Source organism: Streptomyces sp. NPDC088246 (genome assembly GCF_044741025.1).
GTDB lineage: Bacteria > Actinomycetota > Actinomycetes > Streptomycetales > Streptomycetaceae > Streptomyces.
Window position 1 is genome coordinate 179,498 of record NZ_JBIURV010000007.1, and the last position, 55,542, is coordinate 235,039.

General features: G+C 70.1%; 54 protein-coding genes (2 of these 54 only partly in view). 29 read left to right on the forward strand and 25 right to left on the reverse strand.

Features of this window, described 5'->3' with window-relative positions:
- The 4 genes from ACIPEK_RS12995 to ACIPEK_RS13010 form a co-directional block, all read right to left on the reverse strand.
- Positions 1 to 189 carry the beginning of a diguanylate cyclase domain-containing protein gene (locus ACIPEK_RS12995; protein WP_401994466.1) on the reverse strand. Its footprint begins 981 nt before the window's first position, so 189 of the gene's 1,170 nt are visible here — the first part of the coding sequence; its start codon is at positions 187 to 189; the stop codon falls past the left edge of the window.
- An 85-nt stretch (positions 190 to 274) separates the two neighbouring features.
- Complete coding sequence (locus tag ACIPEK_RS13000) at positions 275 to 1,087, reverse strand: enoyl-CoA hydratase/isomerase family protein (RefSeq protein WP_383075548.1); 813 nt, start codon at positions 1,085 to 1,087, stop codon at positions 275 to 277.
- Positions 1,088 to 1,162: 75 nt separating this feature from the next.
- Positions 1,163 to 2,335 (reverse strand): adenylate/guanylate cyclase domain-containing protein, encoded by a 1,173-nt coding sequence (locus tag ACIPEK_RS13005; protein WP_401994469.1) that lies wholly within the window; start codon positions 2,333 to 2,335, stop codon positions 1,163 to 1,165.
- Between the two features lie 485 nt (positions 2,336 to 2,820).
- Positions 2,821 to 3,726 (reverse strand): biotin--[acetyl-CoA-carboxylase] ligase, encoded by a 906-nt coding sequence (locus ACIPEK_RS13010; protein WP_401994472.1) that lies wholly within the window; start codon positions 3,724 to 3,726, stop codon positions 2,821 to 2,823.
- 133 nt (positions 3,727 to 3,859) lie between these two features.
- Here ACIPEK_RS13010 and ACIPEK_RS13015 point away from each other — a divergent pair, with 133 nt between their 5' ends.
- The 4 genes from ACIPEK_RS13015 to ACIPEK_RS13030 all read left to right on the forward strand — a co-directional run bounded on the left by ACIPEK_RS13015 (position 3,860) and on the right by ACIPEK_RS13030 (position 6,713).
- Entirely contained in the window at positions 3,860 to 5,452 is a 1,593-nt protein-coding gene (locus ACIPEK_RS13015; RefSeq protein WP_401994475.1) for an acyl-CoA carboxylase subunit beta, read from the forward strand.
- 14 nt (positions 5,453 to 5,466) lie between these two features.
- The gene (locus ACIPEK_RS13020; RefSeq protein WP_266358479.1) at positions 5,467 to 5,676 is read left to right on the forward strand and encodes an acyl-CoA carboxylase epsilon subunit; all 210 of its coding nucleotides are present in this window, start codon (positions 5,467 to 5,469) and stop codon (positions 5,674 to 5,676) included.
- 154 nt (positions 5,677 to 5,830) lie between these two features.
- Entirely contained in the window at positions 5,831 to 5,959 is a 129-nt protein-coding gene (mmpB, locus tag ACIPEK_RS13025; protein WP_093900106.1) for a morphogenic membrane protein MmpB, read from the forward strand.
- 142 nt (positions 5,960 to 6,101) lie between these two features.
- Positions 6,102 to 6,713: a Maf family protein gene (locus ACIPEK_RS13030; RefSeq protein WP_401994479.1), complete on the forward strand. Its 612-nt coding sequence runs from the start codon at positions 6,102 to 6,104 to the stop codon at positions 6,711 to 6,713.
- A gap of 416 nt (positions 6,714 to 7,129) precedes the next feature.
- On the opposite strand, the gene ACIPEK_RS13035 is transcribed toward ACIPEK_RS13030, so the two are convergent.
- Positions 7,130 to 7,579 carry a hypothetical protein gene (locus ACIPEK_RS13035; RefSeq protein ID WP_401994482.1) on the reverse strand — a complete coding sequence of 150 codons (450 nt, stop codon included), beginning with the start codon at positions 7,577 to 7,579 and terminating at the stop codon, positions 7,130 to 7,132.
- Positions 7,580 to 7,991: 412 nt separating this feature from the next.
- Between ACIPEK_RS13035 and ACIPEK_RS13040 the strand changes: the two genes are divergently transcribed.
- Positions 7,992 to 9,746 carry an acetyl/propionyl/methylcrotonyl-CoA carboxylase subunit alpha gene (locus ACIPEK_RS13040; RefSeq protein WP_401994485.1) on the forward strand — a complete coding sequence of 585 codons (1,755 nt, stop codon included), beginning with the start codon at positions 7,992 to 7,994 and terminating at the stop codon, positions 9,744 to 9,746.
- Between the two features lie 85 nt (positions 9,747 to 9,831).
- On the opposite strand, the gene ACIPEK_RS13045 is transcribed toward ACIPEK_RS13040, so the two are convergent.
- Positions 9,832 to 10,014 (reverse strand): hypothetical protein, encoded by a 183-nt coding sequence (locus tag ACIPEK_RS13045; protein ID WP_401994488.1) that lies wholly within the window; start codon positions 10,012 to 10,014, stop codon positions 9,832 to 9,834.
- Positions 10,015 to 10,086: 72 nt separating this feature from the next.
- Here ACIPEK_RS13045 and ACIPEK_RS13050 point away from each other — a divergent pair, with 72 nt between their 5' ends.
- On the forward strand, positions 10,087 to 10,686 hold the full coding sequence (locus tag ACIPEK_RS13050; RefSeq protein ID WP_401994491.1) for a TetR/AcrR family transcriptional regulator: 600 nt from the start codon (positions 10,087 to 10,089) through the stop codon (positions 10,684 to 10,686).
- Positions 10,687 to 10,870: 184 nt separating this feature from the next.
- Here the strand turns inward: ACIPEK_RS13050 and ACIPEK_RS13055 are convergent, their stop codons facing one another.
- Positions 10,871 to 11,845, reverse strand: a complete 975-nt coding sequence (locus ACIPEK_RS13055) for a DeoR/GlpR family DNA-binding transcription regulator (protein WP_401994494.1) — start codon at positions 11,843 to 11,845, stop codon at positions 10,871 to 10,873.
- 186 nt (positions 11,846 to 12,031) lie between these two features.
- On the reverse strand, positions 12,032 to 13,471 hold the full coding sequence (locus ACIPEK_RS13060) for an NAD(P)H-quinone dehydrogenase (RefSeq protein WP_401994497.1): 1,440 nt from the start codon (positions 13,469 to 13,471) through the stop codon (positions 12,032 to 12,034).
- Between the two features lie 259 nt (positions 13,472 to 13,730).
- Here ACIPEK_RS13060 and ACIPEK_RS13065 point away from each other — a divergent pair, with 259 nt between their 5' ends.
- The 3 genes from ACIPEK_RS13065 (at position 13,731) to ACIPEK_RS13075 (ending at position 16,946) form a co-directional block, all read left to right on the forward strand.
- On the forward strand, positions 13,731 to 14,168 hold the full coding sequence (locus tag ACIPEK_RS13065) for a gamma-glutamylcyclotransferase (RefSeq protein ID WP_072486709.1): 438 nt from the start codon (positions 13,731 to 13,733) through the stop codon (positions 14,166 to 14,168).
- Between the two features lie 102 nt (positions 14,169 to 14,270).
- Positions 14,271 to 15,095, forward strand: a complete 825-nt coding sequence (locus ACIPEK_RS13070) for a purine-nucleoside phosphorylase (protein ID WP_383075566.1) — start codon at positions 14,271 to 14,273, stop codon at positions 15,093 to 15,095.
- A gap of 210 nt (positions 15,096 to 15,305) precedes the next feature.
- Entirely contained in the window at positions 15,306 to 16,946 is a 1,641-nt protein-coding gene (locus ACIPEK_RS13075; protein WP_401994500.1) for a phospho-sugar mutase, read from the forward strand.
- Between the two features lie 356 nt (positions 16,947 to 17,302).
- Here ACIPEK_RS13075 and ACIPEK_RS13080 read toward each other — a convergent pair whose 3' ends face one another.
- On the reverse strand, positions 17,303 to 18,748 hold the full coding sequence (locus ACIPEK_RS13080; RefSeq protein WP_401994503.1) for an NCS2 family permease: 1,446 nt from the start codon (positions 18,746 to 18,748) through the stop codon (positions 17,303 to 17,305).
- Between the two features lie 274 nt (positions 18,749 to 19,022).
- Here ACIPEK_RS13080 and ACIPEK_RS13085 point away from each other — a divergent pair, with 274 nt between their 5' ends.
- Positions 19,023 to 19,700, forward strand: a complete 678-nt coding sequence (locus ACIPEK_RS13085) for a helix-turn-helix domain-containing protein (protein ID WP_401994506.1) — start codon at positions 19,023 to 19,025, stop codon at positions 19,698 to 19,700.
- A gap of 81 nt (positions 19,701 to 19,781) precedes the next feature.
- Here ACIPEK_RS13085 and ACIPEK_RS13090 read toward each other — a convergent pair whose 3' ends face one another.
- Positions 19,782 to 20,372 (reverse strand): TetR family transcriptional regulator, encoded by a 591-nt coding sequence (locus ACIPEK_RS13090; protein WP_401994707.1) that lies wholly within the window; start codon positions 20,370 to 20,372, stop codon positions 19,782 to 19,784.
- A 104-nt stretch (positions 20,373 to 20,476) separates the two neighbouring features.
- On the opposite strand from ACIPEK_RS13090, the gene ACIPEK_RS13095 reads away from it, so the two are divergent.
- Positions 20,477 to 21,415, forward strand: coding sequence for an oxidoreductase (locus ACIPEK_RS13095; protein ID WP_401994509.1), 939 nt, complete (start codon positions 20,477 to 20,479; stop codon positions 21,413 to 21,415).
- A 432-nt stretch (positions 21,416 to 21,847) separates the two neighbouring features.
- On the opposite strand, the gene ACIPEK_RS13100 is transcribed toward ACIPEK_RS13095, so the two are convergent.
- Positions 21,848 to 22,438, reverse strand: coding sequence for a hypothetical protein (locus tag ACIPEK_RS13100; RefSeq protein ID WP_401994512.1), 591 nt, complete (start codon positions 22,436 to 22,438; stop codon positions 21,848 to 21,850).
- A 232-nt stretch (positions 22,439 to 22,670) separates the two neighbouring features.
- Here ACIPEK_RS13100 and ACIPEK_RS13105 point away from each other — a divergent pair, with 232 nt between their 5' ends.
- Together ACIPEK_RS13105 and ACIPEK_RS13110 are read left to right on the forward strand one after the other, a co-directional pair.
- Positions 22,671 to 23,282 carry a TetR/AcrR family transcriptional regulator gene (locus ACIPEK_RS13105; RefSeq protein ID WP_401994515.1) on the forward strand — a complete coding sequence of 204 codons (612 nt, stop codon included), beginning with the start codon at positions 22,671 to 22,673 and terminating at the stop codon, positions 23,280 to 23,282.
- A complete protein-coding gene (locus ACIPEK_RS13110; protein ID WP_401994517.1) occupies positions 23,282 to 24,340 on the forward strand; it encodes a DMT family transporter in 1,059 nt (352 codons plus the stop codon). The genes ACIPEK_RS13105 and ACIPEK_RS13110 overlap by 1 nt, the downstream gene beginning before the upstream one ends.
- A gap of 192 nt (positions 24,341 to 24,532) precedes the next feature.
- On the opposite strand, the gene ACIPEK_RS13115 is transcribed toward ACIPEK_RS13110, so the two are convergent.
- A complete protein-coding gene (locus tag ACIPEK_RS13115) occupies positions 24,533 to 25,207 on the reverse strand; it encodes a PH domain-containing protein (RefSeq protein ID WP_401994520.1) in 675 nt (224 codons plus the stop codon).
- A 124-nt stretch (positions 25,208 to 25,331) separates the two neighbouring features.
- Here ACIPEK_RS13115 and deoC point away from each other — a divergent pair, with 124 nt between their 5' ends.
- Genes deoC through ACIPEK_RS13130 form a run of 3 tightly spaced genes read left to right on the forward strand, consistent with a single transcriptional unit; the run spans position 25,332 to position 28,664 of the window.
- A complete protein-coding gene (deoC, locus tag ACIPEK_RS13120) occupies positions 25,332 to 26,333 on the forward strand; it encodes a deoxyribose-phosphate aldolase (RefSeq protein ID WP_401994710.1) in 1,002 nt (333 codons plus the stop codon).
- Between the two features lie 5 nt (positions 26,334 to 26,338).
- The gene (locus ACIPEK_RS13125; protein ID WP_401994523.1) at positions 26,339 to 27,778 is read left to right on the forward strand and encodes an aldehyde dehydrogenase family protein; all 1,440 of its coding nucleotides are present in this window, start codon (positions 26,339 to 26,341) and stop codon (positions 27,776 to 27,778) included.
- Complete coding sequence (locus tag ACIPEK_RS13130) at positions 27,768 to 28,664, forward strand: aldehyde dehydrogenase family protein (RefSeq protein WP_401994525.1); 897 nt, start codon at positions 27,768 to 27,770, stop codon at positions 28,662 to 28,664. Before ACIPEK_RS13125 ends, ACIPEK_RS13130 begins: the two co-directional genes overlap by 11 nt.
- Positions 28,665 to 28,778: 114 nt before the next feature.
- Here ACIPEK_RS13130 and ACIPEK_RS13135 read toward each other — a convergent pair whose 3' ends face one another.
- Entirely contained in the window at positions 28,779 to 29,153 is a 375-nt protein-coding gene (locus ACIPEK_RS13135; RefSeq protein ID WP_401994528.1) for a hypothetical protein, read from the reverse strand.
- A gap of 63 nt (positions 29,154 to 29,216) precedes the next feature.
- Here ACIPEK_RS13135 and ACIPEK_RS13140 point away from each other — a divergent pair, with 63 nt between their 5' ends.
- Positions 29,217 to 29,924, forward strand: a complete 708-nt coding sequence (locus ACIPEK_RS13140; protein WP_401994531.1) for a uridine kinase — start codon at positions 29,217 to 29,219, stop codon at positions 29,922 to 29,924.
- 218 nt (positions 29,925 to 30,142) lie between these two features.
- Here the strand turns inward: ACIPEK_RS13140 and ACIPEK_RS13145 are convergent, their stop codons facing one another.
- The gene (locus ACIPEK_RS13145) at positions 30,143 to 30,943 is read right to left on the reverse strand and encodes a SigE family RNA polymerase sigma factor (protein WP_401994534.1); all 801 of its coding nucleotides are present in this window, start codon (positions 30,941 to 30,943) and stop codon (positions 30,143 to 30,145) included.
- 192 nt (positions 30,944 to 31,135) lie between these two features.
- On the opposite strand from ACIPEK_RS13145, the gene afsQ1 reads away from it, so the two are divergent.
- The 5 genes from afsQ1 to ACIPEK_RS13170 all read left to right on the forward strand — a co-directional run bounded on the left by afsQ1 (position 31,136) and on the right by ACIPEK_RS13170 (position 34,989).
- Positions 31,136 to 31,813 carry a two-component system response regulator AfsQ1 gene (afsQ1, locus tag ACIPEK_RS13150; RefSeq protein WP_401994713.1) on the forward strand — a complete coding sequence of 226 codons (678 nt, stop codon included), beginning with the start codon at positions 31,136 to 31,138 and terminating at the stop codon, positions 31,811 to 31,813.
- Positions 31,810 to 33,348: an ATP-binding protein gene (locus ACIPEK_RS13155; protein WP_401994537.1), complete on the forward strand. Its 1,539-nt coding sequence runs from the start codon at positions 31,810 to 31,812 to the stop codon at positions 33,346 to 33,348. The genes afsQ1 and ACIPEK_RS13155 overlap by 4 nt, the downstream gene beginning before the upstream one ends.
- Positions 33,345 to 33,962 carry a hypothetical protein gene (locus ACIPEK_RS13160; protein WP_401994540.1) on the forward strand — a complete coding sequence of 206 codons (618 nt, stop codon included), beginning with the start codon at positions 33,345 to 33,347 and terminating at the stop codon, positions 33,960 to 33,962. The genes ACIPEK_RS13155 and ACIPEK_RS13160 overlap by 4 nt, the downstream gene beginning before the upstream one ends.
- Before the next feature lie 183 nt (positions 33,963 to 34,145).
- Entirely contained in the window at positions 34,146 to 34,694 is a 549-nt protein-coding gene (locus ACIPEK_RS13165; RefSeq protein WP_383082319.1) for a VanZ family protein, read from the forward strand.
- 94 nt (positions 34,695 to 34,788) lie between these two features.
- Entirely contained in the window at positions 34,789 to 34,989 is a 201-nt protein-coding gene (locus tag ACIPEK_RS13170; RefSeq protein ID WP_401994543.1) for a PspC domain-containing protein, read from the forward strand.
- Between the two features lie 74 nt (positions 34,990 to 35,063).
- On the opposite strand, the gene ACIPEK_RS13175 is transcribed toward ACIPEK_RS13170, so the two are convergent.
- The gene (locus tag ACIPEK_RS13175; RefSeq protein ID WP_401994546.1) at positions 35,064 to 35,381 is read right to left on the reverse strand and encodes a hypothetical protein; all 318 of its coding nucleotides are present in this window, start codon (positions 35,379 to 35,381) and stop codon (positions 35,064 to 35,066) included.
- Between the two features lie 136 nt (positions 35,382 to 35,517).
- On the reverse strand, positions 35,518 to 36,672 hold the full coding sequence (locus tag ACIPEK_RS13180; protein WP_383074797.1) for an adenosine deaminase: 1,155 nt from the start codon (positions 36,670 to 36,672) through the stop codon (positions 35,518 to 35,520).
- 103 nt (positions 36,673 to 36,775) lie between these two features.
- On the opposite strand from ACIPEK_RS13180, the gene ACIPEK_RS13185 reads away from it, so the two are divergent.
- Complete coding sequence (locus ACIPEK_RS13185) at positions 36,776 to 37,537, forward strand: alpha/beta hydrolase family protein (RefSeq protein WP_383074795.1); 762 nt, start codon at positions 36,776 to 36,778, stop codon at positions 37,535 to 37,537.
- 274 nt (positions 37,538 to 37,811) lie between these two features.
- Positions 37,812 to 38,285: a hypothetical protein gene (locus ACIPEK_RS13190; protein WP_401994550.1), complete on the forward strand. Its 474-nt coding sequence runs from the start codon at positions 37,812 to 37,814 to the stop codon at positions 38,283 to 38,285.
- A 22-nt stretch (positions 38,286 to 38,307) separates the two neighbouring features.
- Here the strand turns inward: ACIPEK_RS13190 and ACIPEK_RS13195 are convergent, their stop codons facing one another.
- Complete coding sequence (locus ACIPEK_RS13195; RefSeq protein ID WP_327273344.1) at positions 38,308 to 39,261, reverse strand: LysR family transcriptional regulator; 954 nt, start codon at positions 39,259 to 39,261, stop codon at positions 38,308 to 38,310.
- A 62-nt stretch (positions 39,262 to 39,323) separates the two neighbouring features.
- Between ACIPEK_RS13195 and ACIPEK_RS13200 the strand changes: the two genes are divergently transcribed.
- The 4 genes from ACIPEK_RS13200 (at position 39,324) to ACIPEK_RS13215 (ending at position 43,051) form a co-directional block, all read left to right on the forward strand.
- Complete coding sequence (locus ACIPEK_RS13200; RefSeq protein WP_401994554.1) at positions 39,324 to 40,646, forward strand: MFS transporter; 1,323 nt, start codon at positions 39,324 to 39,326, stop codon at positions 40,644 to 40,646.
- 284 nt (positions 40,647 to 40,930) lie between these two features.
- Positions 40,931 to 41,647 (forward strand): L,D-transpeptidase family protein, encoded by a 717-nt coding sequence (locus tag ACIPEK_RS13205; RefSeq protein ID WP_401994557.1) that lies wholly within the window; start codon positions 40,931 to 40,933, stop codon positions 41,645 to 41,647.
- 106 nt (positions 41,648 to 41,753) lie between these two features.
- Entirely contained in the window at positions 41,754 to 42,743 is a 990-nt protein-coding gene (locus tag ACIPEK_RS13210) for a sigma-70 family RNA polymerase sigma factor (RefSeq protein ID WP_401994560.1), read from the forward strand.
- Entirely contained in the window at positions 42,740 to 43,051 is a 312-nt protein-coding gene (locus ACIPEK_RS13215; protein WP_401994563.1) for a hypothetical protein, read from the forward strand. The genes ACIPEK_RS13210 and ACIPEK_RS13215 overlap by 4 nt, the downstream gene beginning before the upstream one ends.
- Before the next feature lie 52 nt (positions 43,052 to 43,103).
- On the opposite strand, the gene ACIPEK_RS13220 is transcribed toward ACIPEK_RS13215, so the two are convergent.
- Positions 43,104 to 43,484 carry an STAS domain-containing protein gene (locus ACIPEK_RS13220; RefSeq protein ID WP_401994565.1) on the reverse strand — a complete coding sequence of 127 codons (381 nt, stop codon included), beginning with the start codon at positions 43,482 to 43,484 and terminating at the stop codon, positions 43,104 to 43,106.
- Between the two features lie 268 nt (positions 43,485 to 43,752).
- Here ACIPEK_RS13220 and ACIPEK_RS13225 point away from each other — a divergent pair, with 268 nt between their 5' ends.
- Positions 43,753 to 47,094: a S8 family peptidase gene (locus tag ACIPEK_RS13225; RefSeq protein WP_401994568.1), complete on the forward strand. Its 3,342-nt coding sequence runs from the start codon at positions 43,753 to 43,755 to the stop codon at positions 47,092 to 47,094.
- A 101-nt stretch (positions 47,095 to 47,195) separates the two neighbouring features.
- On the opposite strand, the gene ACIPEK_RS13230 is transcribed toward ACIPEK_RS13225, so the two are convergent.
- From ACIPEK_RS13230 to ACIPEK_RS13260, 7 genes are all read right to left on the reverse strand, one after another.
- The gene (locus tag ACIPEK_RS13230; protein ID WP_401994571.1) at positions 47,196 to 48,473 is read right to left on the reverse strand and encodes a thymidine phosphorylase; all 1,278 of its coding nucleotides are present in this window, start codon (positions 48,471 to 48,473) and stop codon (positions 47,196 to 47,198) included.
- A 150-nt stretch (positions 48,474 to 48,623) separates the two neighbouring features.
- Entirely contained in the window at positions 48,624 to 49,022 is a 399-nt protein-coding gene (locus ACIPEK_RS13235; RefSeq protein ID WP_383074780.1) for a cytidine deaminase, read from the reverse strand.
- Positions 49,019 to 50,308: an ABC transporter permease gene (locus ACIPEK_RS13240; protein ID WP_401994574.1), complete on the reverse strand. Its 1,290-nt coding sequence runs from the start codon at positions 50,306 to 50,308 to the stop codon at positions 49,019 to 49,021. Before ACIPEK_RS13240 ends, ACIPEK_RS13235 begins: the two co-directional genes overlap by 4 nt.
- Positions 50,305 to 51,420 (reverse strand): ABC transporter permease, encoded by a 1,116-nt coding sequence (locus ACIPEK_RS13245; RefSeq protein WP_383074776.1) that lies wholly within the window; start codon positions 51,418 to 51,420, stop codon positions 50,305 to 50,307. The genes ACIPEK_RS13240 and ACIPEK_RS13245 overlap by 4 nt, the downstream gene beginning before the upstream one ends.
- Complete coding sequence (locus ACIPEK_RS13250; RefSeq protein ID WP_383074774.1) at positions 51,417 to 53,009, reverse strand: ABC transporter ATP-binding protein; 1,593 nt, start codon at positions 53,007 to 53,009, stop codon at positions 51,417 to 51,419. The genes ACIPEK_RS13245 and ACIPEK_RS13250 overlap by 4 nt, the downstream gene beginning before the upstream one ends.
- A 265-nt stretch (positions 53,010 to 53,274) precedes the next feature.
- Positions 53,275 to 54,315: a BMP family protein gene (locus ACIPEK_RS13255; RefSeq protein ID WP_401994578.1), complete on the reverse strand. Its 1,041-nt coding sequence runs from the start codon at positions 54,313 to 54,315 to the stop codon at positions 53,275 to 53,277.
- A gap of 138 nt (positions 54,316 to 54,453) precedes the next feature.
- On the reverse strand, positions 54,454 to 55,542 hold the 3' portion of the coding sequence (locus ACIPEK_RS13260; protein ID WP_401994716.1) for an amidohydrolase. 138 nt of this gene lie beyond the right edge of the window; the window shows 1,089 of its 1,227 coding nt (coding positions 139-1,227); its start codon lies beyond the right edge, outside the window; it ends in the stop codon at positions 54,454 to 54,456.

Here is a 55,542-nt window from a genome sequence, read left to right on the forward strand (position 1 = left end):
GCCCGCGTTGACCAGCACGCGCAGCCGCCCGCGCCCGCGCTCCCAGACGGAGAGCGCGGCGAAACTGCCGCCCAACGCCTCGCACGCCCCCAGCGCAGCCGCTCGCCACGACCCCCGCGGGGTGTGTGCCGCCGCCATCGCCTGCGCAAGCGAAACCACGGCCCGCAGCCGCGCATCATCACCACCCATCGCTACAGCATATGTAGCTCTGTGGTGATTTGATCAGTTTGGGACGTCGACCATGTTCGCTGCGCAGCCTTGCGCATACACAACGTCACTCGCCGGGCCAGTTCGGCTTCCTCTTCTCGTTGAACGCGGCCACACCCTCGGCCCGGTCGCCGGAGAAGGCCACCGAGCGCCAGGCGGCGTCCTCGACTTCGAGTCCGGCCCGGAGATCGAGGCCGTGCCCCAGCCGCAGCGCCCGCTTGGCAGCCCGCAGCCCCACCGGGGAGTTGGCGGCGATCCGGCCCGCGAGCGCCAGCGCGGCCTCACGGTCCCGTCCCGCCTCCACCAGCTCGTCGACCAGCCCCGAATCACGGGCCTCGGCCGCCTCCACCCGCCGGGCCGTGAAGACCAGCTCGGCGGCGCGCGCCGCACCGATCCGCCGCGGCAGCAACTGCGTACCACCACCACCCGGAATCACGCCGACCGACACCTCGGGCAGGCCCACCACCGCCGTGCGGTCGGCGACGATCAGATCGCAGGACAGGGCCAGCTCGAATCCACCGCCGAGCGCGAAACCGTGCACGGCCGCGATCGTCGGCATCGGCAGTTCGAGTACGCCGGTGTACGCGGCGCGGGCGGTGGGGCGCTGGCGCAGCAGCTCGGCGTCGGTGAAGGAGTTGCGCTCCTTCAGGTCCGCGCCCACACAGAACGCCCGCTCATGGCTGGAGGTGAGGACGGTGACCCGTACACCCGGGTCGGCGGCGAGCGCGGCGCAGGCGGCGGCGATCGAGCGGGCCATGTCCGTGGACACGGCGTTCATCGCCTTGGGCCGGTCGAGGACCAGCTCGGCGACGTGTTCCTGTCCCTCGTGGACCCGTACGACGACGAATTCCCCGAACCGCTGCTCGGACGTGACGGTCATGACTGCACCCCTCCGGTTAACGATCGTTACCGGAGGGATCCTATGGGGCGCCCCGGACAGCGGTCCGGGGTTGTGTCAGGACGTGCCCCGGCGCGCCAGCAGCCAGGGCTCCACGACGCCGAGGCCGCGCACCGGGCGCTGCCACATCGGCTGCAGCCCGTAGCGGTACTTGGGCACGGCCGTCGGCTCCACGCCGCTCTCGCGCTCCTTCTCGGCCGCTGCGGCCTCCTCCGCCGCCTGCGCCTCGGAGGACGGAGCGTCGCCGGTACGGGTCAGCTCCTCCGCGAACGCCCCGTCCACCAGCACGGCGTCCTTCGGCGCTATCGAGGTCAGCCGGCTGGCGAGGTTCACCGTCGTACCGAAGACATCGCCCATTCGGGTGGTGACCGTGCCGAAAGCGATGCCGACGCGCAGCGCGGGCATGGTCTCGTCCTGGGTCATCGCCTCGATCAGGCGCAGCGCGATCTCGGCCGCGGTGCGTGCGTCGTCGGCGGCGTAGAGGACCTCGTCGCCGAGGGTCTTGATGAGCCGGCCGCCGTGGGCGGCGACCAGGTCGGCGCAGGTGGTCTCGAACGACTCGACCAGTTCGCCGAGCTCCTCCTCCTCCAGCCGCCGGGTCAGCCGGGTGAACCCGACGAGGTCGGCGAAGCCGACGGCCAGGCGCCGGTCGACCATTTCCTCGTCGTCGGCGGCCTGCACGACCCGGCCGGTGGCGGCGGCGAGCTGGCGCCGCCACACGTACACCAGGAACTCCTCCAGTTCCGGGAGGAGCAGCTCGACCAGCGGGTACGTGACCTCGGTCCGGGTCATGCCGGGCTCGGGCGGCTCGGTCAGACCCTCCAGGAAGGAATCGATCTGCCACTCCGCCAGCCGGGCAGTGGTCTGCCCGGTGGACCGGGCCACCTGGATCGCCATCGGCTCGCTGAGCAGCCCCGCCTCGACGAGACCGGCGAGCCGGCGCAGCGCCAGCACATCGGCCTCGGTGAGCGCCCTGGCCTGCCCGATGTCGGCGAAGCCCATGGCCCGCCAGAACCGGGAGGCCAGGTCCATCGAGACGCCGGCGGTACGGGCCGCCTGGAACGGCGTGTAGCGCCGGTCGGCGCCCAGGATCAGCTGTTCCAGCCGGATCGCGAGGGGATCGTCGGTCGGTTCCGCCGTATGGTCGACTTCGTGATGCGGTGTCGGGTGGACCGAGGGGTCCGACGGGGGCTCCGCACCCGCACCGGAGGTCGTGTCGTCGACGGTCACCAGCCGCCTCCTGCCCGTTCCCTGCGCACTGCCCTGCCGATCTGTCGGTGGATCGCCTCAACGATACGGCAGGTGTGCCGTGGCTCACGTCGCTGAGTCTTCCGGGAATGTTCCTGGGCGGGCCGGGGGCGTGAGTGGTTGCAGCCGGTGGGTGGTTTCCAGGAGGGCAAGGGCCCTGAAGCCTTCCGGGAATGTTCCCGGGCGGGCCGGGGGCGTGAGTGGTTGCGACCAGTGGGTGGTTTCCAGGAGGGCAAGGGCCCTGAAGCCTTCCGGGAATGTTCCCGGGCGGGCCGGGGGTGTGAGTGGTTGCGACCGGTAGGCGGTTTCCAGGAGGGCAAGGATTCATGCCCCCGGTACGTGCCGAGGCAGGCCGGAGGCGGAGGGCAGGCGCAGACACACCGCGGCGCCCCGCACGCGCGGCCCAGGCGTTGCCCCGGTACGTGTCCGGGTGAGGTGGAGGGCGGCCTTGCGCGACCGCCGCTGCCTCACGTCAGGCCGCCGCCGATACCCCGCAGGTGCACGATGTCGCCCGCCGATACGGGTTCCTGGAGGCCGTCGTCGGTGGACAGGATCAGTCGGCCGTCGCCGTCGATCGCCACGGCCTCGCCGGTGAGCGTGCGGCCGCCGGGCAGCTGGGCACGTACCGTCCGGCCGAGCGTCGCGCAGCCCGCCGCGTACGCCGCCTGCAGGCCGCTCGCCGCCGCGTCGCCGTCCGCCGCGCGCCACTGGCCATACCAGTGCTCCAGCGAGCGCAGTACGCCCCGCAGCAGCGTCTCGCGGTCGGTGGAGACCGCCCCGGCCAGGGCCAGCGAGCCGGCCGTGGGGGCGGGGAGTTCGTCGGCGCGCAGGGACACGTTGAGGCCGATGCCCACGACGACGCCGTCCCCGGCGCGCTCGGCCAGGATGCCGCCCGTCTTGCGCTCCTCGCCCAGTGGGGTCTCCCCTGGACGGAGCTTGTCGGAGTCCTTGGGGATCGTCACGAGGAGATCGTTGGGCCACTTGAGGAACGTGTCGACGCCCGCCGCACGGGCCAGACCCGTCGCCACCGCGACGCCGGTGAGCAGCGGCAGCCAGCCCCACCGGTGTACGGGGACATCGCCCGGCGTCAGGAAGACGGAGAGGAACAGGCCCGAACGGGCCGGAGCCGTCCATGCGCGGTCGAGGCGGCCGCGGCCCGCGGTCTGTTCCTCGGCGACCAGCACGGCGCCGCCTGCGAGCCCCGCCGCCGCTCGCCCGGCAAGATCGGAGTTGGTGGACCCGGTGGTCTCCACGACGTCGAGCGAGGTCCACAGTCCGCCCGGCCGCAGCAGCCCGCGGCGCAGCGCGGGGACGTTCAGGGGCGGTCGGTCCAGGTCCGACCAGCGGCTGTGAGACGCATCCGAAGGTGTCATGCAAGCCAGACTAGGTGTGGCAAACGACGCACTGCCGAACCGTATCCACGCCGATACCCTACGGATCAGTAGGTGTTCAGTACCTGATCAGCAGCACAGTCGTCCCCGTGACCAGGCAGGGAGCCGCCACCCGATGTCCGAGCCGGAAGAGATCGACATCCACACCACCGCGGGCAAGATCGCGGACCTGCAGCGCCGTATCGACGAAGCAACGCACGCGGGCTCCGAGCTCGCGGTCGAGAAGCAGCATGCGAAGGGCAAGCTGACCGCCCGCGAGCGGATCGACCTGCTGCTCGACCAGGGCTCCTTCGTGGAGCTCGACGAATTCGCCCGGCACCGTTCCACCAACTTCGGTATCGAGAAGAACCGCCCCTACGGAGACGGCGTCGTCACCGGCTACGGCACGGTCGACGGCCGCCCCGTCTGCGTGTACTCGCAGGACTTCACCATCTTCGGCGGCTCGCTCGGCGAGGTCTACGGCGAGAAAATCGTCAAGGTCATGGACTTCGCGCTGAAGACCGGCTGCCCGGTCATCGGCATCAACGACGGCGGCGGCGCCCGCATCCAGGAGGGTGTGGCCGCGCTCGGCCTGTTCGCCGAGATCTTCCGCCGCAATGTGCACGCCTCGGGCGTCGTCCCGCAGATCTCGCTGATCGTCGGACCGTGCGCGGGCGGAGCGGTCTACTCCCCCGCGATCACCGACTTCACGGTCATGGTCGACCAGACCTCGCACATGTTCATCACCGGCCCCGACGTCATCAAGACGGTCACCGGCGAGGACGTCGGCTTCGAGGAGCTGGGCGGAGCCCGCACCCACAACACCACTTCGGGTGTGGCGCATCACATGGCGGGCGACGAGAAGGACGCCATCGAGTACGTCAAGTCGCTGCTGTCGTACCTCCCTTCGAACAACCTGTCCGAAGCGCCGGCCTTTCCGGAGGAGGCGGATCTCGCCACCACCGACGAGGACCGCGAGCTCGACACCCTCGTCCCGGACTCGGCGAACCAGCCGTACGACATGCACACCGCCATCGAGCACGTGCTGGACGACGGCGAATTCCTGGAGACCCAGTCCCTGTTCGCGCCGAACATCATCACCGGCTTCGGGCGTGTCGAGGGCTACCCGGTCGGCATCGTCGCCAACCAGCCGATGCAGTTCGCCGGCTGCCTGGACATCAACGCGAGCGAGAAGGCGGCACGGTTCGTCCGCACCTGCGACGCCTTCAACGTGCCCGTCCTGACCTTCGTCGACGTCCCCGGCTTCCTGCCCGGCGTCGACCAGGAGTACGGCGGCATCATCCGCCGCGGCGCCAAGCTGATCTACGCCTACGCGGAAGCGACCGTCCCGCTGATCACGGTGATCACCCGCAAGGCCTTCGGCGGCGCGTACGACGTCATGGGCTCCAAGCACCTCGGCGCCGACATCAACGTCGCCTGGCCGACCGCGCAGATCGCCGTGATGGGCGCGCAGGGCGCCGTGAACATCCTGCACCGCCGCACCATCGCAGCCGTCACGGACCCCGACGAGGCAGAAGCCACCCGCGCCGAGCTGATCGCCGACTACGAGGACACGCTGCTCAACCCGTACGTGGCGGCCGAACGCGGCTACGTCGACGCGGTGATCCTGCCGTGCGACACCCGCGCCCATATCGTGAAGGGGCTGCGCCAGCTGCGCACGAAGCGGGAGTCGCTGCCCCCGAAGAAGCACGGCAACATCCCCCTCTAGAAAGGGTCCTGGCCATGATCAAGGTCGTACGGGGCAACCCGACCCCTGAGGAGCTGGCTGCCGCGCTGGCGGTGGTCCGGGCGCGTGCCGCGGCGACGGCGTCCGATGCGTCGTCCGGCGCGCCGACGCTGCCCGGCCAGTGGTCCGACCCGGGGCGTATCGCCCGGCGCGAGCGCCGGCTGCCGGGGCCGCGGGCCTGGGCGCGAACGTACTGGCCCGGGTAGTCGCAGGAGTACCTGTTCGCGCACGTTTTCGGAGGTCCGGCCCTTTGGGGGCCGGACCTCCGGTGTGTCCGGGCGCGATCTGGTCCGTAAGCACCAGGGCGGCTGAGTACCTGTACTCAGGCGCGGTATCCGCCTCCGCAGCAGGATCGGTCCCATGCTGTGGTCCGACCCGGAGAACAAGCCGCCGAAGGAACTGCGCGACGCCCAGGACATGATGCGGCGCGCGGGACTGGTGCTTGCGCTCGCGATGGTGGTCGCGATGTTCGTGCTCGGGACGCGGTGAGGGGCGCGGTGGGGGCGCGGTAGGGCGCGGGGCGGGGTGGCCGCTGCGCGGGGCTTGTTCCCCTGCCCGCCCCTTCCCGGCTGAACGCCGGACGGGCTGAAATCTGCCCGGGCGGGCCGGATACCGGCTCGCCCCTTCTACGATGGCGCGTATGACTGATCAGCGCCGTCTCGTGCTCGCTTCCGCCTCCCCCGCCCGTCTCGGCCTTCTGCGGCAGGCCGGATTCGCGCCCGAGGTGATCGTCAGCGGGGTGGACGAGGACGCGCTGAGCGCCCCGACGCCGGCCGAGCTGGCGCTCGTTCTCGCCGAGGCCAAGGCCGCCGCGGTGTCCGGCCGTCCGGAGGCGGCTGGTGCCCTGGTCATCGGGTGCGACTCGGTGCTCGAACTCGACGGCGAGGCGCTCGGCAAGCCGGCCGACAGCGAGGAGGCCATCGCCCGCTGGAAGTCCATGCGCGGCCGCGCCGGTGTGCTGCAGACCGGCCACAGCGTGATCGACACCGCGACCGGACGTACGGCCTCGGCGACCGCCTCCACGACCGTCCGCTTCGGCGAACCGACGGACGCCGAGATCGCCGCCTACGTGGCCTCGGGCGAGCCGCTCCACGTGGCGGGCGCCTTCACGCTGGACGGCCGTTCGGCGCCGTTCGTCGACTCCATCGAGGGCGACCACGGCAATGTCATCGGGCTCTCGCTGCCGCTGCTGCGCCGGCTGCTGGGCGAGCTGGGGATCTCCGTGACCGAGCTGTGGGTCTGAGAGCCTGTCGGGTGACCTCCGATCGGATAGCGGACGCGGTCTGGTGCGTGCGATTCCAAGGCGCCGGGATGTCCTCGGATGGGGCCTCCCCTGCTCGAACGAAGTTGAGAGCTTGGGGAAGGAGCTACTAGGGCATTTCGGCAACGCGGGAAGCGTGCGTGCCAGGGCGTGGCTGCCCGGTCAGAGGTCATCCGACAGGCTCTGAGAGCCTGTCGGGTGACCTCCGATCGGATAGCGGACGCGGTCTGGTGCGTGCGATTCCAAGGCGGAGGAGAAAGTCGACGCGAAGGGGGTCCCCCCATGCCTTCAGCTATGGGGGAGTCGGTGACTGACGACAACGCGGGAAGCGTGCGTGCCAGGGCGTGGCCGCCCGGTCGGAGGTCACCCGACAGGCTCTCAGCCGGACCCGTTCTGCGTCAGGCCGTGGCCGGAGCGCCGGGTTCGGCCTCGTCCGTCGACCCGCCGGCCTCGGGGCCGTACGCCACCAGCGTCAGCACGATCAGCCCGAGCACCACCATCAGACACGCGAACGCGGCCCAGCCGACCAGCCCCACCGTCAGCGCACCCAGCACCCCGTGCACCACGGCGCAGGTGATGAGGGCGATACGGCCGATACGGCCTGGGGCCCGGTCGCGGATGCCGGCCAGCAGGAGGACCAGCCCGCACAGCAGCAGATACAGGCCGAAGGCGCCGCCCATCGCCCATGTGCCGTTGGACATGGCTGCGGATTCCAGCCCGGCCAGTGACATGTCCTGGTTCTTGACGACCGTCGCCAGGATGCCGTTGATGACCACGATGCCCAAGGCCTCCACGAACAGCACGATCGCGGTCACGAACGCCACCGGTCTGCGCACCACGGTGCTCACCCCCTGTTACCTGCAGTACGTGCGATAGCGCGGACCCTACTCACGGGTATCGCTCCGGACAAGGGTCCGGACGGCCTTCGCTCCCACCCCGTACCACTGAGGCGCACCCGTGCACTTTCCTCGCACCCCCCTTGTCGCGCCTCTCGTGCGTCGGGCAAAGAATCGTTCGCCCGTTAGTGGGGACTCGACAAAGAAACGCCGTGCGTGGCTGCTTGCAGTAACAGAGACCTGGACCACACCTCGTGGCTACTGTGCGGTCATGAATCCCGGCGTACCGTGGTGCCACAAGGGATTTTCGCGACTTGAGCAAGCCTCGAATCACACTCCGTGTGGGCAAGCTCACCAATGGGGACGGGTCGTAGGGCCGTGTCGGTAGTCCCTAAACTCAGCTTGTTTCAAGGAGGGAGCCATCGTGCGCAAGGTGCTCATCGCCAACCGTGGCGAAATCGCTGTCCGTGTTGCTCGGGCATGCCGGGATGCCGGAATCGGGAGCGTGGCCGTCTACGCCGACCCGGACCGCGACGCTCTGCATGTACGCGCGGCCGACGAGGCATTCGCTCTGGGCGGTGACACCCCGGCCGCCAGCTACCTGGACATGGCCAAGGTGCTCCAGGCTGCCAAGGACTCCGGGGCGGACGCGATCCACCCGGGATACGGCTTCCTGTCGGAGAACGCCGAATTCGCCCAGGCCGTCATCGACGCGGGTCTGACCTGGATCGGCCCGCCGCCGCAGGCGATCCGGGACCTCGGTGACAAGGTCGCCGCCCGTCACATCGCGCAGCGCGCCGGTGCCCCGCTGGTGGCCGGTACGCCCGACCCGGTCGAGGGCTCAGCCGAGGTCGTGGCCTTCGCGAAGGAGCACGGGCTGCCGATCGCGATCAAGGCCGCCTTCGGTGGTGGCGGTCGCGGGCTGAAGGTGGCGCGCACGCTGGAGGAGATCCCGGAGCTGTACGACTCCGCGGTCCGTGAGGCCGTCGCGGCGTTCGGCCGCGGGGAGTGCTTCGTGGAGCGCTACCTCGACAAGCCGCGCCACGTCGAGACGCAGTGCCTGGCCGACAGCCACGGCAACGTCGTCGTCGTCTCCACCCGTGACTGCTCGCTCCAGCGCCGCCACCAGAAGCTGGTCGAGGAGGCCCCCGCGCCGTTCCTCTCCAAGGCGCAGAACGCGGAGCTGTACGCGGCGTCGAAGGCCATCCTCAAGGAGGCCGGTTACATCGGTGCGGGCACCGTGGAGTTCCTCGTCGGCACGGACGGCACCATCTCGTTCCTGGAGGTCAACACCCGCCTCCAGGTCGAGCACCCGGTCACCGAGGAGGTCACCGGCCTCGACCTCGTACGCGAGATGTTCCGCATCGCCGACGGCGAGAAGCTCGGCTACGACGACCCGGCCATGCGCGGGCACTCGTTCGAGTTCCGGATCAACGGCGAGGACCCGGGCCGAGGCTTCCTGCCCGCCCCGGGCACGGTGACCACGTTCGCCCCGCCGACCGGCCCCGGTGTCCGCCTCGACGCAGGCGTGGAGTCCGGTTCCGTCATCGGCCCCGCCTGGGACTCGCTCCTGGCGAAGCTCATCGTGACCGGTGCGACCCGTGAGCAGGCGCTGCAGCGGGCGGCACGCGCGCTGGCCGAGTTCAACGTCGAGGGCATGGCCACCGCCATTCCGTTCCACCGCGCCGTCGTCACCGACCCGGCTTTCACCAGCGACCCGTTCCAGGTCCACACCCGCTGGATCGAGACCGAGTTCGTCAACGACATCAAGCCCTTCACCGCCACCGCCGAGGCGGAAGCGGAGGAGGAGGTCGGCCGCGAGACCGTCGTCGTCGAGGTCGGCGGCAAGCGTCTCGAGGTCTCGCTGCCCTCGTCGCTGGGCATGAGCCTGGCCCGTACCGGGCTCGCGGCGGGCGCCAAGCCCAAGCGCCGCGCGGCGAAGAAGAGCGGCTCCGCGGTCTCCGGCGACACCCTCGCGTCCCCGATGCAGGGCACCATCGTCAAGATCGCCGTCGAGGAGGGCCAGCAGGTCAACGAGGGCGACCTCATCGTCGTCCTGGAGGCCATGAAGATGGAGCAGCCGCTGAACGCGCACCGCGCCGGCACCGTCAAGGGACTCGCCGCCGAGGTCGGCAGCTCGATCTCCTCCGGCGCCGTGATCTGCGAGATCAAGGACTGATCGAGCGGTACCCGACGTTCGGCCGGGGCCCCTGCGGAGTCGAACGGCTCCGCAGGGGCCCCGGTCGGTCGTTCGGCGGCGTGCGTCACTCCCCGGCGGGTGGCGCGGCAGCCGTCCTCGTGGCGAGCAGCAGGATCAGGGTCGGCGCCAGGAAGCCGGCCCCGGCGAGCAGCCCGGTCGCGTGGCCCTCGGTCATCCCGTCCGACCCTGGCAGATCCGCCGCCCGGACCGCGGCCGCGAGCGGCAGGAAGGCGAGCCCGGTGCGCAACGGGATGTAGGTGCCCTCCGGATACGCAATGGCATCCTGGACCCTGGGGCGGAAACGAGGGAGGACTGCGCAATGGCGATGAGCACGGCACAGACGCCGGCCCGGCCCATGCGTGCCGACGCGCGCCGCAATTACGACCGGCTGCTGGGTGAGGCCCGCACCGCCTTCGCGGAACACGGCACCGATGCGTCCCTGGAGGACATCGCGCGACGTGCGGGCGTGGGGATCGGCACGCTGTACCGGCACTTCCCGAACCGGCACGCGCTGATGAACGCCGTCTTCCAGGAGGCCCTCACCTCCCTGATCACCCGTTCCCGCGAACTCGCGGGGGCGGAGCAGCCCTGCGCTGGCCTGGTGGAGTGGCTGGGCGCGATCATCACTCATGCGGGTGAGTACCGCGGGCTCGCCCAGGCGCTCATGTCGACGTCACGGGACGAGACTTCGGCACTCTCGCAGTGCAATGTGCCGCTGCGCGAGGCGGGGGCGGTGCTGCTGGCGCGGGCGCAGGCGAGTGGGGCCGTGCGGGCGGATGTGTCCATCGACGACCTGATGCAGCTGACGAACGCGATCGCGCTGGCTGCGGAGCAGTCGCCGGATGATCCGGAGTTGGCGGGGCGGCTGCTGATGCTGACCTTGCAGGGGCTGAAGGGGCCGAACGCGGAGGGGGGTTGAGGGGTGCGGCGCCTGTGGGCGCTGCGGGCCGCTGCGCGGGGCCTGTTCCCCTGGCCGCCCCTTCCCCGAACCGGGGCGCCGCCCGGGCCCCGGTCCTCGGTCGCCGGACGGGCTGGAACAACAACCAGGGGCTCCGCCCCGGATTCGAGAAGGGGCGGGTCGGGGAAAGGTAACCACCGCCCCCCTACCGGCGCCGCAGATCCGCCACTCTCGCGCGATCCCCCTGCCCCTGTTCCGCCAGTACCGCAGCGCTCCGTAGCGGCTGCGGGCCGGGCCCCCCGGGACCACCTCCACGCGTACGGCGCTGCCCTGGCAGCGGCATGTCGCGGCGGGTCTGGCGGCCCGGCGGGAGGGCCTCGGCCGATGCGGGGCCGACGCCGGCCCCGGCCACCGCGATCTGCACCCCCTGGTCGGCCAGGGCCTGCAGCTCGGTGGCGGCACGGTCGTCGTGGCCGGCCGGTTCGTCCGTCACCAGACGGGTGATGAGATCCGTCGGCACCGTCTGGAACATGGTGTCGGAGCCGAGCTTGGTGTGGTCGGCCAGGACCACCACCTCCGCCGCGGCCTGCACCAGGGCCCGGTCCACACTCGCGGAGAGCATGTTGGACGTGGAGAGGCCGCGTTCCGCGGTGAGCCCGCTCCCGGAGAGGAACGCTCGCGAGACCCGCAGTCCCTGGAGGGACTGCTCGGCCCCACTGCCCACCAGGGCGTAGTTGGAGCCGCGCAGGGTGCCGCCGGTCATCACCACTTCCACCCGGTTGGCATGGGCCAACGCCTGGGCGACCAGCAGCGAGTTGGTGACGACGGTCAGACCGGGGATCCGCGCGAGCCGACGGGCCAGCTCCTGCGTGGTCGTACCGGCACCGACGACGATGGCCTCACCCTCTTCGACAAGACCGGCGGCCAGGTCGGCGATGGCCGTCTTCTCGGCGGTGGCGAGATGGGATTTCTGCGGAAAGCCGGACTCCCGCGTAAAACCGCCCGGCAAGACCGCACCGCCGTGCCGGCGGTCGAGGAGTCCTTCTGCCTCCAGCGCCCGCACGTCCCGCCGTACGGTCACTTCGGAGGTCTGGACGACGCGGGCGAGCTCACGGAGCGATACCGCCCCGTTGGCACGCACCATTTCGAGGATCAACTGACGACGTTCTGCAGCGAACACGAAACTGACAGTAACGTGACGCCCGAGTGTTTTCAGCAGTTTGCGCCGAATAACAGAAGTTGTACATACAAGGGGTCGCCAAGTGGTATAGGCGACCCCGTTGTTGTTCCGTACTGATCGCCAGACGGTCACCCGACCGCCTGAGCTGCCGGGAGTTGCCGGGGATTGCCGGGTTCCCGAAGGCGCTTACGCCTCGCCTGTGAGCTTACGGGTGTGCAACTGACGGGCCACTTCCGCGATCGATCCCGACAGGGACGGATACACAGTGAAAGCGTTTGCGATCTGCTCCACCGTCAGATTGTTGTCGACCGCGATCGAGATGGGGTGGATCAACTCGCTCGCCCGCGGCGCGACGACACAGCCGCCGACCACGATGCCGGTGCCGGGCCGGCAGAAGATCTTGACGAAGCCGTCGCGTATGCCCTGCATCTTGGCGCGCGGGTTGCGCAGCAGCGGCAGCTTGACCACCCGCGCGTCGATCTTGCCGCAGTCGACATCGGCCTGGCTGTAGCCGACGGTGGCGATCTCGGGGTCGGTGAAGACGTTCGAGGAGACCGTCTTCAGGTTCAGCGGGGCCACCGCGTCACCGAGGAAGTGGTACATCGCGATCCGGCCCTGCATGGCGGCGACCGAGGCGAGGGCGAAGATCCCGGTGACGTCACCGGCCGCGTAGACACCGGGGGCGCTGGTGCGAGAGACCTTGTCGGTCCAGATGTGGCCGGACTCCTTGAGCCTGACCCCGGCCTCCTCCAGGCCCATGCCCGCGCTGTTCGGGATCGCGCCGACCGCCATCAGGCAGTGCGAACCGGAGATGACCCGGCCGTCGGCGAGGGTGACCTCGACCCGGTCGCCGACGCGCTTCGCCGCCTGGGCGCGGGAGCGGGCCATGACGTTCATGCCGCGGCGCCGGAAGACGTCCTCCAGGACGGCGGCCGCGTCCGGGTCCTCACCCGGCAGCACCCGGTCACGGGACGAGACGAGGGTGACGCGTGAACCGAGCGCCTGGTACGCGCCCGCGAACTCGGCACCCGTCACGCCGGAGCCGACCACGATGAGCTCCTCGGGGAGCTCGTCGAGGTCGTAGACCTGGGTCCAGTTCAGGATGCGCTCGCCGTCGGGGAGCGCATCCGGAATCTCTCGGGGGTGGCCACCGGTCGCGATCAGCACGGCGTCGGCGGTGAGCGTCTCCTCCGTACCGTCGGCGGCGGTCACGACGACCGTGCGGGAGCCGTCGGCGGCCTGGAGGCCCTTGAGGCGGCCGCGACCGCGCATCACGCGCGCCCCCGCACGGGTGACGGAGGCGGTGATGTCGTGGGACTGGGCGAGCGCCAGGCGCTTCACGCGCCGGTTCACCTTGCCGAGGTCGACGCCGACGACACGGGCCGCCTGCTCGATGTGCGGCGTGTCGTCCGCGACGATGATGCCCAACTCCTCGTACGAAGAGTCGAAGGTGGTCATCACCTCTGCCGTCGCGATCAGGGTCTTCGAGGGCACGCAGTCGGTGAGCACGGACGCGCCGCCGAGGCCGTCGCAGTCGACGACGGTCACCTCCGCGCCGAGCTGGGCGCCCACCAATGCCGCCTCGTACCCGCCGGGTCCGCCGCCGATGATCACGATCCGGGTCACGAAAAGTCCGCCTCGCGTGTGTCATCCCGCGGCCGTCTGCTGCCCCGGCCGGGGGTCCGGGGGGTCGCCCCGGGGAATGCAGTACGTACTTCATTGTCCCGCACGCGCCAAGGTGCTTCGCCCCGGGGCCCTCCATACGTGCGCCGGGGCGTGCGCGACGGGGTTCCGGGACGCAAGCGGAACGCCGCACGGAACCCCGTTGGGGGTCTTCCTCACAGGAATCGACGTTCCGCCCACCGCCTCCCGTACCCTCGACCCCATGTCGCTCTACGCCGCGTACGCCGGCAACCTCGACGCGCGGCTGATGACGCGCCGCGCACCGCATTCCCCGCTGCGCGGCACCGGCTGGCTCAACGGCTGGCGGCTGACCTTCGGCGGGGAGCAGATGGGCTGGGAGGGCGCGCTCGCCACGGTGGTGGAGGCCCCCCGTTCCCAGGTCTTCGTGGCGCTCTACGACCTGGCGCCGATGGACGAGGACTCCATGGACCGGTGGGAGGGCGTCGGCCTCGACATCTACCGGCGGATGCGGGTGCGTGTGCACACCCTGGACGGCGAGGAGCCGGCCTGGATGTATGTGCTGAACGGGTACGAGGGCGGGCTGCCGTCCGCCCGCTATCTGGGCGAGATCGCGGACGCCGCGGAGTCCGCGGGCGCGCCGCACGACTATGTGATGGAACTGCGCAAGCGTCCCTGCTGACCCGCCGGACCAGCGCTTTTGTGTGAATGTACGAGGAAGCGCGTGCAGACTCTACGCATGGGCATCTACGCGCGTAGGGAATCACCGGCTACCCTCATCCGCGTGAACGCATCAGTTATTCCGGACAACATCCAGGGCGACCCGCACGCCGCCGCCGCCGACGCCGCCGCCCGCCTGCGCGAGCTGACCGGTGCCGAGACCCACGACGTCGCGCTCGTGATGGGTTCCGGCTGGGCACCTGCGGGCGATGCGCTCGGCACTCCGGAGGCCGAGTTCCCGGTGACCGACCTGCCCGGTTTCCCGGCGCCCGCCGTGCAGGGGCACGGCGGCACGATCCGCTCGTACCGGATCGGCGAGAAGCGAGCCCTGGTCTTCCTCGGCCGCACGCACTTCTACGAGGGCCGCGGCGTCGCCGCCGTCGCCCACGGGGTCCGGACCGCCGTCGCCGCCGGCTGCAAGACCGTCGTCCTGACGAACGGCTGCGGCGGTCTGCGCGAGGGCATGCGCCCCGGGCAGCCGGTCCTGATCAGCGACCACATCAACCTGACCGCGGCGTCCCCCATCGTCGGCGCCAACTTCGTCGACCTGACCGACCTGTACTCGCCGCGGCTGCGCGCGCTGTGCAAGGAGGTCGACGAGACCCTCGAAGAGGGTGTGTACGTGCAGTTCCCCGGCCCGCACTACGAGACCCCGGCCGAGATCAGCATGGTCCGTGTCATGGGCGGCGACCTGGTCGGCATGTCCACCGTGCTGGAGGCGATCGCCGCACGGGAGGCGGGCGCCGAGGTGCTGGGCATTTCGCTGGTCACGAACCTGGCGGCGGGGCTGAGCGGGGAGCCGCTCAACCATGAAGAGGTGCTGCAGGCGGGGCGGGATTCCGCTACCCGGATGGGGGCGTTGCTGGCACGGGTGCTTGAGCGGATCTGAGCCGGGGTGAGGGTCGCGGGGTGGGTTCCGGGTGGGCGTGACGCCCGCGGCGGCCTGTTCCCCGCCCCGCCCCTTCCCGAACCGGGGCTCCGCCCCGGCCCCGCGCCTCGGGCGCCGGCGAGGCTGAAAAGTAAGCCCCCGGCGATTGAGGAGCGGGGTCCGGGGGCAGCGCCCCCGTAACCCACCCCACCCCGCAGAAAGGCGGACACCGTGCAGCAGGACCTCATCGCGCAGGCCAGGACATGGCTCGCGGAGGACCCCGATCCCGAGACCCGGGACGAGCTCGCCAAGCTCATCGACACCGAGGACCTCGACGAGCTCGCCGCACGGTTCGCCGGCACGCTGCAGTTCGGCACGGCCGGGCTCCGCGGCGAGCTGGGGGCCGGGCCGATGCGGATGAACCGCGCGGTCGTCATCCGCGCCGCGGCCGGACTCGCCGCCTACCTCAAGGCCGAGGGACGGACCGGCGGGCTCGTCGTCATCGGGTACGACGCCCGCTACAAGTCCGCCGACTTCGCCCGCGACACCGCGGCCGTGATGACCGGCGCGGGCCTGCGCGCGGCGGTACTCCCCCGCCCGCTCCCCACTCCTGTGCTGGCATACGCCATACGGCACCTGGGTGCCGTCGCGGGCGTCGAGGTGACCGCCAGCCACAATCCGCCGCGCGACAACGGCTACAAGGTCTATCTCGGCGACGGCTCGCAGATCGTCCCCCCGGCGGACGGCGAGATCGCCGCCGCGATCGCCGCGGTCGGCCCGCTCGACAAAGTGGCCCGTCCCGACGACGGCTGGGAGACCCTCGGCGACGAGGTCCTGGCGGCCTACCTGGCCCGTACGGACGCCGTGCTCGCCACCGGATCGCCACGTACCGCCCGGGTCGTGTACACCGCGATGCACGGCGTCGGCACGTCCGTGCTGACCGCCGCCTTCGCACGGGCCGGGTTCCCGGAGCCCGTGCTCGTCGCAGAGCAGGCGGAGCCCGACCCGGCGTTCCCCACCGTCGCCTTCCCCAATCCGGAAGAGCCCGGCGCGATGGATCTCGCCTTCGCCACCGCACGCCGCACGGACCCCGACCTCGTCATCGCCAACGACCCGGACGCCGACCGCTGCGCCGTGGCCGTGCCGGACGCCACCGCGGACGGCGGCTGGCGAATGCTGCGCGGCGACGAGGTCGGCGCGCTGCTCGCCGCGCATCTGGTCGCCCGAGGCGCCACCGGCGTCTTCGCCGAGTCGATCGTGTCGTCGTCGCTGCTCGGCCGGATCGCCGAGAAGGCGGGCAACGGGTACGAGGAGACGCTGACCGGCTTCAAGTGGATCGCCCGCGTCGACGGCCTGCGGTACGGATACGAGGAGGCGCTCGGCTACTGCGTCGACCCGGAAGGCGTACGCGACAAGGACGGCATCACGGCCGCCCTGCTCGTCGCCGAGCTGGCCTCCATGCTCAAGGAGCAGGGCCGTACGCTCCTCGATCTCCTCGACGACATCGCGGTCGAGCACGGACTGCACGCCACCGACCAGCTGTCGGTACGGGTGGAGGACCTGTCGGTCATCGCGGACGCCATGCGGCGGCTCCGCGAGCAGCCTCCGACCGCGCTCGCCGGCCTCGCCGTCACCTCGGCCGAAGACCTGTCGGAGGGTACGGAGCAGCTGCCGCCCACCGACGGGCTGCGCTACCACCTCGACGGCGCCCGGGTGATCGTCCGCCCGAGCGGCACCGAGCCGAAGCTCAAGTGCTACCTGGAGGTCGTGGTGCCGGTCGGTTCGGCGGACGAGCTGCCCGCGGCCCGCGCGAAGGGTGCGGAGCTGCTCGCCGGGATCAAGCGGGACCTGGCGGCGGCGGCCGGGATCTGACCTGTGGTGACCGCCGGCTTCACGGGAACGGCCCGTACCTGATGCGTACGTCACCTTCTCGGCCGTGAACGGCCGAGAAGGTCGGTGTCCTCCACGCGGATGCGGGAGAGTTCGGGCCGCCCCGCGCACGGAGACCGCACGTACAGAGAGCCTTTGGCTCCTCACCACCCTGGTCACAGAAGCCCGCCGGCCGGAGCCGGCCCTTGGCGGCGCGGGCGTCGCACCAGCGGGTGCAGGCAGTGGTCTCCGGGCCGACGGAGGACGTCCGGGCGATCAGGCGGACGCGATGTGCTCACACACGCCGTCGCTGATCGTCCCGGGCCGTCCCCCGCTCCGTTTCGGGTCCACCACGTCGGCTACTTGATGTTGAGCAGCTGCTCCAGCGGGTCGATGGCGAAGTAGACGAGGAAGAGCGCCGCGGTGCCCCAGAGCAGCCAGTGGACTTCGCGGGCCTTGCCCAGGCACGCCTTGATGACCACGTAGGCGAGGAAGCCGGCGCCGATGCCGTTGGTGATGGAGTACGTGAACGGCATGACGGCGATGGTCAGGAAGGCGGGGATGGCGACTTCGTACTGGTCCCAGTCGATGTGCTTGACCTGGGTCATCATCAGGAACCCGACCGCGATGAGAGCGGGGGCCGCAGCCTGGAGGGGCACGATGGTGAGAACGGGGGTGAAGAAGAGGGCGAGGGCGAACAGGCCGCCGGTGATGACGCTGGCGAAACCGGTGCGTGCGCCTTCGCCGACGCCCGCGGCGGACTCGATGTACGTGGTGGCGGACGAGGCGGAGGCGGCGCCGCCGGCGACGGCGGCCACACCGTCGATGAGCAGCACGCGGCCCAGACCGGGGACCTGGCCGCGCTCGTCGAGGAGTCCGGCTTCGGCGGTGACGCCGACGACGGTGCCCATCGTGTCGAAGAAGTCGGACAGGATGAGGGTGAAGACGAGCAGAACGACGGTCAGCGCACTGACCTGACCGAACGAGCCGAACAGATCGAACTTGCCAAGGAGTCCGAAGTCGGGTGCGGCGACGGGCTTGTCGGGCAGCGAGGGCTCGGTCAGACCCCAGGACTTGATGTCGGCGATCCCGTTGATGACGACGGCGACGACGGTCATCACGACAATGCTGATGAGGATGGCGCCCTGCACCTTGCGGACCAGGAGGACGATCGTCAACAGCACGCCGAGACAGAAGACGAGCATGGGCCAGCCGGTGAGGGTGCCTGTGCCGATCTGAACGGGCACGGTGGTGTTCGCGGCGTCCGGGATGCGGGTGACGAACCCGGCGTCCACGAAGCCGATGAAGGCGATGAACAGGCCGATGCCGACACTGATGGCCTGCTTGAGGGGTTGCGGAATGGCGTACATGATCGCCTCGCGCAGACCGGTCATCACCAGTACGCAGATCAGCAGGCCTTCGAGCACGATGAGGCCCATCGCGTCGTCCCAGCTCATCAGAGGGGCGATCTGGAAGGCGGTGACGGCGTTGAGACCCAGGCCCGCGGCCAGAGCGAGCGGCAGGTTGCCGCCCACACCCATGATCACGGTCATCACGGCGGCCACCAGCGCCGTGGCGGTTGCTAGTTGACCGGCGTCCAGCTGGTGGCCGAACTTGTCCTCGGTACTGCTGAGGATGATCGGGTTGAGTACGAGGATGTACGCCATGGTGAAGAAGGTGGCGAACCCACCGCGTATCTCACGGCCGTACGTCGAGCCGCGTTCACCGATGCGGAAGAACCGGTTGAGCGGGCCACCGGGTCTGATTGTCGGCGCTTCGGCCGGGCCTGTCGTGCTGGTGTGCATGACTGCGTCTCCTGGACCTGCAAGTGCGAGGGACAACATGGCAGTGGCGCCGGAAGCGTGTGTCAGTCGGTTGTACGAACACACATACGGCGACTTGCGAGCGGATCATACGCGGCAGGGACGGGATCTCAATCGCTTTGCGGAATCCCTTGGTTGACCTTCCCGCACCCCCCTGTCGGTTCCTCCAAAATCACCGACGACCTATCCAGTCAAACCGGGATGCGGGCGACAGCGGCCATGGAGTTCACCCCGGGTGACTCCCTACTCTCAGTCCGTGCATCCACCGCTCCCCTTCAACCCGCGCGCCGCCCGCATCCTGCGCGAGAAACTCGGGATGGCCCCCGGCCACGTCGCTTACGGCATGCGCGCCTCGTACGGCACGACCCACATCACCCCCGACCACATCACCGCGTGGGAACGCGGCACCGCACTGCCCACCGCCGGCGAACTCACCGCCCTGGCCGGTGCCCTGTGGTGCAACCCCCGCGAACTCATGGGCGCTCCCCGCACCCTGCGTGAACACCGTCTCGCCCGCGGACTGGCCGTCGAGGACGTCGCCCGCGCCACCGGCCTCACCCTCGACGCCTACCACCAGATGGAAGAAACCGGCCGATGGACGGGCGACAAACGACAGTCCGCCAAACTCGGGACCCTCCTCAGCCTTCCCCCACGCGACTTCATCGCCATCACCGGCCTGGAGGACGAACTCGCCCGCCTCCTCACCGAAGCCGTCTCCACCCGCTGGCAGGCCCACATCCGCGCCATCGCCCGCCTCATCTCCATGGAACGCCGCGACCTGCAAGATCCCCTGCGCGACATGCACCACGAGTACCAGACCCTCATGGCCGCCACCCTCAGCCGAGCCGGCGGCACCACCGCCTCCGGCGAAAACGGGCGACGCTACATCGACGACATCGTCAACCACTTCTGGGCCCGGCTCCCGGAGCACTAGCCGGGCCGCATCCGCACGGCCGGTGCATCGGGTGCGGCCCGTCCCGGCCCGACCGGAGAGCCGGGGCGAGCAGCCGGAGGGCTACCGTCGCCCGACGGCGTCCAACGCCGGTGCGATCAGGGCGAAGGCCCGGTCGGTCAGTTCGGCGGGGTCCTCGGCGCCGTCGCTGCCGCTCCACCATTGCAGCACGGCGTCGAAGGCGGCCAGCGCCATCCCGGCGGCGAGCTGCGGGTACAGATCGGTGCCGGGGTCGAGCCCCAGGCGGCGCGCCAACTCCGCCGTCAGGTCGTCGCACCACTGCGCCCGGCGCTCCAGGAAACGGGCGAGCAGGGCCGGGGTGCGCAGAATCAGCTGAACCACCGGCAGCGCCCTGTCCGAGTGGTCACCGCAGGCGGCGATGGGGACCCAGACGGCGTGCCGCAGCGCCACGGAGGGTCGCTCCTCGATGGGGCGGGCCGCCAACTCTGCGCGAATGCCGGTGCCCATGTCGGCCAGGAACTGGACGACCACGTCTTCCTTGGACGCGAAATACCGGAAGAACGTCCTCTTGGACACACCGGCGGCGGTCACGATCTCGTCGACGGTGACCACGTCGAACCCTTTCAGCGCCAGCAGCTGCAGCGCCGCTTCGGTCAGCTCGTTCGAGACGAGCTGACGTTTGCGCTGGGCCATGCTCACTTCGGGGCGGGAACTCACCGGACCATCGTAACGCCATGCCCCGCATGACACTCAGGCGCAGCTTGACACTAAGTGCCACTAGCGACAATCTATGCCACATGACACAGCAGCAGCGCTGGACTCCTGATCAGATCCCGGACCAGACCAAGCGGGTATTCGTCGTCACCGGGGCCAACAGCGGCCTGGGCCTGGCGACCACCCGGGCGCTCGCCCGCCGGGGCGGGCACGTGATCCTTGCGGTGCGCGACGAGGAAAAGGGCCGCCGGGCGGTCGCAGAGATCGCCGCCGAGCAGTCGGGCGCCGACCTCGAAGTGCGCCACCTCGACCTGGCCGATCTCGACTCGGTGCGGGCCTTCGCCGATCAGTTGCACTCCGATCACCCAAGACTGGACGTGCTCGTCAACAACGCCGGCGTGCTGGCACCGCCTCGATCGCTGAGCGCGCAGGGCCACGAGCTGCAGTTCGCCTGCAATCATCTCGGCCACTTCGCGCTCACCGGCCTGCTGCTCGATCTCCTGGCCGCCGGGCACGACCCGCGCGTCGTCACGGTGAGTTCGGTCAACCACCGGCAGGGACGCATCCACTTCGATGACCTCGGCGGCGAGCGCAGCTACAAGCCCATGACCTTCTACAACCAGTCGAAGCTCGCCAATGCCGTTTTCGGACGGGAACTCCACCGACGGCTGACCGAAGCCGGCAGCCCGGTGCGCAGCGTGCTCGCCCATCCCGGCTATACCGCCACCAACCTGCAGACGAGTGCGCCGATCGGTCTGTGGCGAGTGGTGCTGGGCCGCATCGGCAACCCCCTGTTCGCCCAGCCCCCGGCCGACGGCGCACTGCCTCAGCTGTACGCGGCGACCGACCCGAGCGTGGAGGGCGGCCAGTTCATCGGCCCGGACGGCCTGGCCGAGCTGCGCGGCGGACCGACGCGGGTCCAGCTGTCCCCCACGGCATCCGACGCCGAGACCGGCCGTCGGCTGTGGGAGGTGTCGGAAGAACTGACCGACGTACGGTTCGTGTTCCCGACGCCTGTCTGACCTGTTCTGCTGCCGCATCGTCTGCACTGCGGTCTCGGCCCGCCCACCGTCGCCACCGGCGGCGTGGAGCTGGTTGCCCAGCACGCTCCCAGCGACCGGCCAGGGCCTGCACCCGTGGGTCGTCGACGAGGGCGTCGTCCCGCACGTGCCGCAGGAGTGCCGCTACGAGCCCGGCCCATTCGGTCTCGGCTGCTTCGATGACCTCCGGGCCGAGTGCGGATCTGCACACGACCGGTTGCTCCCACGCGCACAACCACTACAGCTGCCCGGGGTTGCGGAGAGGCAGGCGTCTCCGCTCCGGAACCGGGCTCGGTCGCGTCCACCGCCTCCGGCAAAGGTGACGGTGGAGTGCACGCACCCTCCCTCTCGGGTGCGCGCACTCTGTCGAGCAGCGAAGCCCCGGCTATCGGGCTCCGCCGCCCCGACCGGGCGTCAGTTCTTGACCGGCCACTCCAGCGGGTCCTTGTAGAAGCCCTGGCTCAGTTCGACCGCGGCGGCCTGCTGGCCCTCGGGGATCAGGAAGGCGGTGCAGATCTTCTCCGACTGCCCCGGGCTCAGCTTCTTGCCGGTGTCGGGCGCCGGGCAGTTCGGCCACTTGGCGTCACCCATGATGACGATGAGGGCCTTGGTGCGCTCGCCCTTGTCCGTCTTGACGACCAAGTCGTCGTCCATGTCGCCGACTTCCATGGGCTTGCCGCTCTTGTGGGTGAGGGTGGACCACACGTACACGGGGACCTTGGGGGCCTCGTCCTTGCCCTTGTCCAGGCCGGAGTTGTCCATGTCGGCCTTCGTTCCGGTCTGCACCTTCGTGGGCGTGACCGTGAACTTGCTGTCCTTCGAGTTCTGCCTGGTGCTTTCCTGCGGCGGGCTGGCCTCGCCCAGACGGTAGCTCGTCCTGTCTTCCGACGAGGAGCTGGAACTGTGCCCGCCCTTCGCCGAATCCGAGTCGTTGCAACCGGTCAGCACCACGGCCAGCGCCAGAGCGCCCACCGCCGCCGGCACAGCACGATTCCACGTGCGCATATCTTCTTCGATCTCCCCGTTGAAACATTCCCGTTGCCCGGCCGGGCGGCAAAGCCCCCACAGCCGGCGCATGTTCAAGCGCACGATCTTGCCAGATGGGAACCGTCCACTCGCGGCAAGGGGGCACCTGCTGCACCGGATCGTGACAGTCGCGCCCTGCCTGCAGCATCCACTGGCAGTACGCAAATAGTTAGGTAGACTGGTCTACCTAATCATGGGAGAAGGAGCAGGCATGACTGACGCGAGGGCCACCGGAAAACAGCCGGGAAAGCGGCGGCAGGGGCCTGCGCGCGGGCGGATTCTCGAGGCCGCGGCGCGACGGTTCTACGCCGACGGCGTGGCGGCGACCGGGATCGACACGATCACCGCCGAGGCCGGTGTGGCGAAGATGAGCCTCTACAACAACTTCGCCTCCAAGGCCGACCTCGTCTCCGCCTACCTCCAGGCCCGGCACGAGGAGTGGCTCGGCCTCTACCGGCGGCGCCTGGCCGACGCGCAGGGCCCGCGGGAGGCCGTACTGGCCGTCTTCGATGCCTACGCCGACCATGCCGGTCTCGCCTACGAGCACGGCTTCCGCGGATGCGGGCTGCTCAACGCGGCCGCCGAGCTGCCCACCGGACACGAGGGCCGGACGGTGGTGCGCCACCACAAGGAGGAGGTCGAGAGCCTGCTCGCCACCCACCTCCAGGAGCTGCTGCCCGGCCAGGAGGAGAAGGCCCGCGCCGCAGCGGAACACCTGGCGTTCCTGCTCGAAGGGGCCATCGTGCGCGCGGGCCTCGAAGGAGACGGCGTACGCATGCGGCGCGCACGCGACATGGCGGCGCGCCTGGTGGACGGCCTGTGATGGGGCGCGCCGGTCGCTCTGCGGCCGGACCGGGGGCGGGCGCACTCGCCGTGCTGCTGGCCTCGGTGCTGTGGGGCACCACAGGCACTGCGGCAACCTTCGCACCACAGGTGGGGCCGCTGGCGATCGGTGCCGCGGCGATGGGCCTGGGGGGTCTGTTGCAGGCTCTGGTGGCCGGGCGTCGCATCGCGCAGGCCCGCGCGGCGCTCAGGACGCAGTGGCGGATCGTGCTCGTCGGGGGATCGGGCGTGGCTCTGTATCCGCTGGCCTTCTACACCTCCATGCATGTGGCCGGTGTCGCGGTGGGAACGGTCGTGTCCATCGGCTCGGCCCCACTGGCATCGGCCCTGATCGAGCGGATCGTCGACCGGCGGCGCCTGTCCCGGCGATGGATGACCGGTGCCGCCCTGGGGCTGGCCGGCACCGTGCTGCTGTGTGCGGCCGAGGCCGCCCAGGGCGGTTCCGGAACCGGTGCGGTGTCTGCCGGGCAGACGGTCGCCGGGGTGGGGCTCGGGCTCGTCGCGGGCGTGACGTACGCCGTGTACGCGTGGGCTGCGCATCGCCTCATCACACGCGGCATCACCTCGCGCGCGGCCATGGGAGCGGTGTTCGGACTCGGCGGGCTGATGCTCGTGCCGGTGCTGTCGGCCACCGGCGCACCACTGGTCGCCTCCTGGACGAATGCGGGCGTCGGCCTCTACATGGCGCTGGTGCCGATGTTCACCGGGTACGTCCTGTTCGGGTTCGGCCTGTCCCGCATTCCCGTCAGCACCGCGACGACCCTGTCCCTGCTGGAGCCCGCCGTAGCGGCTGTGTTCGCGGTCCTGGTCGTGGGCGAACACCTGCCCGCCCTCGGCTGGGCCGGGATCGTGCTCGTCATCGCCTGCCTCGGTGTGCTGACCGCCCCCGGTCGACGCGGCCCCGCGATCACTGGACGCCGAGATCGCACGACGCTGCGTCACGGCCCTGGAACGCTGACGGCCTCGAATGCGCTGGACCGCGGGCAACTCGTGCGGGCAGATGCAGATGGAGTGACGAACGATGAGTTCCACGCTTGAGGGGCCGGTCCTCGAAGGCACGCTCGTGCGCCTGGAGCCACTGGATCACCGTCCTGCGGCGGACCTGGCCGTGGCGGCGAGGAGGAACCGTTCGGGATGCGCCCAGTACGCAGCAGTGGGTCCACGACTCACTCAGACCGACCGGTCAGGAACGGTGGGCCGGGAGCACGGGGCCGCTCTGCGGCAGCGGCCTCAGCCCGTCGCGAGCAGCACCACCAGCAGCACCGCGCCCACCACCGCCGGTGCGATCACCTCGTACGCCCAGCGCACCGAGACCGAGGACGACGAAGAGTCCGAAGTCGCCGCGGATTTCGACGACTTCCCCGAACCGGCCCCCGTCTTCGCCCGCTCCACCAGCTCCCGCAGGTCCGCCATGGTCCGGTCGGCCGTCGCCATCCGCGATTTGGTGTCACGGACGTCCGCATGCACGGAGGTGCGGTCGTACGGGTCGTCCAGCGACCGCCGGGACTGCTGCCTGGCCGCCTTCTTCCGCTGGCGCAGCGACACGGGTACCGCCCACAGCTGGTACTTGGTGCCGTCCTCGGTGAACAGCTCGCTCGAATACCCGGCTCGCAGATCCGCGACCGCCGTCCACGGCATGGTGATCGTCCGGAACGGGTTACGGATCTTGATGCGCTGCTCGTTGGCGAGGACGACGGGCCGCAGCGTGAACGCGACGACCAGCGGCGCCGCGGTCAGCAGCCCGGCCAGCGCCAGCCACGGCACCCGGCCGCCGCCCCGGAACACGGCGTCCCCGCCGATCCAGCAGATGAGGAGCAGCAGCAGGACACCCCCGGCGATCCCGGCGGGCGACCGGAAGGTCCGATCGGCGTAGGTGGGCTCGGCAGGCGGTGTGGGGCTCGTCATGGGCCCGATTCTGCCTGACGTGCGCAAGGGGCGCCGGGGCGGCCGTCCCGGTACTGTGCGACGCACGGATGAGCAGGCCCCCTGTACAGGTCGCTACGCGCGTAGATATGCTCCCCTGGTGACCATGCCCACCACTGCTCCCTCCCCCGAGCTCTCAGCTGCGTTCGAGCAGGGAGGTACCCCCCTCTCCGACGCGACCGCGTCCGACAGTGCGCTGCGCCGCTTCCTGCACGGGCTGCCCGGCGTCGACGCCGTCGGCCTCGAAGCGCGCGCCGCGTCCCTCGGAACCCGTTCGATCAAGACGACGGCGAAGGCGTACGCCATCGACCTGGCCATCTCGATGATCGACCTGACGACGCTGGAAGGCGCGGACACCCCGGGCAAGGTCCGGGCTCTCGCCGCCAAGGCCGTCAATCCCGACCCGACCGACCGCACGACCCCGCACACCGCGGCGGTCTGCGTATACCCCGACATGGCGACGACCGCCGTCGCCGCGCTGGCCGGTTCCGGCGTGAAGGTGGCGTCAGTGGCGACTGCCTTCCCCGCCGGCCGCGCCGCGCTCGACGTCAAGCTCGCGGATGTCCGCGACGCCGTTGCCGCCGGGGCCGACGAGATCGACATGGTGATCGACCGTGGCGCCTTCCTCTCCGGCCGCTACCTCAAGGTGTACGAGGAGATCCTCGCCGTGAAGGCCGAGTGCGCGCGGGCCGACGGCCCCGACGCCCGGCTGAAGGTGATCTTCGAGACCGGCGAGCTGTCCACGTACGACAACATCCGCCGCGCCTCCTGGCTCGGCATGCTGGCGGGCGCCGACTTCATCAAGACGTCGACCGGCAAGGTCTCCACCAACGCCACGCCCGCGAACACCCTGCTGATGCTGGAGGCCGTGCGCGACTTCCGGGCGCAGACCGGCGTGCAGATCGGTGTGAAGCCGGCCGGCGGTATCCGCACCTCCAAGGACGCGATCAAGTTCCTGGTGCTGGTGAACGAGACCGCGGGCGAGGACTGGCTGGACAACCACTGGTTCCGCTTCGGCGCCTCCAGCCTGCTGAACGATCTGCTGATGCAGCGCCAGAAGCTCAGCACCGGCCGTTACTCCGGCCCCGATTACGTGACGGTGGACTGATCCCCATGGCATCTGCATTCGAGTACGCCCCCGCTCCCGAGTCGCGCTCGGTCGTCGATATCGCGCCCTCGTACGGCCTGTTCATCGACGGCGAGTTCACCGACGCGGCCGACGGCAAGGTTTTCAAGACGGTCTCGCCGAGCAGCGAAGAGGTGCTCTCCGAGGTCGCACAGGCCGGCGCCGCGGACGTCGACCGGGCCGTGAAGGCGGCCCGCAAGGCTTTCGAGAAGTGGTCGGCGCTGCCCGGTTCCGAGCGCGCCAAGTACCTCTTCCGGATCGCCCGGATCATCCAGGAGCGCAGCCGCGAGCTCGCCGTTCTCGAAACCCTCGACAACGGCAAGCCGATCAAGGAGACGCGCGACGCGGATCTCCCCCTGGTCGCGGCGCACTTCTTCTACTACGCGGGCTGGGCCGACAAGCTCGACCACGCCGGCTACGGCGCCAATCCCCGTCCCCTCGGCGTCGCGGGCCAGATCATCCCGTGGAACTTCCCGCTCCTCATGCTGGCCTGGAAGATCGCCCCGGCGCTCGCCACCGGCAACACGGTGGTCCTCAAGCCCGCCGAGACGACCCCGCTCTCCGCGCTCTTCTTCGCGGACATCTGCCGCCAGGCAGGCCTGCCGAAGGGTGTCGTGAACATCCTCACCGGGTACGGGGACGCGGGCGCCGCTCTCGTCGAGCACGAGGACGTCGACAAGGTCGCCTTCACCGGCTCGACCGCGGTCGGCAAGGCCATCGCCCGCCAGGTCGCGGGTACGGACAAGAAAGTCACCCTGGAACTGGGCGGCAAGGGCGCCAACATCGTCTTCGACGACGCCCCGATCGACCAGGCCGTCGAGGGCATCGTCACCGGCATCTTCTTCAATCAGGGCCAGGTCTGCTGCGCGGGCTCACGGCTGCTCGTACAGGAGTCGATCCAGGACGAGCTGCTGGACGCCCTGAAGCGCCGGCTGTCCACTCTCCGGCTCGGCGACCCGCTGGACAAGAACACCGACATCGGCGCGATCAACTCCGCGGAGCAGCTCGCCCGGATCACCGCGCTCGTCGAGACGGGCGAGGCGGAGGGCGCCGAACGCTGGTCCGCCCCCTGTGAACTCCCCTCTTCCGGCTACTGGTTCGCCCCGACGCTGTTCACGAACGTCACCCAGGCGCACACCATCGCCCGCGACGAGATCTTCGGCCCGGTGCTGTCGGTGCTGTCGTTCCGTACGCCCGACGAGGCGGTCGCCAAGGCCAACAACAGCCAGTACGGCCTCTCGGCCGGCATCTGGACGGAGAAGGGCTCCCGCATCCTCGCGGTGGCAAACAAGCTCCGGGCGGGCGTCGTCTGGGCCAACACGTTCAACAAGTTCGACCCGACCTCGCCCTTCGGCGGCTACAAGGAGTCGGGCTTCGGCCGCGAAGGCGGTCGTCACGGCCTGGAGGCGTACCTCGATGTCCGATAACCGTCTGAGCGTCTTCAAGACCTACAAGCTGTACGTCGGGGGCAAGTTCCCCCGCTCCGAGAGCGGCCGGGTGTACGAGGTGACGGACTCCAAGGGCAAGTGGCTGGCGAACGCCCCCCAGTCCTCGCGCAAGGACGCGCGTGACGCGGTCGTGGCCGCCCGCAAGGCGTTCGGCGGCTGGTCGGGCGCGACGGCGTACAACCGCGGCCAGATCCTCTACCGCGTCGCGGAGATGCTGGAGGGCCGCAAGGACCAGTTCGTACGGGAAGTGGCGGACGCGGAGGGCCTGTCGAAGTCCAAGGCGGCGGCCGTCGTGGACGCGGCCATCGACCGCTGGGTCTGGTACGCGGGCTGGACCGACAAGATCGGCCAGGTCGTGGGCGGGGCGAACCCGGTCGCGGGCCCGTTCTTCAATCTGTCCACGCCCGAGCCGACCGGTGTGGTCACGGTGCTGGCGCCCCAGAAGTCCTCGTTCCTGGGCCTGGTCTCGGTGATCGCTCCGGTGATCGCGACCGGCAACACGGCGGTCGTCATCGCCTCGGCCCACTCCCCGCTGCCGGCCCTGTCCCTGGGCGAGGTGCTGGCCACCTCCGACCTGCCGGGCGGCGTGGTCAACATCCTGTCCGGGAAGACGGCGGAGATCGCGGCACCGCTCGCGTCCCACCAGGACGTGAACGCCATCGACCTCACGGGCGCGGACACCGCTCTGGCGCAGGAGCTGGAGATCGCGGCGGCGGACAACCTGAAGCGGGTCCGCCGCGGCGCCGGCGACGGCGACTTCGACTGGTCGGCCGATCCGGGCACCCACCGCCTGACGGCCTTCCTGGAGACGAAGACGGTCTGGCACCCGACGGGCGCGCTCGGCACCTCGGGGTCCTCGTACTGACGCCCCGTACCGGCTCCTCGCACCGACCCGCGCGAGGGCCGGCCGGGCCCGCCCGCACGAACGCGGCCCGCTTCTCCGGATTTCCCGGAGGAGCGGGCCGCGTCCGCGTCCGTCTCAGCCGCGCGGCAGTTGTGTGACCTGCCCCGCCACCGGCAGGTCCTTCAGCGCGCCGCCGCTGGTCACCGGGTCGGTGACGGCGGCCGTGGAGAGCGGCTTGAAGTCGGCGATCTGCGTCTCCACCGTGTTGTTCAGCGGGTCCGTGCCCGTACCGGCCAGCGGGTCGAGCCGCATATGCGTCACCGGTGCGGTGCCGTTGTGGAGCGAGTGCCCGAGCGCCCCGGTGTCTGCGCCCGTGGCCGGTACGAGGGGCAGCGGCGCCGCCTGGGCCGCCGCACCTCCCGCGCCGAGTGCGGCGCCCACCGCGGTGACGGTCAGACCTGCCCGCAGCACAGCGCGGCGACGGGACCTGGAAAGTGCGTGACGTGCCATGGAGTTCCCACCTGATCGAGCCGATCGAGTAACCATTTGAGTACATAGAGTAGTTGAGGTGTGATGCTCGATACCAACCCGGCCTCCGGGGGATCCCCTGCGCGGGTCAATGCCTCACAATCGTGTCCTGTGAATTCCCAACCGCTCCTGACCCGCGTCGTGCTGCTCGCGGGCCCCTCCGGCTCCGGCAAGTCCTCCCTCGCCGCCCGCACCGATCTGCCGGTGCTGCGCCTGGACGACTTCTACAAGGAGGGTGACGACCCCACGCTCCCGCTCGTCCCCGGAAGCACGGACATCGACTGGGACTCCGCACAGTCCTGGGACGCCGATGCGGCCGTCGCCGCGGTCACGGAGCTGTGCCGCACGGGGCGCACGAGCGTCCCGGTGTACGACATCGCCACGAGCTCCCGCGTCGACCACGAGGCCCTCCACATCGACCGCACACCACTGTTCGTGGCCGAGGGGATCTTCGCGGCGGACATCGTCGAACGGTGCCAGGAACTGGGCGTACTCGCCGACGCGCTGTGCCTGCGCGGCCGTCCGACGACGACCTTCCGCCGTCGGCTGTTGCGGGATCTGCGGGAGGGCCGCAAGTCGGTGCCGTTCCTGCTGCGGCGGGGGTGGCGGCTGATGCGCGCGGAGCGGCGGATCGTGGCACGGCAGGCGGCCCTCGGTGCGCACCCGTGCGGCAAGGAGGAGGCCCTGGGCCGGCTGGCCGCCGCGGCGGCGGGCCGCTGCCGACGGGCGTCCGCGGCGCGGGAAACGGTGTAGCGGGCTTCCTGCAACCGGGGGCGCTGCCCCCGGACCCCCGCTCCTCGATCGCCGGCGGGGCCTGATCTTGCACACACACGCCGACGGGGCCGGACTGGACCCCCCGGCCCGTCCGACCCCGCAGCACTCCCCCGTACCCCCGTGCACCGCCGCCTCCCCCGAAGCAGCGGCCCCGCTTTCCCCCGTATCCCCCGTATCCCCCGTTTCCCCCCGTCCCCTCAGGCCACCAGCTCGCCGAAGGACTCCTCCTCGTCACGGCCGAAGCTGAGGACCTCGTCCTCGCGCAGCCGACGGAGCGACCGCCAGATGCTGGACTTCACCGTGCCGACACTGATGTCGAGGATGGCCGCGATCTCCGGGTCGGTGCGGCCCTCGTAGTAGCGCAGGACCAGCATCGTGCGCTGGAGTTCGGGCAGCCGCGCCAGCGCCTGCCAGAGCACGGCGCGCAGTTCCGTGCCGCGCATCGCGTCCGTGTCGCCCGCCGTCTCCGGCAGCTCCTCGGTCGGATACTCGTTGAGCTTGCGCCTGCGCCAGGCGCTGATGTGCAGGTTGGTCATGGTGCGGCGCAGATAGCCACCGACCGCCGCCTTGTCGCTGATCCGGTCCCACGCCCGGTACGTCGAGAAGAGGGCGCTCTGCAGCAGATCCTCGGCCTCGAACCGGTCTCCGGTCAGGTGGTAGGCGGTTGCGTACAGGGAGGCGCGGCGCTCCCGGACGTAGGCCGTGAACGCCGTTTCGGCGTCCTCGACCTGCGCCGGGGACTTCCGCTCCCCCATGACCTCCCCGTACGCGGCTCCCCCGTTGCTTCCCCCGTTGGCCCCCACAGGCGCGTCAACCACCGTCATGTACGGCATGTGCTGACGCCCGACGCCACGAACGCACCCCCGCCCTCCCCCGAGCTCTCGGCTCCGCTCGAGCAGGGAGGGGCCCCCTCCAACGCCGGACTTCTCGGTACTCCGGCCGACATCGTGGAGACGCGTGACAACTGCGCTTGCGGTGATGCTGTGAGTTGCGTTCATCTTGCGCCCCCCATCGGTGGAGTCCGTCCGTTCCTTGTGCCAATGAGCTTGCCGGGGCAGTTTCATCACGCTGTCCGCCGACTGTCACAGCCCTGTCACAGGGCCTGCCGTCTGTGCGTCGGCGCTGCGCCGGATGTATGAGTCGGCGCCAACTGTCGAACTGGGGCTCCACCATGGGTCAGAATGACCAGCGTGCCTTTCCTGTTGCTGATCGAGGACGACGACGCCATCCGCACGGCCCTCGAACTCTCGCTGTCACGCCAGGGCCACCGTGTGGCCACCGCGGCGACGGGAGAGGACGGCCTGAAACTGCTGCGTGAGCAGCGGCCGGATCTGATCGTGCTGGATGTGATGCTGCCCGGCATCGACGGTTTCGAGGTGTGCCGGCGCATCCGGCGCACCGACCAGCTGCCGATCATTCTGCTGACCGCGCGCAGCGACGACATCGACGTCGTGGTCGGGCTCGAGTCCGGTGCCGACGACTATGTGGTGAAACCCGTGCAGGGCCGGGTGCTCGACGCCCGGATCCGGGCGGTGCTGCGCCGCGGTGAGCGCGAGTCCACCGACTCCGCGTCCTTCGGGACTGTGGTGATCGACCGCTCCGCGATGACCGTGACCAAGAACGGCGAGGATCTTCAGCTCACGCCGACCGAGCTGCGACTCCTGCTGGAGCTGAGCCGCCGGCCGGGCCAGGCCCTGTCGCGGCAGCAGCTGCTGCGGCTGGTCTGGGAGCACGACTACCTCGGTGACTCCCGGCTCGTGGACGCCTGTGTGCAGCGGCTGCGCGCCAAGGTGGAGGACGTACCGTCCTCGCCGACCCTGATCCGTACCGTTCGGGGTGTGGGCTACCGGCTGGATTCGCCGCAGTGAGCGACGCCGCCAAACGGAGCCTGCTCACCGGGCTTCGCTGGACCAGTCTGCGACTGCGTCTCGTCGTGGTGTTCGCGCTGGTGGCGCTGACCGCCGCAGTGTCCGCCTCGGGGATCGCGTACTGGCTGAACCGCGAGGCCGTACTGACGCGTACCCAGGACTCCGCGCTCGGGGACTTCCGCCAGGAGATGCAGAACCGAGCGGCCTCGCTGCCGCTGCGTCCCACCAAGGACGATCTGCAGAACGCCGCCGTGCAGATGGCGAGCAGCTCGCCCGGCTACAGCGTGCTGCTGGTCGACGAGCGCGACACCGGCAAGCCGATCGTCGGCAACTCCGACCTGGACACCTTCACGCTCGACAACGTGCCGCTGTCGCTGCAGAAGGCGGTCAACAAGAAGCAGCCGGTGGAGGCGGGCAACAAGTACGAGTACCACCTGTTCTGGCAGCGGGTCAGCATCCGCGGTACGCCGTATCTGGTGGGCGGCACGAAGATCATCGGCGGTGGCCCGGCCGGCTACATGCTGAAGTCGCTCGACCAGGAGCGGCAGGATCTGAACTCCCTCGCCTGGTCGCTGGGGATCGCCACCGGGCTCGCCCTGATCGGCTCGGCGCTGCTCGCGCAGGCCGCCGCGACGACCGTGCTGCGGCCCGTGCAACGGCTCGGTGACGCCGCGCGCAAGCTCGGCGAGGGAAAGCTCGACACCCGGCTCGTGGTGTCCGGCACCGATGAACTCGCCGATCTCTCCCGTACGTTCAACAGGACCGCGAGCTCGCTGGAGAAGAAGGTCGCGGACATGAGCGCGCGGGACGAGGCGAGCCGGCGGTTCGTCGCCGACATGTCCCACGAACTGCGCACCCCGCTCACCGCGCTGACCGCCGTCACCGAAGTACTGGAGGACGAGGCGGACAGCCTGGACCCGATGATCGCGCCCGCGGTGCATCTCGTGGTGAGCGAGACCCGGCGCCTCAACGACCTGGTGGAGAACCTGATGGAGGTCACCCGCTTCGACGCGGGTACGGCCCGGCTCGTCCTCGACACGGTCGATGTCGCCGACCAGGTCACCGCTTGCATCGACGCCCGCGCCTGGCTGGACGCGGTGGATCTGGACGCCGAGCGCGGCATGATGGTCCGCCTCGACCCGCGCCGGCTCGATGTGATCCTGGCGAATCTGATCGGCAACGCGCTCAAGCACGGCGGTTCGCCGGTACGGGTCGCGGTACGGACCGAGGGCGACGAACTCGTCATCGAGGTCCGCGACCACGGCCCCGGTATCCCCGAGGACGTCCTGCCGCATGTCTTCGACCGGTTCTACAAGGCCAGCGCTTCCCGTCCGCGCTCCGAGGGCAGTGGTCTCGGTCTGTCGATCGCCATGGAGAACGCGCACATCCACGGCGGTGACATCACGGCCGCGAACTCGCCGGACGGCGACGGCGCGGTGTTCGTACTGCGGCTGCCGCGCGATGCCGAGCCGCTCACCCGTTCCGCCGGGGATCACGACGCGGGGGTTCAGGACGAGGAGGGCGACGCGACGTGATGGGCAGCAACCGCCGGGCACACCGTTCGGCACTGGCGCTGGCCGGTGCCGCGATCACGGCCGTGCTGGCCGCGGGCTGCGGGATCAGGACCACCTCCGTGCCGGTGGACGCCGGGGCCGCACCGTCCCAGGTGCCGTGCTCGATGTCCGCGGAGGACATCGCCACCCAGGCTCTCCAGGGCATCCCCGTACAGATCTATCTGGTCTGCTCCTCGCAGCTGGTCACGGTGGACCGCACGGTGCAGGTCGGCGATACGAAGTCGGACCGGGTCCGGGTCGCGCAGGCGCTCCTGGACGAGCTGGAGCAGAAGCCGCCCGCCGATGAGCGGCAGGCCGGGTTCTCCACGGCCGTCCCGGCGACCCTGCAGATCAGCGCGGCCCGCCGCGGCGACCGGCAGGGCACGCTGCGGCTCAGCAAGCAGCCGGAGGACCTGCCGTCCGAGGCTCTGGCGCAGATCGTGTGTACGTACGCGGAGAGCGAGTCGCTCGCCCCGGGCGGCACGGTGGTGCTGGGCGGGCCGGGGAACTATGCGCCGCGTGGGTATCTGTGCACCTCGGAGACGAAGGCCAGGCCGAGGGCGGCACCGACGCTGGGGGCGGGGACGGGAGCCTGAGCGGGGGACGGAAGCGGCCGGCGGCCGGTTCTTCCGTCCTCAAGCGCCGGACAGGCCGGGTTTTTACGTCGTTCCGGCCGGATTTTTGCGTCGCCCCGGCTGGGTTTGTCGCCGTCACGGCTGAGATACGGGTTCGTCGGGCCGGGCGGAACCGATCCTGCCGCCCGGCGCGTCTTGGGGGGCGTGCGTCAAGGTTCGGGCAGTCAGGCTGTCATCCGCTTCCGCGCGGCCGGGGTATCTCTCCTCCTCGCGCATCTGCTGTTTGTCGGGTGGCTGACGCTGCGCCCGCTCGATGTGCCGTGGACGCCCGCCTCGAATCTTCAACCGTTCGCCGGTATCAGAGCGGACCTGTCCCTGGGCCCGGTCGAGGCTGCCCGTCGGATCGGTGAGGGGTTGCTGCTGCTCGCCCCACTGGGCGTGCTGCTGCCGGTGGCCGGGGGCCGGCTGTTCGTCTCCCCGTGGGCCTCCCTGGCCCGTACCGTCGCGGCGGGGGCGCTGATCTCGCTGGCCATCGAACTGGCGCAGACCGGGGTGCCGGGCCAAGTCGTCGACGTCGACTCGCTGCTGCTGAACACCACCGGTGTGGCGCTCGCCCATCTGCTGGTCGTGCCCATGTGCCGGGCGCGGCTGCGCCGCAGGAACCAGCAGCGGATCAGGGTGCTGCCCCACCCCAGGGACGAGGCGGCTCAGGGGCCGACCCCGACGATTCCCAGGGTCGGTATCGCACCGTAGAGCGATGCTTTGCCCCTGTTCGTCGGGCGACCATGGATGCATCGGGAGCACGACGGAGCTGCTCCCTCAGCAACGGTTCGCGAAGGAGCCCACCATGGCCGCACTTGCCCGCCCCCGTGACGGACGCATGATCGGCGGAGTGTGCGCAGCGCTGGCAAGGCGCTTCGGCATCTCCGCGGGAACCATGCGCATCATCTTCCTGGTCTCCTGCCTGCTGCCGGGGCCGCAGTTCCTGCTCTACCTGGCGCTGTGGGTGCTGTTCCCGTCCGAGAAGACGGCGTCCGCCGCCTGGTGACCCGCGTACGCACCACACGCCTGTGGGGCGGACACCCGGTTCGGGTGTCCGCCCCACAGGCGTGTGTACGGGGATCAGCCGCCGAGCGGGAGACCGTTGGCCGACAGGCCGCTGGTGCTCAGGCCACCCGCGGGCAGACCACCGATCAGGCCTTTGACCGGGGCGGTGGCGTCGCCGGCGAGCTTCTGCCGGCCGGTGCCGAGCAGCTTGGGGGCCGTGTCCTGGACCGGCAGGGTCCGGGTGGTGTTCTCCAGCGCCGAGCCGGCGACCGGCAGGGCAGTGGCCGCGGCGTCGGCCGGCAGCACGGTGGCGGATGCGGTCCCCGCGGCGGCAGCGGCGAAAGCGGCACCGAGAGCGGCGACGCCGAGAGTCCTGACAGCAGACTGCTTCATGTGAAATTCATCCTTGGGGAAGGGGATGTGAGCGGCTCTGAAACGTAGTCATCCCACTGCCCGTCCCGCAAACATGCCGACACACGGAAAACGGCCGGAATTTCGCAGTCCCGGCCGTTTCCCGCGGAGGTACGGTTCAGCCCGCGGAAGCGGAAGGCACGCTGGTCGCAGCGGTCTGCTCGAAGAGCCACTCGGACTTCAGCTCGGCATATCCGGGCTTGATCACGTCATTGATCATCGCCAGACGTTCATCGAAAGGAATGAATGCCGACTTCATCGCATTGACGGTGAACCACTGCATGTCATCGAGCGTGTATCCGAAAGTCTCGGTCAGCTTCTCGAATTCATGACTCATGCTCGTACCGCTCATCAGCCGGTTGTCCGTATTAACGGTGGCCCGGAAATGCAGCTTCCGCAGCAGCCCGATGGGGTGGTCGGCGTACGAGGCGGCGGCGCCGGTCTGGAGGTTGGAGGTCGGGCACAGCTCCAGCGGGATGCGCTTGTCCCGTACGTAGGAGGCGAGGCGGCCGAGCTTCACACCGCCGTCCTCGGCGACCTCGATGTCGTCGATGATGCGGACGCCGTGGCCGAGCCGGTCGGCGCCGCACCACTGGAGCGCCTGCCAGATCGACGGCAGGCCGAAGGCCTCGCCCGCGTGGATGGTGAAGTGGTTGTTCTCCCGCTTGAGGTACTCGAAGGCGTCGAGGTGCCGGGTGGGCGGGAAGCCCGCCTCCGCCCCCGCGATGTCGAAGCCGACGACGCCCTGGTCGCGGTAGCGGTTGGCGAGCTCGGCGATCTCCAGGGAGCGGGCGGCATGCCGCATGGCGGTGAGGAGGGCGCCCATCCTGATGCGGTGGCCGTCCTGACGGGCCCGCCGCTCACCCTCGCGGAAGCCCTCGTTGACCGCCTCGACGACCTCTTCGAGGGTCAGCCCGGCTTCCAGGTGCTGCTCGGGGGCGTACCGCACCTCGGCGTACACGACACCGTCCGCGGCCAGGTCCTCGGCGCACTCGGCGGCCACCCGGACCAGCGCGTCACGGGTCTGCATGACGGCGCAGGTGTGTGCGAACGTCTCCAGGTAGCGCTCCAGCGATCCGGAGTCGGCCGCCTCTCGGAACCAGATGCCGAGCTTGTCGGGCTCGGTCTCGGGAAGTCCGTCGTAGCCGCTCGCGGCGGCGAGGTCGACGATCGTTCCCGGACGCAGGCCGCCGTCGAGATGGTCGTGGAGAAGAACCTTGGGGGCACGCCGGATCTGGTCCTGGCCGGGCACGTGGAAGGTCGGGCTCATCATTTGGGCACTCTAACGCCTACGCGCGTAGATTGTCGCTTGCCGATACATAATAGTGACCGCGAATACGGGTGGCATACACCTGTCCTTCTGACACTGTTCTGCTATGGCACAGCGCGCACTCCCCCTGCCTGCTGCAAGGCTGGGACGGGCCGTCAGGACGGCCGGAGCACCATCTGCGGTCAGCGGCGTGGTTCTGCTGCTCCCGGACGGCGAGGCCGACTCGCACCGCCGCCCCTCCCCTCTCTCGTACGCCCTCCAGCTGCCGCTGGCCCGCACCCTGGCCCGCGCGGGCCAGGAGGACGGGCTCGCCGCGCATGTCGTGCGCTACCGCTGTCGCGGCTGGAACGCGACCGACGCGCAGCTCGCGGCAGACGCCCGATGGGCGGTGGACGAGGTCGTACGACGCTACGGCGACGTCCCCGTCTGCCTCGCCGGCCACGGCATGGGCGGCCGGGCGGCGCTCCGTGCGGGCGGCCACGCTGCGGTCAACTCCGTTCTGGCGATGGCCCCTTGGCTGCCCGAGAACGCGGCGGACGCGCCGGAGCCGGTGAAGCACCTGCTGGGCCGGCAGGTCCTGCTCGTCCACGGCACGAACGATGCCCGCACCGACCCCGAGCTCTCCTTCCGCCTGGCCGAACGCGCCAAGAAGGCCAACCGCGACACCTGCCGCTTCGAGGTCCACTCGGACGGCCACGGTCTGCGCCAGCACCGGGCCGAAGTGGCGGCCCTGGCAACGGACTTCGTCCGCGGATCGCTCTTCGGCCGGGCATACGCGCGCCCGGTCGCCGACGCGCTGGCGGCGCCGCCGCCACTGGGCTTGCGGATGCCGCTGGCGGCGGGGTTCGGGAGGTCGCTGCGGGACTGAGGGGACGGAGCCGGTGACCGGCGGCACCGGGACCGGAGTTGAGCACGGCCTCGGGACTGGTGAGGTCGTATGTTGAGGCGTTCCGAAGCAGCAGGCGCTTTCCGACGTGATCCTGTCGCAAAGTGATTCAAACGCTCTGGGTGGGTGTCCGCTGCCCTCGCGCGATCGGGCAAGTCATGTTCGGGCCCGGTGTACGCAGACTCCCGACAGACCGCTAGGGTGCGCGAATTCGACGCTCAGCTCTACGCAACATATCTGTAGGAAGACAGTGACGATGCGTATCGGTATCACCGGCCACCGCGGCCTTCCCTCGGACGTGGCCGACCAGGTTCGCGCCAGTCTCATCGCCCACATCGAAACACTTGAGAATACAGACCTCATCGCCATCAGCTGCATCGCCGACGGTCCCGACGCGTGGTGGGCACAGATCGCCCTCGACGCGGGAGCGAAGCTCGAAGTCGTCATCCCGGCCGCCGAGTACCGCGAGGGTCTGCCGGATTGGTATCGCCCCGAATACGACCGACTTCTCAGCAACGCGTCCGATGTCCACCACACTGGACTCGCCGAATCGACCTCCGAAGCCCACCAAGCGGGCAGCGAAATCCTCGTCCGCCTCTCCGACCGCCTGCTGGCCGTGTGGGACGGCAAACCCGCCCGCGGCTACGGAGGAACAGCGGACGTCGTCGGCTACGCGCGCCAAGTCGGCGTACCCGTAACCGTCATCTGGCCGGATGGCGCCTCCCGTTAGGTGCCTGACGACGACTTCCAGCTCAATCCGGCAGCAAATGCCCCCGCCTCGACAGCAGGAAGCGCTTGAAGGCGGCCACCGGCGGGGTGTCCGGGTGGCCGTCCAGCCAGGCGACGCCGATCTCTCGGGCCGCCCTCGGGGCCGTAACCGTGAGTTCCACGACGCCGGGGCGGGCCACCGCGGGTGGTGGCAGCAGGGCCACGCCGAGGCCGGCCGCGACCAGGCCGCGCAGGGTCTCCGCCTCCTCGCCCTCGAAGGCGACACGGGGCGCGAAGCCCGCCTCCGCGCACAGGTCGTCGGTGATCCGCCGCAGGCCGTACCCGGGTTCGAGGGTGACGAACTTCTCGTCGGCGGCCTCCGCCAGTCGGATGCGGCGGCGCGAGGCGAGCCGGTGGTCCTCGGGGACGACGAGGCGCAGCCGCTGTTCGTCGAGGCGGCGGGCGACCAGATCGGGGGCGTCCGGGACGGGTGAGGTGAGGCAGAGGTCGAGGCCGCCGGACCGGAGGCGTTCGATCATCGCCTCGCCGTAGTTCTGCACGAGCTGGAAGCGGACCCGGGGGTGGTCGACGCGGAAGGCTCGGATCAGGGCGGGTACGGTCTCGGATCCCATGGTGTGCAGGAAGCCGAAGGCGACCTTGCCGGTGGCCGGGTCGGCGTCCGCCCGTACCGAGTCGGCGGCCTTCTCGACCTCGGCGAGGGCCCGCTCGGCCGAGCCCAGGAAGGTACGGCCCGCGGGGGTGAGGGAGACGGTTCGGCCCTTGCGGGCGAACAGGGCGACGCCCAGGTCCTGTTCGAGCCTGACCATCGCCCGCGAGAGCGTCGACTGGGGGACGCCGAGCTCGTGCGCGGCGCGGGTGACGTGCTCGTGGCGGGCCACCGCCTCGAAGTGGGCCAGCCGCGGCGCGAGGACTGCGCGAATGTCTTCTTCGTAACTACTGGGTGACAGCCGGGGCTGTGAGCTGCGTTCATGCACCATAGGAACGATTATGGCAAGTTCATGCATTGGACGCATGAAACCGGCGAGCCTACTTTTGAACCATGCCTCCTGCCAGTACCGGGGCGTCCACCCTCACCGTGGCCGCCTCGACCCAGCCGTCCCCCGTCGCCGCCGCTGCCGCCACCGCCGGCCCCGCCGCGCCGGACCGTCTCGAACCCGGCCGCCCCGGCTACCGCCGGATGAGCTTCGCGCTCTTCGCCGCCGGTGTCGCGACCTTCGCTCTCCTCTACTCCACCCAGGCCCTGCTGCCCGCCGTCTCCGCCTCCCTCGGCGCCACGGCCGGACAGGCCAGCTGGACGGTCTCCGCCGCGACGGGCGCGCTGGCGCTGTGTGTGCTGCCGATGAGCGCGCTCTCGGAGCGGTTCGGACGGCGGCAGATGATGACCGCTTCGCTGACGGTCGCCGTACTGGTCGGGCTGCTCGTACCGTTCGCGCCCTCGCTGGGCTGGCTGATCGCGCTGCGCGCCGTCCAGGGCGCGGCGCTGGCCGGACTGCCCGCATCCGCGATGGCATATCTGGCGGAGGAGGTACGGCCGAAGGCGCTGGTCGCCGCGATCGGACTGTTCGTGGCGGGCAACAGCATCGGCGGGATGAGCGGACGTATCCTCACCGGCTGGGTCGCCCAGCTGTGGGGCTGGCGGGCGGCGCTCGGCGCGGTCGGGCTGCTGGCCGTGGCCTGCGCGGTCGTCTTCCACTTCATGATCCCCCGGGCCCGGCACTTCACCCCCGGTTCGCTGAACCCGAAGGCTCTCGCGAAGACCGTGGGCGGGCACCTCGCCGATCCGCTGCTGCGCCGGCTGTACGCGATCGGCGCGCTGTTCATGACGGTGTTCGGCGCGGTCTACACGGTGATCGGATACCGCCTGGTGGAGGCGCCGTTCAACCTCCCGCAGGGCATCGTCGGCTCGATCTTCCTGGTCTATCTCGTCGGTACGGTCTCCTCCGCCGCGGCCGGCAAGCTGGTCGCCCGGCTCGGCCGACGGGGCGCGCTGTACCTGGCCGTCTCCACCACGGCCGCCGGTCTGCTGCTCTCGCTCGCCGACCGGCTGGCCGCCGTACTCCTCGGCCTGGTCCTGATCACGGCGGGCTTCTTCGCCGGGCACGCGGTCGCCTCCTCGTCCGTGAGCCGTACGGCGACGAAGGGCCGTGCCCAGGCATCGGCGCTCTACCAGTCCGCGTACTACCTGGGCTCCAGCGCGGGCGGCACGCTCGGCGCGGTCGCCTTCCACGCCGGAGGCTGGGCCGGGACCGTGTCGCTGGGGCTGCTCGCGGTCCTCGGTGTCGTCTCGATCACGCTGTACGGCACGCGGGCCGCACGCGCCGAGCGGCGCCGGCTCGTGCCGGTGGCGTCCGTACCGAATTGAGACATACGGCGCACAACCATCCGCTCCCCGACGCGCGTCTAGCAGGCGGAAGCACCTTGGACCGAACGGCAAATGGGGGGTGGGAGAAGGAGCGGGGCTGGGTGCGTGCAGCTGCAAGGCGGAGGAGGGAAGCAACGCGAATGGGGTCTCCCCTGCTCGACCGAAGCCGAGAGCTTGGGGAAGTTGTTGACCGACGACAACGCCGCAGATGTGCGTGCCCAGCCCCGCGACGCCGCCCCCCATTTGCCGGTCGGTCTTACGCGCGCGAAGGAGAGTTGGCATACATGAGAGTCACAGGGAACATACGGGGGGTCCGGACGCGGCGCGCACTCGCGCTGTCCGTCGCCGGTCTGATGGCGGCGCCCGCCCTCGTCCTGGGCACCGGCGGATCGGCGCAGGCGGCGTCCTGCACGACGTCCACCGGGCCGTACCAGAAGCAGGTGGAGAAGTATCTGCACCGGCCGGTCGACGGCAGGCAGTCGACCGCCGACTGCAAGGCGATCCAGTCGTTCCAGCGCACCTACGGGGTCACCCCGGACATCGGTTACGCGGGGCCGGTCACCTGGCGCACGATGAAGACGCTCACGGCCCAGAAAGCGGCCGGCAAGAACCCGAACAAGGCCAAGAAGTGCCCCACCAACAAGGGGCGCATCGCGTGTGTGGACCTGACCCGGCAGCTGAGCTGGATCCAGGACGGCAGCAAGCTGAAGTTCGGTCCGGTGCCGATCCGCAGCGGCCGCAACGGATACGAGACCCGCACCGGGTCCAAGAAGATCTACATGCGGCACATCAACCACGTTTCGTCGATCTACGACGTGTCGATGCCGTACGCCCAGTTCTTCGACGGCGGACAGGCGTTCCACTCGGTGGGCCTGAAGATGTGGAACCCGCCGGGGTCGCACGGCTGCGTCAACATGCGCGGCGCCGACGCGAAGTCGTACTGGAATCTGCTGAAGAACGGCGACGACGTGTACGTGTACGGGCGCAAGCCCGGCACCTGACCGGAACGTGTGCCGCATCGGCACTTCCCGCCCCCGTTGTCAGTGGCCTGCGGTAGCTTCCCAGGAGCTGAAGTGAGCGGCATCACAGCGCAACAGGGGTGGAGCGATGAGTGATCGGACAGCTACGGCGGACATCGACAGCCGTCTGGAGGGACACCGGGGCGAGCTGACCGGCTACTGCTACCGGATGCTCGGCTCGGCCTTCGAGGCGGAGGACGCGGTACAGGACACGCTGGTGCGTGCCTGGCGCAACTTCGAGAAGTTCGAGGGGCGTTCCTCGCTGCGGTCCTGGCTGTACCGCATCGCCACCAACGTCTGTCTGGACATGCTGAACGCGGGCAAGAAGCGGGCCCGTCCGGTCGATCTGACGGGCCCGACGCCGCTCGCTCAGGCGGCACTCAACCCTCTGCCGGAGAACACCTGGCTGGAGCCGATGCCGGACGGACGGATCCTGCCGTCGGTGGCCGACCCGGCGGAGGCCGCAGTGGCGCGGGAGTCGGTGCGGCTGGCGTTCATGGCCGCGTTGCAGCATCTGCCGCCCAAGCAGCGGGCCGTGCTGATCCTGCGCGAGGTACTGGCCTGGAAGGCGAGCGAGGTAGCCGAGCTGCTCGAAACCTCGGTCGCCTCGGTCAACAGCGCCCTCCAGCGGGCGCGCGCGACCCTCGCGGACCACGAGGGTCCGGCCGCCGACACCGCCGATCCGCTCGACGAGGAGCAGCGCAAGCTCCTCGATCGGTACGTCGCGGCCTTCGAGGGGTACGACATGGCGGCGCTGACCGCACTGCTCCACGAGGACGCCGTGATGACCATGCCGCCGTTCGACCTCTGGCTCCAAGGGCACGACGACATCACCGGCTTCATGCGCACCATCGGCGCGAGCTGCGAAGGCTCACGGCTGGTGGCGACGGAGGCGAACGGCACCCCGGCGTTCGCGCACTACAAGCCGGATCCGGACGGGCCGGGGTTCGTTCCGTGGGCGGTGCAGCTCATCGACATCTCTGAGGGCTCCATCACGGGGATGCACTGCTTCCTGGACACACCCCGCTGGTTCCCGCTGTTCGGTCTGCCGGACCGTCTCGACGCCGACGCGGCGTGAGGCGCGGCGTACGGAACGCACTGGCGGCGGGCTGGGTGGCGCTCGCGGCCGGCGGCTGGGGGCTGACCCAGTGGCTGGGTGAGCCCGTCGCCACCGAACGGGTCACCCCCAAGACAGCCCGGACCACGGCGCCCGGCGGTGAGCCGGGACCGCAGCCGGAGAACGGCTGCGCCAACGCCGACGCGACCGTGTCATTCGGGGCGTCGCCGTCCCCCACAGCGACAGCGGTCCCAGGCAGCGGCGTGGCCAGACTCCTGGTGTGCGCACGGTTCGAGGGAAGGAGCCCGGCGGGCCCGAGCGGGGACTGAACGTCGGCGGGGCAGGCGGACGGGAGCGCGCGCTCCCTGAAGCGCCGCCCCTTCAGGCCTCGTTCCCCACGGCCTCGCCCCCGGTCCCGCACCCCACGTCCACCACATCGGCCAGGCCCACCATGTCGAGCAGGCTCTGCAGCTCGGGTGGCGTATTGCGCAGCCGCAGCCGTCCGCCGCCCGCACGGCGTGCGACGAGCCCCAGCCGCGCGATCGCCTCGACCAGGGCCAGATCCGCCTGTACGACCCCGCCCACATCGCAGTCCACCCCGGCGTCCGGGTCGCGGACGGCGCCCTCGGGGTCGTACAGCAGCGACTCCAGCTCGGCACAGAGTCCCGGCACGGCGGCCCGCGTGACGCGGCCGGTGACGACGAGAACGATCGGGGTCGTGGCTTCCACATCAGGGAGACCGGAGCGGCGGCCGAAACTCATCGCTGCCCGCATCCGCACTTTCGCCACCCCGGCCGGCACCCCCCGGCCACAAGCCCGCCGGCAACCGCCCGTAGCCCGCCCCTCCACTCGGCCCCGGGCCGATGAACTTCCGTCAACTCTCCTCACCTGTGAGGTTTCTGTGAACCATCGCGATCATTTCTCCCTCTAGGTACGTGAACCGGCCGGCACCGGCGTCCCAGCGGTGCCGGCTGACCAGTGGCTCCTCAGCGGGCCGCCTGATTCTCCAGGGGGAGAGTTGCGCAGACACGTGAGAAACGCGTGTGTTTCAACCATCGCCACGGCGGCCGCCGTGGCGCTCGCGGCCGGGATGGCCACCCCGGCGATGGCACAGCCGGAGCAGGTCCGGCCGGCGGGGACGAAGCCCCTGCCCCGCCATCAGCTGACGCTCATCACCGGCGACCGCGTCTCGGTGGACTCCAAGGGCCGGGTCGTGGGCTTCGAGCCCGCGAAGGGGCGTGAGCGGATACCCGTACAGCGGCAGGTCCACAACGGGCACACGTCCATCATTCCGAGCGACGCCCACCGGCTGATCGGCTCCGGAAAGCTCGACCGGCGGCTCTTCGACGTCACCCTGCTGAACCGTCCGGAGATCCGCAGGTCCCAGCAGAAGGGCCTGCGGCTGATCGTCGGCTACCGGGGCGCACAGACCGCGTCCGCCAAGGCCGACGTCAGGGACGCCGGTGGCACCGAGGTCAGCCGGACGCTGAAGTCGCTGAACGCCGAGTCGGTGATCACGCCCAAGAGCGACGCCAAGGACATCTGGCAGGCACTCACCGCCAAGCCGTCCCGCAGCGTCCAGCGCACCACGGCCCCGGGGATCGACCGGGTATGGCTGGACGGCGTACGCAAGGCGAGCCTCGACAAGAGCGTGCCTCGGATCGGCGCACCCGCCGCGTGGAAGGCCGGCTACACCGGCAAGGGCGTCAAGATCGCCGTCCTGGACACCGGTGTGGACGCCACCCACCCGGACCTCAAGGGCCAGATCCTGGAGACGAAGAACTTCTCCACCTCGTCCGACACCAAGGACCGGATCGGGCACGGCACCCATGTGTCGTCGATCGCGGCCGGTACGGGCGCCAAGTCGGGCGGCACGTTCAAGGGCGTGGCGCCGGACGCCAAGCTGCTCGAGGGCAAGGTGCTCGACGACGACGGCTACGGCGACGACTCCCGCATCGTGGCCGGGATGGAGTGGGCGGCCGCGCAGGGCGCCGACATCGTCAATCTGAGCCTCGGCGGCCTCGACATGCCGGGGATCGATCCGCTTGAGGCGACGGTCAACAAGCTGTCGGCCGAGAAGGGCGTCCTGTTCGCCATCGCAGCGGGCAACGAGGGCGAGGCCGGCGCCGGCACGGTCGACTCCCCGGGCAGTGCGGACGCCGCGCTGACCGTCGGCGCGGTCGACGACAACGACAAGCTGGCCGACTTCTCCAGCCGCGGTCCGCGCATCGGCGACTCAGCGATCAAGCCCGATGTCACCGCCCCCGGCGTGGACATCACGGCGGCCGCGGTACCGGGCTCGCTCATCGACCAGGAAGTCGGCCAGAAGCCGGCCGGCTACACCACCATCTCCGGTACGTCGATGGCGACCCCGCATGTCGCGGGCGCCGCGGCGCTGCTCAAGCAGCAGCACCCGCAATGGCGGAGCACCGAGCTGAAGGGGGCCCTGACGGCCTCCACCAAGCCGGGCGCGTACACCCCGTTCGAGCAGGGCACGGGCCGGATCGCCCTCGACCGGGCGATCGACCAGAGCGTCATCGCCGACCCGGTCTCGGTCGGGTTCGGTACACAGCAGTGGCCTCACACCGACGACACCCCGGTCACCAAGCAGGTGACGTACCGCAACCTGGGGACGACGGACGTCACCCTCTCGCTGGCAGTGACGGGTCTCGACCCGAAGGGCAAGCCCGCCCCGGCCGGTTTCTTCACCCTGGGCACGAGCGAGGTCACCGTCCCGGCGGGCGGCACGGCCGAGGTGCCGCTGACGGCGGACACCCGGCTGGGCGGCACGACGAACGGTTCGTACTCCGCGTATGTCGTGGCGACCGGCAGCGGCCAGACGGTCCGCACAGCGGCCGCGGTGGAGCGCGAGAACGAGTCGTACGACGTGACGCTCAAGGCCATCGGCCGCGACGGCAAGGCGCCCGCGAACGCGACAGCCAATCTCTCCGGCCTCGACGACTCCGTCTCCGACATGTGGCTCCTGCCCGAGATCACCGACGGTTCGGTGAAGGTGCGGGTGCCCAAGGGCCTGTACTCGCTCAGCGCGGACCAGGTGCTGGGCTCGGATGATGTCTACAAGGGCGGCGACTGGTTCGCCCAGCCGAAACTGAACGTCACCAAGAACACCACGGTGACGTTCGACGCCCGCAGGACCAAGCCGGTCAGCATCACCCTGCCGGTGAAGGGGCTCAAGCCCGGCTACGTCGCGACCGACTACACGATCGGCGACAAGAACCACTCGGCGGCCTTCGGCTACGCCGTGCCGGACCAGAAGAACTTCCGCACGGCGCATGTAGGCCCGAAGCTGACCGACCGCTCGCTGTCCCAGCACTGGACAGGCACCTGGTACAACGGTGCGTCGAGCGAGTACGACATCGTGCTCGGCGGCCCGGTGACCCAGCTCTCGGACGGCTACTCCCGCAAGCTGACGGCCAAGCAGTTCGCCGCGGTCAAGGTGGCCATGGGGACGCCCGGCGTGAGCGGCAAGACCGGTGCGATCAACGCGTGGGGCAGCCTGCCCGACGGGGGCGGGTCGTTCCCCCCCATCCAACCGGCGCGGCAGAAGCTTCCCGGCACCCGCACGGTCCATGTCTCCACCGCCGACAAGGCCAAGTGGAGCTTCGACTTCACGCAGATCGCCGGCCTCGACGCGCAGGGCTTCCCGATCGGCGAGTCCATGTACCTGCTCGGTGCCGAGCAGACGTTCACGGGCGGCAAGACCTATTCGAAGACCGTCAACACCGGTGTCTTCGGACCGCGGATGACCACGAGTGACGGCATCGTCCGCGAGGGCAACGACCTGACGGCCGTCGTCCCGCTGCACGCCGACGGCAAGGGCAACGAGGGCTACACGGACTACACCTCGGTGAAGACGGTCCTCTACCGCAACGGCAAGAAGTTCGCCGAGAACCAGGACCCGCTTTCCGGTCAGCCGTTCAGCGTCCCGGCCGCCTCGGCGGACTACAGGCTGACGACCTCGGTCCGGCGCAGCGCCAAGATCGGCACCCTGTCCACCCGCATCGACGCGAGCTGGACCTTCAAGTCCAGGAAGGCACGCTCCGCGAAGCTCCCGGCCTCCACGGTCCGCTTCACACCCAATGTGACGCCGGACGGCAGGGTGACGGCGGGCAGGACCGCTTCGGTGCCGGTGACGGTGCAGGGTGCGGCCGCCGGCAAGAACCTCAAGTCGCTGACGGTGTACGTCAGTTACGACGCCGGAAAGACCTGGAAGAAGACCACGGTCAAGTCGGGCAGGCTCTCCGTGAAGAACCCGGCCAAGGGCAGGTCCATCTCGTACCGGGCCAATGTCACGGACAAGCAGGGCAACAAGTCGTCGGTGTCGATCTACAACGCGTACTTCGGCAAGTGAGTGGGCCGATAGGCGCACCGACCGCGTGAGAGCGGCCCGCCGGGACGGATTCCTCCGCCCCGGCGGGCCGTTCGCGTTACGTGCGGCGCGCGGCTGCGCAGTTACGCGATGCGCTCGCGCACAACCGGCGTCGGCGTGAACTCCGTGCCCTCCGGGGCGATGTCGTACGAGGAGGGCAGGGCCTTCAGCGCGTAGTCGAACTTCTCGGGGGTGTCGGTGTGCAGCGTCAGCAGCGGCTGTCCGGCCGTGACCGTGTCACCGGGCTTGGCGTGCAGTTCGATGCCCGCGCCCGCCTGCACCGGGTCCTCCTTGCGGGCGCGGCCCGCGCCGAGGCGCCAGGCGGCGACGCCGATGTCGTACGCGTCCAGGCGGGTCAGTACGCCGGTGGCCGGGGCCGTCACGACGTGCTGCTCGCGGGCGACCGGAAGCGTGGCGTCCGGGTCGCCGCCCTGGGCGGAGATCATCCGGCGCCAGACGTCCATCGCGGAGCCGTCGGCGAGGGCCTTCTCCGGGTCGGCGTCCCTCAGCCCGGCCGCGTCCAGCATCTCGCGGGCGAGGGCCAGGGTGAGGTCGATGACATCCCTCGGGCCGCCGCCGGCCAGCACCTCGACCGACTCGCGCACCTCCAGGGCGTTGCCCGCGGTCAGGCCGAGCGGGGTGGCCATGTCGGTGAGCAGCGCGACCGTCCGGACTCCGCTGTCGGTGCCCAGCGCGACCATGGTGGAGGCCAGTTCGCGGGCGTCCTCGATGGTCTTCATGAAGGCGCCCGAGCCGACCTTGACGTCCAGGACGAGTGCGCCGGTGCCCTCGGCGATCTTCTTGGACATGATCGAGCTGGCGATCAGCGGGATGGCCTCGACGGTGCCGGTGACATCGCGGAGCGCGTACAGCTTCTTGTCGGCGGGGGCGAGCCCGTCACCGGCGGCGCAGATCACGGCGCCGGTGGTGTCCAGGACGTTCAGCATCTCGGCGTTCGAGAGGTGGGCGCGCCAGCCGGGGATGGACTCCAGCTTGTCGAGCGTGCCGCCGGTGTGGCCGAGTCCGCGGCCGCTGAGCTGAGGCACGGCGGCGCCGCAGGCGGCGACCAGCGGGGCGAGCGGCAGGGTGATCTTGTCGCCGACGCCGCCGGTGGAGTGCTTGTCGGTGGTGGGGCGGGAGAGCGAGTCGAAGTTCATCCGCTCACCGGAGGCGATCATGGCGGCGGTCCAGCGGGCGATCTCCGTACGGTTCATACCGTTCAGCAGGATCGCCATGGCCAGCGCGGACATCTGCTCGTCGGCGACCTCGCCGCGGGTGTAGGCATCGATGACCCAGTCGATCTGTTCGGGGGTCAGCTCGCCCCGGTCGCGCTTGGTGCGGATGACGGAGATGGCGTCCATGTCCTGGGAGTCCTTCCGGCCGGTACGTACGTACGCAAGAGTCCTGAATGACTCTACGCGCATAGAGGGCTGAGATGGGGGTGGCCCTCCCGACGGGCAGGAGGGCCACGGTGGTGCTGCTGCAGATGGTCTCTGCTTCGGCTGGTCTCGCTACTTCAGATGGTCCGGTCCGAACGCCTGCGGCAGCATCTCGTCGAGCGTGCGCAAGCCGTCCGGCGTCTCCAGGATCAGCTCCGGCCCGCCGAACTCGTACAGCAGCTGCCTGCACCTGCCGCACGGCACCAGGATCTCGCCCGCCCCGTCCACACAGGTGAAGTGGGTCAGCCGCCCGCCACCGGTGGCATGGAGCTGGGAGACCAGGCCGCACTCGGCGCACAGCCCGATGCCGTACGAGGCGTTCTCGACGTTGCAGCCGGACACCGTACGGCCGTCGTCGACGCGGGCCGCGGCGCCGACCGGATAGTGCGAGTAGGGAACGTACGCACGCCTCATGACGGACCGCGCGGCGCTCCGCAGCGCCGCCCAGTCGACCTCCGCGGCGGCCGTCACTTGCCCTGGCCCTTCCGGTAGCGCATGCCGTCCGCCTTCGGCATCCGCAGCCGCTGCGCGGAGAGCGAGAGGACGAGCAGCGTGACGATGTACGGGGTGGCGCTCACGAACTCGGTGGGCACCGTGTCCGTGGCGAGGTACCAGACCAGCACCGCGGCGGCGATGACCGCGCTGACCGCGCCCTGCACGAAGCTCTTGCGGTACAGCTTCCAGGCGGCGAGCACGGCCAGCACGACCACGAGCAGCAGGAGCAGCGCGTGGACGGACTCGCCGCCGTTGCGCAGCTGGAGCGCGTCGGCGAAGCCGAACAGGCCTGCGCCCATGGCGAGCCCGCCGGGCCGCCAGTTACCGAAGATCATCGCGGCGAGACCGATGTAACCGCGGCCGCCGGTCTGGCCCTCGTTGTAGATGTGCGAGGTGACGAGCGAGAGGAAGGCACCGCCGAGGCCGGCCATGCCGCCGGAGACGACCACCGCGATGTACTTGTACCGGTAGACGTTCACACCGAGCGACTCGGCGGCGACCGGGTTCTCGCCGCAGGAGCGCAGCCGCAGCCCGAACGAGGTCTTCCACAGCACGAAGAACGTGAGGGCGAAGAGGACCACGGCCAGGACCGTCAGCAGCGACACGTTGGTGACCAGGCCGCCGATGACGCCGGCCAGGTCGGAGACGAAGAACCAGTGGTGCTTCTCGATGGAGTGCAGCCAGTCGGAGAGGCCCGGGATCGTCACCGAGGTGATGTCGTCGGCCGGTGGCGACTGCTTGGGGCTGCCGCCCTTGGCCGCCGCCTCGCCCGTGTTGAACCAGAGCTTGGCGAAGTAGGTGGTGAAGCCGAGCGCCAGGATGTTGATGGCGATACCGGAGATGATGTGGTCGACGCCGAAGGTGACGGTCGCTACGGCGTGCAGCAGCCCACCGAGCATGCCGCCGATGACGCCGGCCAGTACGCCGAGCCACGGGTTGGTCTGCCAGCCGGCCCAGGCACCGAAGAAGGTGCCAAGGATCATCATGCCTTCGAGGCCGATGTTGACCACACCGGCCCGCTCGGCCCAGAGGCCGCCGAGACCGGCGAGCCCGATCGGCACGGCCATCGCGAGCGCCGCGCTGATCTGCCCGGCAGAGGTGACGTCCTGCGCGCCGGTGATGGCGCGCACTGCGGACAGCGCGAGCAGCGCGCCCGCGATGATCAGCAGGACGACGGGGAAGGAGAGGCGGGTGCGGCCGCCCTTGCCGCCGGAGACCTTGGGGGCCGCGGGGGGCGGTGTGGAAGTCGCCGTGACGGTCACGCCGACACCTCCTGCTGGTCGGAGTTACGGGCGGCCTGTGCGGCGAGTTCCGCGCCGACCTTGCTCTGCTGGCGCTTGAGTCCGTAGCGGCGGACGACCTCGTAGGCGATGACGACGCACAGGACGATGACGCCCTGGATCACGCCGACGATCTCCTTGTCGTAGCCCTCGAATTCGAGCTTGCCGGTGCCGCGCTCGAGGAAGCCCCAGAGCAGTGCGCCGAGCGCGATGCCGATGGGGTGGTTGCGGCCGAGGAGGGCGATGGCGATACCGGTGAAGCCGATGCCGACCGGGAAGTCGCCGCTGTACTCGAAGCTGTCGTTGAGGAGGGTCGGCATACCGACCAGACCGGCCACGGCGCCGGAGATCAGCATCGAGGTGACGACCATCTTCTTCACGTCGACACCGCTGGCCTCGGCCGCGGAGCCGGACTGGCCGACGGTGCGCAGGTCGAAGCCGAACCGGGTGCGCGAGAGCGCGAACCAGTAGGCGATGCCCGCGACGACCGCGACCACGATGAAGCCCCAGACGGGCGCCGGGGTGGTCGGGAGCTCGAAGAAGTGCGAGGACTCCGGGAGCGGCTTGGTGGAGATCTTCGTGCCGGCCTTGTCGAGGTGGCCGAGGCGGCCCTGCTGGAGCAGATAGCCGATGATGGCCGTCGCGATGGCGTTCAGCATGATCGTCGAGACGACCTCGCTGACGCCCCGGGTGACCTTGAGGACGCCGGCGATACCGGCCCACATCGCGCCGACGATCATCGCGGTGAGGATGATCAGCGGGATCTGCAGGGCGCCGGGCAGGGTCAGCGCGCCGCCGACCGCGGCGGCGAAGAAGGCGGCGAGGCGGTACTGGCCGTCGACGCCGATGTTGAAGAGGTTCATCCGGAAGCCGACGGCCACCGCGAGACCCGCGAGGTAATACGTCGTCGCCTTGTTCAGGATGTAGACCTGGCTGTCCGACTTCATCCCGTAGTCGAACATGATGCCGAAGGCGCTGAACGGCTCCTTGCCGGTGGCGGCCAGCACGAGTGCGGTCACCAGGAAGGCGACCACGATCGCGAGTACGGGGGCCGCGATCCCCAGGAGCAGCCGCTCCTTGTCGATCTTCTTCATCGGTCCTCTCCCCCGTTCCGGGGGTCGGTGTCGGTGCTTTCGGCACCGGAGTCGTCCGGCGCAGGTGTCTCGTCCGGCGCTTCGAGGTGGCCGGTGGCCGCGCCCGTCATCGCCGAGCCGAGCTCCTCCGGGGTGATGGTCGCCGGGTCGGCGTCCGCCACCAGCCGGCCGCGGTACATGACGCGCAGGGTGTCGGAGAGCCCGATCAGCTCGTCCAGGTCGGCGGAGATCAGCAGCACCGCCAGTCCTTCGCGGCGTGCCTCGCGGATCTGGTCCCAGATCTGTGCCTGGGCTCCGACGTCCACGCCCCGGGTGGGGTGCGCGGCGATCAGGAGCTTCGGGTCGTGGCTCATCTCGCGGCCGACGATCAGCTTCTGCTGGTTCCCGCCGGAGAGGGAGGCCGCGGTGACCTCGATACCGGGGGTGCGGACGTCGTACTCGCGCACGATCCGCTCGGTGTCGGCGCGGGCACCCTTGAGGTCGAGGAACACGCCCTTGCTGTTGGGGCGTTCGGTGACATGGCCGAGGATGCGGTTCTCCCAGAGCGGGGCCTCCAGCAGCAGTCCGTGCCGGTGGCGGTCCTCGGGGATGACGGCCATGCCGTCCTCGCGGCGCTTGCGGGTCGGCGTGCGGGAGATGTCGACGCCGTCCAGGGTGAGTACGCCGGTGTCGAGGTGGCGCATGCCCATGATCGCGTCGACCAGTTCGGACTGGCCGTTGCCCTCGACGCCCGCGATGCCGAGGACCTCGCCCTTGTGGATGGTGAAGTCGATGCCGTCGAGCACCGAACGCACCACGCCGTCCGGGTCGGTGGCGGTCAGCCGCAGCCCCTCGACGGTCAGCATCGGGATGTCGGTGACGGTCGACTCGCGGGTCTCCGGCGACGGGAGTTCGCTGCCGACCATCAGCTCGGCGAGCTGCTTGGTCGTGGTGCGCTTCGGGTCGGCGGTGCCCACCGTCGTACCGCGCCGGATGACGGTGATCTCGTCGGCGACCGAGAGGACCTCGCCCAGCTTGTGCGAGATGAAGATGACGGTCAGGCCCTCGGCCTTGAGCTCGCGCAGGTTGTCGAAGAGCGCGTCGACCTCCTGCGGTACGAGGACGGCGGTGGGCTCGTCGAGGATCAGGGTGCGGGCGCCGCGGTAGAGGACCTTGAGGATCTCCACGCGCTGCCGGTCGGCGACCCCGAGGTCCTCGACCATGGCGTCCGGGCGGACACCGAGGCCGTAGGCGTCGGAGATCTCCTTGATCTTGGCGCGGGCCCGGTCGCCGATCCCGTACAGCTTCTCGGAGCCGAGGACGACGTTCTCCAGGACCGTGAGGTAGTCGGCGAGCATGAAGTGCTGGTGCACCATGCCGATACCGCGGTCGATGGCGTCGCCGGGGTTGTGGAACGAGACCTGCTCGCCGTCCACCGCGATGGTGCCCTCGTCCGGCTTCTGCATGCCGTACAGGATCTTCATCAGAGTGGACTTGCCGGCGCCGTTCTCGCCGACGAGAGCGTGGACGGTGCCGCGGCGCACGGTGATGTCGATGTCGTGGTTGGCCACGACTCCGGGGAACCGCTTGGTGATGCCGCGGAGCTCCACGGCATGAGGACTGCTGGACGCGTTGATGACGCACTCTCCTTGGCAGGAGCGGAGGGCGGAGGCGATGGGACGGAGGCGGTGGGGGCGGAAAAAGGTACCGCGCCCGGCGGGCGCTACGCGCGTAGCGCCACCGAATCGTTGGCCACCCGATGACAGGTGGCAGACAGTGTGCGTACGACTACCGCGGATGCGAGGGGAGCCGTACGCGAATCGGGGCCCGCGCGAAGCCGAAGCGGCTCACCCGGGCCCCGATCGACGGGTCGGATCAGGTCGTGGTCTTGACCGTGATGGTGCCGTCGACGATCTTCTTCTTCGCGGCGTCCAGCTGGGCCTGGATGTCCTTGAGGTGGTCACCCGTGGTGGTCAGGCTGACGCCACCCTTGGCCAGGGAGTACGTCTGCGTGCCCGCCACCGGCTTGCCGTCCTTGACGGACTTGACCAGGTCGAAGACGCCGGTGTCGACGTTCTTGACGACGGAGGTCATGATCGTGTCCTTGTACTTCGACAGCGCCGGGTCGAGCGCCTGGTCGGAGTCGACACCGATGGACCAGGCGCCCTTCTTGCCGGCGACGGCCTCGATCGAACCGGCACCCGAGCCGCCCGCGGCGGCGAAGATGACGTCCGCACCCTTGTCGAGCATGCCCTTGGCAGCTTCCTTGCCCTTGTCGGGGCTGCCGAAGCCGGACAGGTCCGAACCGGTGGACAGGTACTGGATCTGCACCTTGGCCTTCGGCTTGGTGTCCAGGACGCCCTGCTGGAAGCCCGCGGCGAACTTCTTGATCAGCGGAAGGTCCACACCGCCTATGAAGCCGACCTGGCCATCCTTCGACTTCAGCGCGGCGGCGACACCGGCAAGGTAGGAGCCCTGCTCCTCGGTGAAGACGATGCTGTCGACGTTCTTCGCGTCGGAGACCGAGTCGACCAGACCGAAGTTGACCTTCGGGTACTTGGCGGCGACCTTGTCGACCGCGTCCTTGTACGCGAAGCCGATCGCGACGACCGGGTTGTAGCCGCCCTCGGCGAGCGACTCGAGGCGCTGCTCGCGGTCGGCGGGGGTCTCACCGGTCTTGGCGGTGAGCTCCTTCGTCTCGGCACCGAACTCGGACTTGGCCTTGTCCAGACCACGCGCGGCGGAGTCGTTGAACGAGTTGTCGCCACGGCCGCCCACGTCGTAGGCCATGCCGATCTTCATCTTGCCCTTGTCGGAGCTGGAGCTCCCGGTGGACGACTCGCCACACGCGGTGGCGGTGAGCGCGAGAGCTGCAGTGACAGCACACGCAGCGGTGATCTTGGATACCCGGCGCAAGGGAAGGCTCCTTCAAACCTGACCGAAGCGCCTCTTCCGGCGCTGGTTTCGCCGAGATCGTAACGCGCGTAGATGTCAGATAAAGCCCTGTACGGAAGCCGTTATCGGATCGTCGCGAACCAGAGGTTACCTGTCCGGTTACGGATGGTTGCCGTCCAGCAACGCGGAGGCGGTGAAGAGCTCCACCGCGACCGTGATCGCCTCCTCGTCCGCGTCGAAATCGCCGCGATGCAGGTCGAGCCGGGCGGTGTCGCCGGGGGTACGGACGCCGAGCCGGGCCATGGCTCCGGGGACGTGCTCCAGGTACCAGGAGAAGTCCTCGCCGCCGAGGCTCTGCTCGGTGTCCTCGATCGCCTGCGATCCGCGGCGGGCGGTCATCGCCCCGGCCAGCAGATCGATCACGGCGGCGTCGTTCACAACGGGCGGAACGCCCCGGACGTAATTGATCACCGTCTTGGCCCGGTGCATCCCGGCCACCTCGTCGATCGCCGCGTGCACCAGGTCCGGCGCCTCCCGCCAGGCCGCCAGGTCCAGGCAGCGGACGGTGCCGGACAGTTCGGCGTGCTGCGGGATCACGTTGCAGGCGTGACCGGCCTCCAGCCGTCCCCAGGTGACGGCGAGCCCGGCTCGCGCGTCGACCCGGCGGGCCAGCAGGGCGGGCACCTCGGTGGCGATCTTGGCGGCGGCGGTGACCAGGTCGGTGGTCAGATGCGGCCGCGCGGTGTGCCCACCGGGACCGTCGAGCGATACCTCCAGCCGGTCGCAGGCCGAGGTGATCGCCCCGACCCGCAGCCCGATCCGCCCCACGTCCACCTTCGGGTCGCAGTGCACTCCGATGATCCGCCCGACACCCTCCAGTGCCCCGGACGCGATCGTGTCGGGCGCACCGCCGGGCAGCACCTCCTCGGCCGGCTGGAAGATCAGCCGCACCGGCCGCGGCAGCAGCCCCTGCCGGTCGAGCTCGGCGAGCACGAGCCCGGCACCGAGGACCGAGGTGGTGTGGATGTCGTGCCCGCAGGCATGCGCCCGGTCGGGGACGGTGGAGCGGTACGGGACGCCCGCCTTGGTGTCCGGGATGGGCAGAGCGTCGATGTCCGCGCGCAGAGCGAGCATGGGCCGCGGATCGCCTTCTCGTCTGCCCACGTCGCACAGGAGCCCGGTCCCGGTGTCGAGTACCCGTGGTTCCAGCCCCGCCTTCTCCAGCCGGGCCTTGATGGCCGCGGTGGT

Excerpts from the sequence above, each read along its gene's own strand:
- ACIPEK_RS13245 (WP_383074776.1), bottom strand. The coding sequence starts at position 51,420 with ATGAAGAAGATCGACAAGGAGCGGCTGCTCCTGGGGATCGCGGCCCCC.
- ACIPEK_RS13050 (WP_401994491.1), top strand. The coding sequence starts at position 10,087 with ATGGCGATGAGCACGGCACAGACGCCGGCCCGGCCCATGCGTGCCGAC.
- ACIPEK_RS13170 (WP_401994543.1), top strand. The coding sequence starts at position 34,789 with ATGGCCGCACTTGCCCGCCCCCGTGACGGACGCATGATCGGCGGAGTG.
- ACIPEK_RS13020 (WP_266358479.1), top strand. The coding sequence starts at position 5,467 with ATGATCAAGGTCGTACGGGGCAACCCGACCCCTGAGGAGCTGGCTGCC.
- ACIPEK_RS13090 (WP_401994707.1), bottom strand. The coding sequence starts at position 20,372 with ATGGCCCAGCGCAAACGTCAGCTCGTCTCGAACGAGCTGACCGAAGCG.
- ACIPEK_RS13135 (WP_401994528.1), bottom strand. The coding sequence starts at position 29,153 with ATGGCACGTCACGCACTTTCCAGGTCCCGTCGCCGCGCTGTGCTGCGG.
- ACIPEK_RS13175 (WP_401994546.1), bottom strand. The coding sequence starts at position 35,381 with ATGAAGCAGTCTGCTGTCAGGACTCTCGGCGTCGCCGCTCTCGGTGCC.
- ACIPEK_RS13185 (WP_383074795.1), top strand. The coding sequence starts at position 36,776 with ATGGCACAGCGCGCACTCCCCCTGCCTGCTGCAAGGCTGGGACGGGCC.
- ACIPEK_RS13125 (WP_401994523.1), top strand. The coding sequence starts at position 26,339 with ATGGCATCTGCATTCGAGTACGCCCCCGCTCCCGAGTCGCGCTCGGTC.
- mmpB (WP_093900106.1), top strand. The coding sequence starts at position 5,831 with ATGCTGTGGTCCGACCCGGAGAACAAGCCGCCGAAGGAACTGCGCGAC.
- ACIPEK_RS13205 (WP_401994557.1), top strand. The coding sequence starts at position 40,931 with ATGAGAGTCACAGGGAACATACGGGGGGTCCGGACGCGGCGCGCACTC.
- ACIPEK_RS13000 (WP_383075548.1), bottom strand. The coding sequence starts at position 1,087 with ATGACCGTCACGTCCGAGCAGCGGTTCGGGGAATTCGTCGTCGTACGG.
- ACIPEK_RS13210 (WP_401994560.1), top strand. The coding sequence starts at position 41,754 with ATGAGTGATCGGACAGCTACGGCGGACATCGACAGCCGTCTGGAGGGA.
- ACIPEK_RS13115 (WP_401994520.1), bottom strand. The coding sequence starts at position 25,207 with ATGACGAGCCCCACACCGCCTGCCGAGCCCACCTACGCCGATCGGACC.
- ACIPEK_RS13030 (WP_401994479.1), top strand. The coding sequence starts at position 6,102 with ATGGCGCGTATGACTGATCAGCGCCGTCTCGTGCTCGCTTCCGCCTCC.
- ACIPEK_RS13065 (WP_072486709.1), top strand. The coding sequence starts at position 13,731 with ATGTCGCTCTACGCCGCGTACGCCGGCAACCTCGACGCGCGGCTGATG.
- ACIPEK_RS13220 (WP_401994565.1), bottom strand. The coding sequence starts at position 43,484 with ATGAGTTTCGGCCGCCGCTCCGGTCTCCCTGATGTGGAAGCCACGACC.
- ACIPEK_RS13145 (WP_401994534.1), bottom strand. The coding sequence starts at position 30,943 with ATGAACGCAACTCACAGCATCACCGCAAGCGCAGTTGTCACGCGTCTC.
- ACIPEK_RS13180 (WP_383074797.1), bottom strand. The coding sequence starts at position 36,672 with ATGATGAGCCCGACCTTCCACGTGCCCGGCCAGGACCAGATCCGGCGT.
- ACIPEK_RS13140 (WP_401994531.1), top strand. The coding sequence starts at position 29,217 with ATGCTCGATACCAACCCGGCCTCCGGGGGATCCCCTGCGCGGGTCAAT.
- ACIPEK_RS13110 (WP_401994517.1), top strand. The coding sequence starts at position 23,282 with ATGGGGCGCGCCGGTCGCTCTGCGGCCGGACCGGGGGCGGGCGCACTC.
- ACIPEK_RS13010 (WP_401994472.1), bottom strand. The coding sequence starts at position 3,726 with ATGACACCTTCGGATGCGTCTCACAGCCGCTGGTCGGACCTGGACCGA.
- deoC (WP_401994710.1), top strand. The coding sequence starts at position 25,332 with ATGCCCACCACTGCTCCCTCCCCCGAGCTCTCAGCTGCGTTCGAGCAG.
- ACIPEK_RS13100 (WP_401994512.1), bottom strand. The coding sequence starts at position 22,438 with ATGCGCACGTGGAATCGTGCTGTGCCGGCGGCGGTGGGCGCTCTGGCG.
- ACIPEK_RS13230 (WP_401994571.1), bottom strand. The coding sequence starts at position 48,473 with ATGGACGCCATCTCCGTCATCCGCACCAAGCGCGACCGGGGCGAGCTG.
- ACIPEK_RS13015 (WP_401994475.1), top strand. The coding sequence starts at position 3,860 with ATGTCCGAGCCGGAAGAGATCGACATCCACACCACCGCGGGCAAGATC.
- ACIPEK_RS13195 (WP_327273344.1), bottom strand. The coding sequence starts at position 39,261 with ATGGTGCATGAACGCAGCTCACAGCCCCGGCTGTCACCCAGTAGTTAC.
- ACIPEK_RS13130 (WP_401994525.1), top strand. The coding sequence starts at position 27,768 with ATGTCCGATAACCGTCTGAGCGTCTTCAAGACCTACAAGCTGTACGTC.
- ACIPEK_RS13105 (WP_401994515.1), top strand. The coding sequence starts at position 22,671 with ATGACTGACGCGAGGGCCACCGGAAAACAGCCGGGAAAGCGGCGGCAG.
- ACIPEK_RS13190 (WP_401994550.1), top strand. The coding sequence starts at position 37,812 with ATGCGTATCGGTATCACCGGCCACCGCGGCCTTCCCTCGGACGTGGCC.
- ACIPEK_RS13200 (WP_401994554.1), top strand. The coding sequence starts at position 39,324 with ATGCCTCCTGCCAGTACCGGGGCGTCCACCCTCACCGTGGCCGCCTCG.
- ACIPEK_RS13080 (WP_401994503.1), bottom strand. The coding sequence starts at position 18,748 with ATGCACACCAGCACGACAGGCCCGGCCGAAGCGCCGACAATCAGACCC.
- ACIPEK_RS13095 (WP_401994509.1), top strand. The coding sequence starts at position 20,477 with ATGACACAGCAGCAGCGCTGGACTCCTGATCAGATCCCGGACCAGACC.